A 53,549-nucleotide genomic window follows, 5' to 3' on the forward strand; every position below is an offset into this window, starting at 1 on the left:
TGGTTCCGCCGCCCACGCCTCCGACGACGGACGTGCCCGTGCCCGCTGTGGTCGAGACCCCCGCAGGCAGCCCGACAGAAGACACCGGCGGCGTCGAGTCACCGCCGGGCGAGGTGACGACGGCGACCGAGACGGTCATCTCGCCGGGCACGGGCGACGTCGCCGACACCACGCCGCCCGCCGCCGATACGACGCCGCCCGAGACCATCCCGGCCGAGACCGTGCCCGTCGCGGTGACGACGGTCGACCCTCCCGCGGGCCCCGCCGAGAACAACGGCTCGGCCCCGGGCTCCAACAGTGGCAACGGGAACGGGCCGGGTTCGAACAGCGGCAACGCACCCTCGTCGCCGCGCTCGGGCAAGCCGGAGAAGCCCGGCGGCTGAGGCTTCAGCGACCGGCGCCGACAGCCAGCTCGGCTCCTGCATGCGCCAGCTCGGCGAGCGCGGCCGCGCTGGACTCCTCGGCGACGCCGGCCACGAGGTCGGTGAGGATCCGCACGCGACGGCCGTGAGCGATCGCGTCGAGCGCCGATGCGCGCACGCAGTAGTCGGTGGCGATGCCGACGATGTCGACATCGACGACGCCGTGACGGGTCAACAGGTCGGCGACGACATCCCCCTCCTCGGTCGTCCCTTCGAAGAGCGAGTATGCGGGCACGCCCTGCCCCTTCTTGACGTGGTGGGTCACGGCAGAGACGTCGAGCTCGGGGTCGTACTCGGCGCCCGCCGTCTCGGCGACGCAGTGCACCGGCCACGTGTCGACGTAGTCGGGCTCGCCGTCGGCGAAGTGGCCGCCGTTGTCATGATCGCCGTGATGCCAGTCGCGCGAGGCGACGATGATCTCGTAGTCGCCGGCGTGCTCGCGGAGGTGACGCGTGATCGCAGCAGCGACCGCGTCACCCCCGGTCACACCGAGCGCTCCGCCCTCGGTGAAGTCGTTCTGGACATCGACGATGAACAGGGCACGGGTCATGCGTCGAGGGTACGCCGCGTGTCCTCGCGCTGCACGTCCCGCTCGCGTCGCCACTGCTTCGACGGCCACCAGATGGCGGGGCCGATGTCGTGAGCGAGCGCCGGCACGAGGAGCGAGCGCACGACGAAGGTGTCGAGCAGCACCCCGAAGGCCACGATGAAGGCGATCTGCGCGAGGAACAGGATCGGGATGACGCCGAGGGCGGCGAACGTCGCGGCGAGCACGAGCCCCGCCGAGGTGATGACGCCTCCTGTTGCCACGAGGCCCCGGGCGATGCCCCGCCGGGTGCCGTGCGCGAGCGTCTCCTCGCGCACGCGCGACATGAGGAAGATGTTGTAGTCGACACCGAGCGCCACGAGGAACACGAAGCCGTACAGCGGAACGGCGGGATCACCCCCGGGGAAGTCGAACACGTGGTTGAACACGAGAGCGCTCACGCCCAGCGCCGTGCCGAACGACAGGATCGTGCTCAGGATCAGCAGCACCGGAGCGAGGATCGAGCGCAGCAGCAGCATCAGGATGAGCAGGATCACGACCAGGATGACCGGGATGATGACGGTCCGGTCGCGGATCGAGGTGTCGTTGGTGTCGACGTCGGTCGCGGTCGTCCCACCCACGAGCACCTCGGGGACCTCGTCGGCGAAGGTGGCCCGCAGATCGCGCACGGTCTGCTCGGCCTCGATCGAGTCGGCCGGGTCGGCCAGCGTCACCGACAGCAGCACGTCGCCCTCCGACACCGTCGGCTCGGGTGCCGGTGCGCCCGGCGGCCCGGCGGCGGCGAAGACCGGCTCGCCGTCCTCGAGCGCCACCGAGACCTGCCCCGTGGGCGAATCCGCTGCGACGGCGGCGACCGAAGAGATGCCGGGATTCGCGTCGAGCACGGCGAGCGCGTCGGCGAGACGGTCCTGCGGAACGATGACGGACGCCGGGCTGCCCGAGCCCGCGGGGAAGTGCTCGGCGAGAGCCGCCTGGCCGTCGCGCGCCTCCGAGGCGCCCAGCACGAGGTCGCTCGAGGGCACGCCGTTCGCGTTGAGCTGCAGGACGCCAGCAGCGCCGACGAGGAGCACGACCGTGCTGGCGATCCAGACCGTCCGGGCGCGGCGTGCGACGAAGCGCGCTTGGCGCGGCCACAGGCCCCGGACCGGTTCGCGCGGATCGTCGGGAAGGTCGATCGCGCCGGTGCGCGGGATGAACGGCCAGAAGGCGGCCCGCCCGAACAGCGCCAGGAGTGCCGGCAGGAAGGTCAGCGCCGAGAGCATCGAGAACGCTATGCCGATGGAGGCGATGGGCCCGAGCGCCTTGTTGCTCGCGAGGTCGCTCAGCAGAAGGCAGAGCAGGCCCGCGATCACGGTGCCGCCCGAGGCGAGGATCGGCTCGACAGCGCCCTTCCAGGCACGGAGCGTCGCGTCCCAGCGGGATGCGCCCGCCCCGATCGCCTCGCGGTAACGAGCCGTGTAGAGCAGGGCGTAGTCGGTCGCCGCGCCGATCACCAGGATGAAGAGGATGCCTTGAACCTGCCCGTTGAGCACGACGACGTCGGCCTTCGCGAGCCACCAGACCGTCAGCAGCGCGACGCACAGCGCGAACACCGAGGTGAGCAGGACCAGGATCGGCAGCAACGGCGAGCGGTAGACCACGACCAGGATGACGAACACGGCCGCGAGCGCGACGATCAGGAGCAGTCCGTCGATGCCGAGGAAGCCCTCCGCGAGATCGGCCGTGAAGCCGGCCGGGCCGGTGACCCACGCCTCGACACCCGCGGGCAGGTCCTGCTGGACGAGCGCACGGATCTCTTCGACGATGTCGCGCACCTCCCCCGATGCGTCGATGGGCACGAAGATCTGTACGGCGAGACCGTCTTCGGACGGGATGGGCGGCGACACCTCGCCGACCCCCTCGAGGTCGCCGATCGCGGTCACGAGCTCGCCGAGTGCGGCGAGCTGTGTCTCGTCGAGCGGATCGGAGGCCGCGGCCACCACGACCGCCGGGATCTCATCGCCGCCGGTGAAGTCGGTCAGCCGCTCGCTGACCTTCGTCGCGTCGGCGCTGGCGGGAAGGAACGAGGACTGATCGTTCGTCGCCACCTCGCTGACGCGACCGAAGTACGGTCCGCCCACCGACCCGCCGACGAGCCAGACGAGCACGAGCAGGGCGGGGATGCCGATGCGCAGCCAGCGCGGGACATTTCGTTCGCTCTTCACGTAGGTAGCTTATCTAGCTATATTCGGATGCGCCAGTCCCCGGCCACCGCTCGCGGCCCCCCTCAGCCGCGGGCGAAGAGGACGATCCAGGATGCGACGAGCGCGACGACGCCCACCGCGAGGAATCCCGACGACAGGCCGACCAGCAGGCGATGCGCGGGCGGTCGCCGGGTCAACCGCATCCTCCCCCGCCATCCGTGTCGATACCAGATGTCTGCCCGGTCGCGGCCCGCGAGGAGCGTCACCGTGTGGTCGTCGACCCGCGCGCTGTTCGCTTCACCCTCGTCGTCGTACCAGCGCACCCAGGTGCCGTCGGGCTCGTGGTCCACGAGCCCATCTGCCCGAAGCCAGGTGCCGTCGGCGGCCCACAGCACGACGAGCGCGACCGCGAAGACGGCGGCGCCGCCGAACCCCGCCCAGCTGAGGATCTCGAGCACCGCGTCGAGGGTCGTGTTCACGCGCACCGCCGACTCGGGACGCGGGTCGCTCGGGTCATGCACTCAGTATGGTTCACGCCGGGCGCGGACTCACGACGGACGCAGGAGCACCGCCAGCGAGGCGAGCGTTCGCTCGAGCTCGATCGAGGGCTCGAGGAGCCACTGGATCTGCAGACCATCGGATGCCGCGATGAGCAGGGCCGCCAGCTGCTCGGCCGGCACGTCGTCACGAACGGTTCCCGCGCGCTGCTCCGAACGCAGGCGCTCGGTCAGCTCGCCGCGGATGCGCTCGAACCGGGCCGTGAAGAACCGCTTGCCGTGCTCGCTCCCCGCCTCGAGCGCGCCGGCGACGAGGATCGAATACAGCTCGACGAGACCCGGGACCTCGAGATTGTCGACCGCCGCGCGCGTCATCACGCCGACAGCCGTCTCGGGCGGAACCGGATTGCGCCGGCCGCGCTGCGTCTCAGCGTGCTCGTAGACCGCGACGAGCAGCTGCTCGCGCGACTCGAAGTAGTGCAGCAGCGCGGCGTGGGAGACCCCGATGGCCTCGGCGATGCGCCGCAGCGAGGTTCCCTGCAGGCCACGCTCCTGGAAGACCTCGATCGCGCGGTCGAGGATCTCCTGACGTCGCGCCACACCCTTGGCATAGGCGCCGGGGCGCCCCATCTTCGCGCGATCGTCGTTGCTCACACCGCGACTGTAACAAAAAACCTCCACCTGGATGTATTACGTGTTAGCGTGACGTCGTGCCACCACAGGCACCCCGCACGATGACGTACGAAAGAAGGTCGACTGTGACTCAGGTCCAGGCATCCGTCCAGCTCTATTCGCTTGCGAAGGAGTTCTCCGCCGACATGTCCGGCTCGCTGGCGAAGCTCGCCGAGATCGGGTTCGCACACGTCGAGGCGTTCGACTTCGTCTCGCGCCCGACCGAGATCCGCGCGGCCCTGGATGCCGCCGGTCTCACCTCCCCCACCGGCCACGCTCCCCTGCTGACCGACGAGCTCTGGACGCCCGACGGCTCGATCCCCACGCCCGCACCCGAGGTCGTCTACGAGGCCGCGGCCACGATCGGGATGAAGACGGTCATCGACCCGTTCGTCGCCCCCGACCGCTGGCTCACCGAGGACGGCGTCGCCGACATCGCCGAGCGCCTCAACGCGCAGGCCGAGATCGCCGCCGGGTTCGGTCTGAGCGTCGGCTACCACAACCACGCGCAGGAGTTCGTCGCGTCGTTCGACGGTCAGAGCGCGTACGAGCGCTTCGTCGCGCTCCTCGACGAGCGGGTCACGCTCGAGCTCGACCTCTTCTGGGCCCTCACCGGCGGCCAGGACGTGCCCGCCCTGGTGACGAGCCTCGGCGACCGGCTCATCGCCGCCCACGTCAAGGATGGCGTCGTGCCGGCATCCAACCCCTGGGCCCCGGGCGCCGAGCAGTTCGGCTCGGACAGCCTCGACCAGCGCCACGCCGGCACGGGCGACGTCCCCCTCGCGGAGTCGCTGCGCGCAGCCACCGCTCTGAAGTACGCCGTCGTCGAGTACGACAAGGCACCCGGTGACGTCTTCGCCGACGTCGCGGCCAGCCTGGCGTTCCTCCGCGAGAACGGTGTCAGCGCATGACCGGGCCCGTCGGAGTCGGTTTCGTCGGCGTCGGTGTCATCAGCGACACCTACCTCGAGAACCTGGGTTCCTTCCCCGATGTCCGCGTCGTCATCCTCGGCGACCTCGACGTCGACCGCGCGAAGGCTCAGGCCGAGAAGCACGGCGTCGCCGAATGGGGCACGACCGATGACGTCCTCGCACACCCCGACGTCGACGTCGTCGTCAACCTGACGATCCCCGCCGTCCACGTCGACATCTCCTCGCGCGCGATCGCGGCGGGCAAGCACGTCTGGACCGAGAAGCCGCTCGGACTCGACCGCGAGAGCACGGCGGAGCTCCTGCGCCAGGCGGATGCCGCGGGCCTGCGCATCGGCTCGGCACCCGACACGCTCCTCGGCCCCGGCTTCCAGACCGCGAAGCGGGCGATCCAGAGCGGCGTCATCGGCGAGCCCATGTTCGCGTCGACGACGTTCCAGACCGTCGGTCCCGACCTCTGGCACCCGAGCCCCGCGTTCCTCTTCGCCCAGGGCGCCGGGCCGCTGCTCGACATGGGTCCGTACTACTTCAGCGGTCTCGTGAGCCTCTTCGGGTCGGTCGACCGGGTCGCCGCCGTCGGGCGCAAGAAGCTCGCGGAGCGCACCATCCAGGCCGGGCCCAACGCGGGCACCGTCTTCCCCGTCGAGGTGCCCACCACGATGCAGGTCATCACCGCCTTCGAGGCGGGCCAGCAGGCGGCGAGCCTGCTGAGCTTCGACTCTGCCCTCGAACGCCACGGCGTGTTCGAGGTGCACGGCACCGAGGGCTCCATCGTGCTCCCCGACCCCAACCAGTTCGAAGGACGCATCGCCTACGTCAAGGCGCGGACGTCGATCTCGGACGGCAACTGGGGCGAGCAGGAGTGGATCGAGATCGAGCAGGAGGGCAAGCTCACGGGCCGCGGCCTGGGCCTGCTCGACATGGTCCGGGCGATCGCCGAGGACCGGCCCCACGTCGCCACCGGCGAGCTCGGCTACCACGTGCTCGACGTCATGCTCTCGGCGCAGGAATCGGCGGCCTCGGGTGAGTTCGTGAAGGTCGCGAGCACCGTGGCGCCCGTGCCCACCGTGCCGGTCGACTTCGACCCGTTCGTCGCGACGCTGTAAGCCGCGCGGCGGCCCGTCCAGCGGGAACGCGAAAGGCCCGGACTCTTCGGAGTCCGGGCCTTTCGTTGTGGAGCCGCCTAAGGGAATCGAACCCCATTCCCCGCCGCGGTACGACGCAACGCCGCGATATCGCGGGGTGTCAGAGGGGGTCTCTGAGGTCCGAGAGGGCGGTCGAGGGCGGGTGAGTGTGGGCAAATTGTGGGCAAGTGGGCACGCGTGACGCTCACCGACGACACGCGTTCGCGAGGAGTTGCGCATGTACCCATATAGGCGTTACGTTCTCTATATGAACACCACTCAGGCCGGAGAGGGGATGACTGGAATGCGACCTGATGAGAGAAGATGCTGAGGGGTCGACGATGACCCCGCCAACGGCAATACGGATCCCCAGCTCTGGGCAAGAGCCGCGATGACTTCCGTCGCAGACGTGCGACGACGAATGACCCCCTCCCCCGGGAACGGTGAAGGGGGTTTCTTCGTATTTAGGCTGCCGCCAGCCGGCGGAGTATCCGGTGCGTCGTGATTGGGTCGTGCTCGAGCGCCTCACGCGTCTGCGCGGCCCGATGCAGCAGCACGTAGTACCGGGCCGGCCGGAGGCCGAGCTCCGAGATGCAGAGTTCTTCCTTCTTGCCGGTCCACGTCGGATGAGCGGCTTCGAAGTCGAGCAGTTCAGCAGTGGTGGGCATGGGTTGATTCTCCGCCTGGCCACCGACATGGGTCCGTGGTTCAGCCCGCGCGCGCAGGGCAGGCGCGCTCGAAAGCGGCGTTCTTGTACCCGCGGATCATCTCTTCCTGGTCGATCGTCCGAGCGTCACGATCAGCCGGGTACCCGAGGACCGGAGCGAGCGCATCGTTGAGCTCCCGGTTCGTCATCTCGGCGTCAGCTGCGCAGAGACCGGCATCCGTCGTCAGATCGAAACCTGGCTCGTCGGGAGCGGGCTCCCCGATCTGCACTGCGTCGCCGCCCATCGCCGCAGCCCGAGATTCGGCGTCGGGGCCGTTGACAATCCAGTCGGGGCCGACCGCGATCACATGGGGTCTGGGGTTCGTGTCCTGCAGGGCTTCTAGGGTGTCGATCGCGATGTCGCGTTGGGACTCCGACCGGTATGTCGTCAGCAGCGCGCCACCGTCGCAGTCTCCCGCTTCCTCGGCGACCACCGTCTCGCGTGGCGTGATGGTCGCGCACGCACCTCCGGCCGCCACATACGACTCCTGGAGTACCTCGAGCGCACTCCGCTCCACGACAGGTGTAGCAGCCGGCGACGTCGTAGTTGGCTCGCTCGCGTCGACTTGCGCGCCGCAGCCACACAGAACCAGCACCGCAGCGGCGACGGCCGCACCCCAGACTCTCTTCACAGGCGAGAGCCTAGCCACCTGCTCACCCCCCGTGGATGCCAGGTGTGTCTCCGGTACCGGGATGCTCGATCCACGGAACATCGATCTCCCACCCGCATCCGCCGCACTGGTAGCCGCCGTCGACGGTACGCATCAGGGTGCCGCAGACCTCGCAGCGAGGCTCCGAGCCGATGTCGAAGTCGTCGGGCTCGTCCATGCGGACAGCCTATGTCGGCGTACGATGGCATCCTCTCGGCCGGAGGAAGGAACCCCGGCCATGCGATCACCGCTCGAACCCGACACGCAGCTCGACGTCGAACTCTCGGCGATCTGCGCACGCAACCAGTACACGCGCGACGCCGCACCGGTCATCGCTGAGCTCACCGCGGCGGCGCGCGGCCGGCGTGAGGTGCTCGCTCGGGCGGCCGGGATCTGGGCCGGCTACTTCGACTCCCCCGAAACCCACACCCTCGCGACTGCCCTGCGCGGCGTCCCGGGCGCCGAGCCCTGGGCTGAGGAAGGCCGGCGTAGACGCGGCATTCCCCGGCACGGGGCGCCGATCCGATAACCGTGCTGCACCCGAGTGCCGAACGGTCACGGGCTATCGTGAAGCCATGCACGACGACGTCACGACCGGCCCCATCATCACCGCCACGGGCACTGAAGCGCTCGTGACCGCGAAGCCGCCGGACTCGTTCAATCTCGTAGCATGTGCCGTCGGCGCCGGGGCGCTGACGCTGACGCTGACGACGATCGCGATGTACGCGTCGTTCGCCCTCGCCCTCGCCGTGGTCGCGCTGGTGCTGTCGGTGCTCGGTATCGCGACGGGTCGGCGGCACGCCTGGGCTGCGTGGGCCGGGACGTTGGCGTCCGGCGTCGCGGTGCTGCTCGGCGTCGTGTTCCTGACCTCGTAGAAACGACGAAACGCCCCCGGCGTCCGCCCACCGAAGGTGAGGGACGCCGGGGGCGTGGGTGGTGCAAGACGCGATCAGGGCGCGACGGGGTGTCCTTCGACGACGACCTGTTCGTAGTCCGCGGGGATGCCGCGGGACAGGATCGAGAAGTACGACGCGCCACCGGCGAGGAGCGGCGAGACGAGGGCCACGCCGAGGGTGATCGCGGTGACCACGAGGGGCACTTCGCCCGTCACGGCCGCGGTGACGCCGACCGTGGTGATGCCGCCGGCGAGCGCGGTGCCGTATGCCTGTGCGGTGGTTCGCAGGAAGCCGCGCTTGGCGGCGATCTGCGCGTCTACGGGGATGAGCTTGTCGGACATGGGTGACCTCCTCAGGTCGTGGGGTTGGCCGCGCACAGCACGGCCGGTTGGGTGGTGGGGAGTCCGGTGTCGGGATCGATGACCTGCACCGCGAACTCCCGGGCGGTGTACCCGTCGGGGCAGGCCGGCCCGGCGGGGCCAGGCGAACCGGTCTCGCCGGGTGCACCTTGGGCGCCGGGCGGGCCGGGCTCGCCCTGGGGGCCAGCGGGACCGGGCACGCCGTCGGCGCCCGGCGCTCCGTTCGAGCCGTCTTCGCCGACGGCGCCCGGCGGCCCCTGCGGGCCAGGCGGTCCCGCGACGCCGGGCTCGCCGTCGTCACCGTTCGCGCCGCGCGGCCCGGCCGGTCCTCGAGCGCCGGTGGCTCCCGGCTCACCCGTGACGGGGGCGACTTCGGCGGGGTCTTCGCCGTCGGGCTCGACGCCGGGGAGCGTGAGCAGCTGCTCGTAGAGCTCCTGCGCGTTCGCCTGCGACGCCTGCAGGTCGGCGTACATCTCCTGGTTCTCGGCGCGCAGCTGCGCGTTGTTCCAGGAGACGGCGACGATCGCGCCGAGCACGAGCATCACGATGACGGCGCCCAGCACCTTGTACGCGGCGATCCACGCCCGCGTCGAGATGCCGCTCATCGGCCGACCACCTGTTGAAGCCCCGATGTGACCGTCCATACGACGACACCTCCGATCACTGAGAGCACGGCGCCGAAGACCGCCAGGGCGATCGAGAACATCTGCTGTGCTCGGCTCTTGCGCTGGTCTTCGGCGAGTTGGCGCACCTCACGGTTGCGCTCGTCTTCCTTCGACTCGAGCTCCCGGAGACGCGCATCCTGCCGGTCGTCGCGCTCCTTCTGGTTCTGCTGCACCTGCGCGAGCATCGCCTGGGTGACCATCTGCGCAGCCAGCCCGTCCAGGCGCGAGTTGATCTCCGACCGGGTATCTCGAAGGTCCCCCCGCAGGATGTTGAACAGCGACGGGGGAAGCTCCTCCCCCATCAGCTCTGCAGTCGGCGCGCGAGCTCGTCCGCGACCTGCGAGGCCGACGAGCCCTTCGTCAGCAGCGGTGCGAGCACGTCGGCGAGTTGCTTCGAGACCGCGCTCGCGTCCACGGTCGCCTTGGCTGTGCCGGCGGCGTCGTGGATCTTCTGCAGCTTCTCGCAGTAGCGGAACTCGCCGGGCTTGGGCAGCCGGTTGTTGAGGTCTTCGGCGACCCAGACGAGGTCGTGCATGTTGAGCAGCCACCGGAGGTTGTCGTCGTTGAGGTTTCGCTCGCCGACGGCCATGCGCTGCTCCGAGCTCAGATCCGTTCCCGGCCACCGTCCGGTGTTGGCGTAGGTGGTGAGGCGGAAGCCGTGCTCGTTCGCGTGCGCGGTGATGCCGTAGCCGGGGATGAGGGTGTACGACACCCACGTGGACTCGCGACGGATGTTGATGGGCATGTCGTCCTCCTCGGACTCGGTTGCGGGTGTCGGGGCGGGCAGCGGTGTGCCCTTCCCGCCGGCGGGCGCCGGGCTTGAGTAGTGCCGTGCGGGGTCGGTGTGGGTACCGGACTGGATCGCGTCGCGGCCCCCGACCCGCCGCTCGGTGTGGGAGTGCGGGCCGGTCGCCAGGCCCGTCGATCCGAGCGGTGCCAGGTACTCGCCCTCGGCGACCCGCTGGCCGGGTCGGCGCCCGTTGAGGTGCGCGTGGTGGGCGATGTTCCACACGACGTCGCCGGCGCGGACGCCGATGATGTTCCCGAACACACCGGAGTACACCGCGAACGCGATCACCCCGTCTTCGGGCGCGACGTTCCCTTGTCCGCCGCGGTCCTCGCCGTAGTGGAACGGGCCGACGCCGGGGACGTTCAGGGTGCGGGGACCGTACGGGGACGTGACGGCGCCGGTGGAGGGTGGGGTGGGCATGTCAGACCTCGATTCCCAGCGCCTCGCGCTGCTCGTCCGAGAGGGCCGCGTAGGGCGGGAGCGTCTCGATCCACCAGTCCGCCGGGTCGGCGGCGTCGATCTTCGTCGTGTCCACGCGCACGGCATCCCACGACTGCGTCTGTTCGGTCTCCCACGGCCAGAAGATCTCGAAGAACACGACCGGGTCGCCGGTCTCCGCCGCGACCTCGCGCGCGTACGTGGCGATCTGGTCGAGGCCGGTGCCGTCGCCGCTGATCCGGTAGCCAGCACCGGACGGGTCCAGGAACGCGCCCGGGTCCGTCGGCGCCGGCTCGTGAGCGATCGTCAGCCGGCGCATCACTCGGCCCCGCCCGGCTCGGCGTCCGCCTCGTCGGCAGGCGGCGGCGGGAACGCCTGGTCGTAGGCGGCGAGGGATGCCTCGATCTTCTCCGCCTGAGCGCGGGCGCCGCCGGCCTGTACCGCGAGATCCTGCGCCGAGGCGAGCGCGGCGGCACGGTTCATGTCGAACTGCGCCGCCGACGCTCGCAGCGACGCGGCCTGTTCCTCGAGCATTGCTCGGATGATGGGGTCGCTCATGGTGCTCCTATGCGATTCGGATGATGTACCGCTGCACGACGTACGGCGGCATGTTCTCGTGGGCCTGACCGCCACCAGCCGACAGCGTGTTCACGCCCTGCGGGTACGCCTGCAGACCGTTGGCGTCCAGGTCGTAGTCCTGCCGGATACCGGTGCCGCCGCTGTTGGCGGTGACGACCTGCCCGTGGGTGTGCGCGGGCATCTGCGCCTGGGTGAGGGTGACGGTCTTCGCGCCGCCGGTCTTGCCGACCGTGTTGAACTCGGTCTGTCCCGCGTCGAACCCGACGACCACCCGTCCGTTGGAGTTCGGCAGGTTGAACGTCGTCGACCCGTTTCCGGCCCCGTAGTCGGTACCGATGAGCGCGAACAGCGCGGCGTACTGTGTGCGCGAGATCGCGGCCCCGTCCGCCCACGCCCAACCGGGCCCGGGCAGCACCTTCCCAGGCCAGATCCAGGTCGACCCGATCGGTGCGATGACTGTGCCGCCGATGCCCGAGAACAGGTCGCCGTCGAAGTAGCCGTCGCCGCCGACGTCGAGAGCACCGCGGTTGCGGTACTTCTGAATGCCGACGCCGTCGGGTGTGACGTCCATGAGGATGTCGGCCGTCGAGACGGTCGTCTCCCACGTCACCGTGCGGAGCTTGTCGGCCACGCTGATGCGGACGTCGTAGCTCTTCGTGATCTCGAAGACGCCGCCACCGGAGACGAGGAAGTACGTGCTGTACGTCAGACCGCCCGGGGTGACGACGTTGCGCTCCGTCCACGCGGCCGCACCGCGCTCCCGGGTCCATGCCCGGATGGTGAGACTGTTCTTCTCGACGTCGGCCGGCTTGAGCGACTGCGCCGCGGCCACCAGATCGACACGCAGGAACGTGCCCTCGTCCTCGTCCGGCGTGCCGATCGACGTCGCCCGCCGGATGGCTGCCTGCACCTGCGGGGGCGCGTAGGGCAGCACCTTGATCGTCGCGGACTTCGTGCCCACGCGGCCGCGGGAGTCGGTGACGGCCGCGCCGAGCGCACGATCGCCGGCCGTCGGAAGCGGGACCGTCCCGCCGGATGCTGCCGTGTTCCCGTCGACGCTGAACTGGCTCGCCTTGATCGTCGAGCTGTAGACACCCTGACCCGCGACGGTCGCGCGCAGCAGAGACTCGCCCTGTACGAAGGCGCCGATCGCCGCGACCACCGTCGGGTTGGCGTCCTGCACCGTGATGTCGCCGACGGTCGGGACGACGGATGCCGGGACGTTCAGCCGGAAGTTCTGCTGAACCGACCCGATCAGCTTCCGGTTTGCGTCCAGCGTGAACACGGTGAGGGTGCTCACGGCGGTGGTGTCGTTCGGGAGCGCGTCGAGCATTGACCACGCCGGCCGCCACTCCCACTGCGCCCCGACCGCACCTTGCAGGCCGACGCGCTGGCCCGCCCAGTCCATGTAGATGTCGTGCTGGAACGTGTCCGATGCCCGGTTCATCACCAGGGTGGTGACCTGATCCGGGCGCACGTCGTGAAGCGACGGCAGGATCGTGACACCCGACACCCGCGGGATGTCGTCGAGGCGGAGGCTGTCGCCCGCCCACGCGGTCCCGAGGTCGCTCGACGAGCCGTCCGCGCTGTACCCGATCGACATCGTGCCGTCCGGGTTGTGGTTGATCGTGAAAGATCCCTGCCACAGGCGCAGGCGCCCGTTCGGGCCGAGGTTGTAGTCGCTGCGGCCCGACTGTTCCTGACCGCCCGCGCTGACCTTCCACGACACCCCGTTGGCGCCTGTGCCGAAGTACGTGTACCCGCTGGTGTTGACCAGCCACACCTCACCGCCGACGGTCGACTGGTTCGCCGCGACGTTCTGGCCCCACTGGCCGATGTTGACCTCGAGGCGAACGTTCCCGCGGCGGGAGAATGCATTGCTCGCCATCAGATCGCCTTGAACACGGTGCGGTTGCCCTGCCGCTTGATCTTCAGATTCGCCAAGTCGACCTCCTCACCCACGAACCGCGGGGCGATGAACTGCCCCGCGTCGAGATAGGCCCCCGGCACGCCGTTCACGTTGAACGTCATGTTCGAGGGCGTGATCATGACCGATGTGGCCGCGCCCGGCGCCCCGATCTCGAGCCCCGTCGGCAGGATCCGCACGTACGCCCCGAGGCCGTCCGCTTTCTCCTGCGCGGCCCGTGCTGCCTCGGCCGCGGCGGTGGCGGCCACTCCCGCGGCATCCGCAGCGGAACGGACCTCACCGACCTGCCCGCCGAGGTTGGCGACCTGGTCGGCGACGCCGCTCAGCGCTGTCCTCTGGTCGGAGAGTTCGGCGGCCTGCGCCGAGGTCTGCCCGGCGATGAGCGTGATCGCACTGTTGGCGGTGATGTCGAGGTTCTGCCCGAATCCCGCCGACAGCATCGAGGTTTCGATGAGTCCCGCGCGCAGCACGTTCAGCCACGCCTCATTGCCCCAGATCTCCGAGACGTTGAGCTTGCGCGTCGAGAGCGAGCCGTCGATGACGAGCTCGCCGCCGTTCATGCGCCGCAGCGAGAAGCCGTTCACCGTGATCGTCGCGCCCGACGCCGCGAACGCGATCCGCGCGCGGATGTGGGTCACGCCGGTGGGGATCGTTGCTTCGACCGTGCTCGGGGTCCACGCCGTGGCGTTACCGAACGTGGTCGATGCGAGATCGCTCCACGTGGCGCCGCCGTCCTTCGACTGCTGCAGGCGGAGCCCGCCGGCACCGCCCGAGGGCCACCCCGACGCCTTGTAGACGCAGGAGAACGTGAAGCGGTCCCCCGCCTTGACGGGGATGCCCGGCTGCGTGCGCTCACCGGAGCTCACGATCCGCAGCGAGGTCGCGTGCCCCTCGTATGCGTCGGCGACGAACGTGCCGCCGCTGCCCTGCCAGGCGACCGTGCCGCCCAGATCGAAGTACGGGTCTTCGACGAGGTTGGTGAAGTCGCCCACGAGGAGCTGCCGGACGCTGATCGCGTTCGCGCGAACCCGGTTGGCGACGTCGAGAAAACCGGTGTTGATCTTCGCCGCGTCGAGCGTCGCGATCATCGCGTTCTCGAATGTGCGCGCGACCCACCCGAACGCGACGAGCTCCCACGCACCGATGAAACGGTTCGAGGAGTCGCGTCGGAACCAGACCGCGCCCGCCGGCTTCCCCTGAGCGTCGGCTGCGACCGGAGCCGCATCCGACACCGTGAGCCTGCCGTCTGCCGTCGCCGCGGCGGCCTTCGCGTCCGTGGCATCTTTCGATGCCTTCGACAGCGCGTCCGTCACGGCCTTGTCGAGGTCGCCCGACGCGATCGCCTGAACGACGATCGACGAGGCCGCGGACGCCGTCGAGGTGCGCCCGAGAGTATCGACCCAGACGAGCCGCGCGAACGTCTCCGACCCGGCCGTGCCGCGCACCGTCGCGACCTGACCGGCCGAGCGAGCGGGCACACCGACACGCGTCCACGGCCCCGTCGAAGCGGGTGCCGTCTCGGCGTAGAGCAGCTGGAACGACGACGGCACTGCCGCCCCGGTTGAGAGCTTGCCGTCCCACCCGATCAACACCAGGCCGAGACCCGTCGTGAGATCCGGCGCCGACGTTGCGGTAGTCACCTGAGCAGGTGCCGCACCGGTGACCGTCGTCGTCGCCGATGGGTCGCCCCACACGCCGAGAGCTGTGCGGGCACGCACACGGAAGCCGCGAGCCTTGCCCGTGGGCACGGTGATCGTGACCTCACGGGTAGCCGTCTCGAGCAGCGGCGTCCATGCCTGCCCGTCCTGAGCGAGCACCTCGTACGCCGCGACCTGCACCAGGCCGCCGTCGGTGGCCTGCGTGACCGCGTCCCACGTGAGCCGGACGGTTGCCGTCGCGGTCCCATCGGATGCGAACGCGCCCGTGTTGGATGCGACGGCGAGGCCGGTCGGCGCCTTCGGGACGATCGACACGGGCCGGGCGGGCGTGACCCCGATCTCCGGGGACAGCTGCGACCACACCCCGGCGCGGGAGCGCGCCCGCACCGCGACGAGCCGGTCCTCCCCCGGCGTCCACGTCTCGACGGTCGTCGACATCGCGGTCGTACGGGTCAGGAGCGACATCGGCTCGTTGACCGGCCGTGACCACACCTCGTAGGTGTCGATGTCGACGGCGAGCCCGTCGACCGCCTGCGCGACGGCATCCCATGCGATCGTGACCGTGGACCGCTCGGAGCCGTCCTCACCCCACGACCCGACGTTGCTCGCGACACGGACCGCGGCAGGCGGCAGCGGGGCGGTCTTTGCCGGCGCCGCTGCGGGAGGCAGTGCGACGCCGGATCCGCCGATGATCTGGCCGACCGACGCGGCGGCCGAGCGCTTCGCGAGCTTGGCCTGCAGGCTGAGGAGCTTCGACCCGACGACCGCGGTCGCCTTCACGAGCCCCTTGGAGTCCTTCGACACGTCCAGCCCGATGACGCGCAGCACCTTCTTGCCGCGGCGCGTGCGGGCGGTGACGACGTCGCCGACCTGGAACGACTCCCACGGCACGGGCACGCCGTCGCCGGAGAGCTCCCACTCGTAGGACAGCTCTTCCTGCATCGCACGGGACTCCGCGAGAGCGGGCTGGACGTTCTTCTCGGCGACGTCGCGGGTCTTCGCGCCCGGCTGCGTCATGACCTTGAACAGGTTCCCGAACCGGCCTTCGGCGCCGGTATTGTTGAAGTGGGTCCAGCCGAGCTCGTACTGCACGACGATCGCCGTCGCCGGGTCGAACTTCCGCGACGCCGGCGCCCGAGAGAACCCCGGGCCGCCGAGAGTGACGGTGTCCGAACGATCGGTGCCGGTGCCGGGATTGGCGGCGCGGAGCTGGTAGCCCTCGGACCACCACTCCATGTAGCCCTGCTCAGCGAGGGTCTGCATCACGCGGCTGAGCGGCGTCGTGAACAGCGGCCACGCCATCGAAACCCGCTGGTTCCACGGCTGCCCCGCAGAGTCGGTCGAGTCAGTGAAGCCGAGCGTGATGCGGCTGCCCCACCCCGAAGCCGCCTGCGCGACCTGGATCAGGTCACGCAGCACGAAACCAGGCGTGCGGTCGGTGTATCGGCGCTCGAGGTCGTCGACTGAATCACCATCGCGCCACCAGAGCGGGTAGCGCGCGGCGAGCCACGGCACCATCGAGGCGCCGGTGAACTTCACCACGCCGTCGGTGTCGACGCTGTCGCCCGAGTCCTCGTCGACGATGAACAGGTCGTTACGCGGGACACGCTTCCACCGGCCAGTCGCCGACGTCGTGTACTCGACGATCACGAGGAACGGCGCGTCGAGCTTCTCGGAGGTCTTCTCGGAGACGGTGAACTTCACCGACTGAGCGGAGTACCCCGTCCACGCGATCTCCGACGTGTCGAGCACCCGCCCCGGGGTGCCGTCGTCGTTCGCGAGGCGGAGGCGGATGTCGAGCACGAGGAACTCCTTAGATCAGGTACGCCGCCCGTCCGCGCACCTGGACGGATGCGCTACTGCGACTGGCGGTGGCGACGGTGAGGACGCCGGCACGCTCGGCCGGGCTGTTCGACCACGCAGGCGCGATCTCGAAAGCGCCCCGGGGACCGCCGAAGTCCGCGGCGCCGGATACTTCCGTGCCGCCGGTCCATGTGTCGGTGGTGGTGAGGAACGCGCGGCCGGTCGCGCTCTCGAACCGGAGCCATTGCGATGCGGTGACGGGTCCGGTGTAGGTGAACCACGCGCCGGAGCTGTCGGTGACCTGCAGGCCGGTGACCGCGCCCTTGACGCGCACGATCGCGTCCTGCACCTCGAGTGAGAGCCCGGAGAGCAGACCGCCCACGGCGACGGAGGCAGCCGACAAGGCGGCGGCCGTCGTGGTGACGAGCGGGCCTCGCGCTGACGCCGCGGGGACTCGGAACACGACGCTGAGGTCGACGACGCTGTCCGCGCCGCCGCGCCCGCTTGGCGAGCACGAGACGAACTCGACCACGCTCTCCCCCGGCTCGTACGTGGAGTCCAGGACGCCCCCGGCCCGCACGAGTGCCTCGAGCGTGCGAAGGTGGGCACGCGGGGTCTCGATGACGAGCATCGTCGTCGGCACGTCCAGGACGCCCGGCGCCGGCGAGACCGCACCGTGGCGCCCTGGCCGGCGCAGGGACGACAAGACGTTCGACAGATCCGCGAGCGGTTTGGACCGCGACCGCACGACCCAACCGAATCGCGCGTCCTCAAGCGAGATCCCGTTGAGTCGATACGTCACAGCTCCGCCTCTCGTTCTTTCTGTTCCGTGAACCGGTCAGCGACCGGGTCGGTGTGAATGGGGTTCACCTCGGTGATGTGGAACCGCGGCTGCTCGGCGAGGATGCGACCGAGCTCGGCCGCGAACGCGCGAGCGTCGAGCCCGCCGACCGATCCCCCGGTGATGCCCCCCTGCGCCATCATCTGCGGCGGGGAACCCGGCATCCGCCGGAACCCCTCGAGCAGCAGCGCCCAGGAACGCGCCGACCCGTCCAGCGGAGCGAACAACTCGGGCACGTCGCTCCGATCGCCGACGACACGCCACGTGCTCGGAGGCACCATCTGCGCGAGCGGCTCCATCGGCTTGAGCCCACCGCCGCGGACGCCGCCCTGCGCCATGAACTCGAGCACACCGCCCCGCGCCATCGGCTTGCCGTAGATCGACTGCAGCTGACCGACGAAGTTCCCGACCTTCGAGATCGCTGACACGGTGACGGTCTTGTCCTTCACCTTGCTGAGCTCGTTGACGACCGCCCCGATACTGCCCAGCGCTGCACCGGTGTTTGCGGAGATGTGCGTGCTGCCATTCGGGATCGAGTTGACCCGATCCACCAACGCCTGCACCTTCGACTGCTCGTCCGGCGCGTTCGACGTGATCTCCGTGATCTCCGACTCCGGGATGCCCGCGTACGCCGCGATCAGCTCCCACGCCTCCACCTCCGTCAGACCCATCGCCCGAAGCTGCTCAGCAAGGGCACCGGCCCCGTTGCGCCACCGGTCGGTTAGCGCGCCCTGCTCCTCGCCCGCAGCCGCGGCAGCCGACTGCTGCGCGAACAGCGCATCCACAGCCGCTGACGTCTGGTCACGGAGAGCGGCTGCAGCCTCAGCGCTTCCGTCCTGAGCCGCCGTCACCCCGTCCAGCGCGGCCGCGAAGTCACGAGCGCGATCGTTGAGGTTGCCGAGTGCGATCTGCGGATTGATGAAGTCGTTGAACCGGCTACGCATCTCTTCGAGCTTCTCGTTGCCCGCATCCGTGCTGTCGCCGAATGCCCGCATCGAGTCCTGAAGTTCGTCGATGTCGCTGGTGTCTGCGAACGGAGCGATGATCCGGCGGGCGTTCTTCAGCCCCTCCACCATCTGCTCCAGTGGACCTGACACGAAGTCGCCGACCGCGGTGTTCGCGGCGATGCCGAAGTCCAGAGCGCCGTTGACCAGGTCGCGGAAGAACTGGAGCACGGAACCACGATTGCTCGCGATCCAATCCGCGCCGTCGGCGAGGGGCTCCGCGAATGCAGCGGCCAGCGCTCCCTTGATCCCGTCGGCCGCGACCTCGATCGCGCGGCCAGCCTCCTCGATCTTCGTCGCGTCGTTGCTCGCGATTGTGTCGAACATCCGTTGCGCGGCGCCTTCGACCTGGCCGAGCTGATCGACCGCCGACGAAAGGTCCATCGCGAACAGGGCGTCGCCGAGATCCTCTGCCTTGGTGCCGAAGAGCTCTACGGCGGCGGCGTTCCGCTCGACCGGATCTTCCATTTCGCGCAGCTTGTCGAGAACCTGCTGGAGGCCCTCGCGCGCGCCGTCGCCGCCCGCCGCGATCTTGGCGGTCATCTGCTCGGCGTTGAGGCCGAGCCGTTCGAATCCCGTGGCGCTTGCTTCCGATGCATCCGTGGCGCGGATCTGGAACTCCTTGAGCGCGTCTGCCGCCACGTCGCTGTTGCGGGCGCCGGCGTTCAGCGCCTGATTCAGGAGCCCGATCGACTGTGGACCGTCGAGCCCGAGCTTCTTGAGGACGACGGGGTACTCAGTGAGCGTGTCGAGCAGGTCCTGTCCGCGGTCGAGCCCGTTGCGGGCGCCCGCCGCGAGGATGTCGAAGGCTTCCTTGGAGCTTCGCGCGAGGCCTGTTCGCAGCAGCGTGGTGACAGTCGTCGCGACGGGCTGCACGTCTTCGCCGAGCACATCCGCGATCCCCGCGAGGTTCTGGATGACCAGCTGGGCATCCCTCGCCGTCGCCGACGGGTCGAGGATCCGGAACTGGGTAGCGATCCGAGCGGTGTTCATGTTCGCCTCGATGGACTCACCGAAAACGCTCGAGTACGCCTCGCCAGCCGCGCGGGCGAACCGGCTGGCGGTGGCCGGGTCGATGCCTGTCAGGGCCTCCAGCCGGTCGGTCCGCTTCTCGACGGCGAGCCCGTCCTGGATCGCGCCGATGATCCCCTTGCCCACGGCGACGCCCGCCAGGACAAGGCCACCCGCGACGGGAATCGCAGCCAGCGCCGACACCAGCGTGTCCTCGATATCGCCGCCGATGATCCGGCCGACCTTCTCCCCGGCGCCACGCGTCGCGGAATCGAGGCCCTGCGTGAGCGACTTTCCGCCTTCGTCTCCAGCGGACTCCGTCTGCCGCTTGAACAGAGACAGGAAGCGCTTCAGGCCCGACTCGGCCGGCTCCGGGTCTACATCGACATCAACGATGTTGCGAGCCTTCCGGAGCCCATCGAGGCTCCGCTCAAGCTTCTGGATGTTCGCCTCGGCGCGCTTGACGTCGGCCGTCACATCGAGCCCGCCCTCGGCGCGCACGTGCAGGTCCTCGAGGCGGTCCTGCGCGCGCTGAAGGTTCTTCTCGGCGCGGTCGATGTCGGCGTCCAGCTTGACGACGGCGCGCTCCGAAACGAGCTTCTTGGCCTGCTTCTCGACGCGGTCCATCGCCGCGACCGCGCCCTTGCCGTCACCGTCGACCTTGAAGGGGTTCTTCTCGATGCGTTCCCCGGTGGCCTTGATCTTCTTGTCAGCCCGGTCGACGTCGTCGGTGTTGACGGTGACGAGAGCTTCGATCTCGGCTGTCCGGAGAGCTGCCATGGGTCACCTCCTGGTGAGCGCCTCACGCAGCCGCGTCGGGCTGTCGAGAAGCGAGAAGATCATCGTGCGAACGCCCGGCCACGGGCGAGCGAGCACGATCGGGTCGAATAGGTCGACCCCGTACTCCTTCGCCATGTCCGCGACGACGAGGCGCCAGTTCGTCACGAGTGCGAGCAGCGATCCGTCGACTTGCGCCGCGCCCGCAGGACTTGAGCCGGTGACGGCCGCAGGCTTGAGGTGGGCTGGCACTGGACGGTAGTCCTGGTACCAGCCCTCCTCGTCGGGCTCGCCGATGCCATAGGGAGCCCAGTCTTCAGCCGTCTCTAGCCTTTTGGGGCTGCACCCTCACCGCCATCTGCGGCGCCCTCGGCGGGCTCCCGCGGAGCCCACAGCAGGGTCGAGATGAAGGCGGCATAGTCAGCCCCGCGGGCCCAGTGGAAGACAGCGTGGTAGGAGTACCGGTCGATCACGTACGACGGCACGTCGTCCGCCACCATCTGCGAGTAGGCAGCCTCGCCGAGACCGGGGTGTGAGTCCCCGATCTCGGCGAGAACAGCAGCGATCTGCTCCGGAACGGGCCCCGGCACGAGTCCCAGGTTGACCTCGCCGCGCACGGCAGCAGCGAGAACCTGCTTCGCGCGCTCGACCGTCGGCGGCGGCACCCGGTACTCCTTGCCCTTCCACGAGAGGAGGAGGTCCGGGATGGCCCACGCTTCGAAGTCGAGCGCGCTCACGCGCCGCGGACGTAGGGCACGGCCGGCGACGTCCCGGCGGGCGTGACGACCGTCACGTTGACGGTGCCTGCGCTTCCGGCGGGCACGACAGCGATGATCGTGCTGTCGTTGACGACCGTGAGTGCAGAAGCGGACACCGTCCCGAACTTCACGTCGGTCGCACCGAGGAAGCCGGATCCGGTGATCGTCACCTGCTGGCCCGCAGCGCGCCCCGCCGGCGTGACCGAGGTCACCTTCGGCGCGGGGTTCGTCGCCCATCCGGTCCACGGGTTCGCGATGGGCTCGAAGCCGCCCTTGCCGGTGATGGTCACCGCGAACGTCTCGATGCCGGTGTTGCCCGTGTTGCTTCGCGTGATCTCCACGGTGACGTCGGCGCGACCTGCGTCGGTGGGGTGCGGGGTGCCGACCGCGGGCTTGTGATAGAACCGCACGTCCAAGACGGCTGCCTCACCCTTCGACCGCGACGCTGCGAGAAGCGCCTCGAGCTCGGGGAGGTAGAGACCGGTCGCGACCGATCGGTTGCCCTGGACGGTGAACGACGCGTTGAACCCGCGGCCGTCGACGTCCTCGTCCGGGTCTCCCTGGTTGTCGTAGCTGGCGACGTCCGCCGTGCTCGGCGGGAACGCAGGCGCGTAGGCGCTCATGCGTCGGATCGACTGGTAGTTCGGCGCGGCGCGCGTGCCGAGGTTGACGTCCAGCCCGTACTCGAACGCCTTGCCGAGCGTGGTGCCCGCGGGAAGGGTTACTCGATTGCCCATGATGCCTCCGTGTTGTCGAGAGTGATCTCGTAGTTGTCTGTCCGCTGGTCGCGGTTGTTGTCGTCTGCCCCAAGTGGGGACATGGAGATGCGGCGGATGCCGCTGATCCCTCCCACCCGGGAGAGTCCGTGGAGCGCTGCGAAAGCCTCGCCGGCCAGCACGTCGGCGCCGTCACGGCGGTTCTTCTTGCCGCGGAACCGGAGCTGCGCACGACGTGTCGAGAGGTAGGACTGCGCGTCGTCGTCGCCGGCGTAGACACGCACGCCGACTGCGCGATCCGGTGAATCGTCGATGGGGCCGTAGTAGATCGCGACCAACTGGCCGTCATACTTCGGGCCGCCGACGCGCCACTCCCAACCCTCAATCGCCCCGAGGATCTCCGCGAGCGCGACGGTGAGCTGGGAATCATCCACCGAGTGCCCTCGCGATCTCAGCGGCGATGTAGTCCTCGACCCGCACCTGATCCGCCGCCGCCTCCAGGAATTTCGCCTGACCGCCGCCCGCATGCTCGTAGTCGAGGTTCTCGTGCTGGAAGCGTGCGTGACGGGCAGAGAACGAAACCTGCCCGGTGAGGTCATCGATCCTCACCGCGCCGGAGCGCACCAGAACACGGTCGTCGACGGGCGCAAGCTTGCGCGCGACGGCGAGCATCTCCTTCATGCCGTTGCGGAGCCCGTCCTGCGCGGCCTTCTCGATGGGTCCCAAGATCGGGGTGTAGTCCTTCACGGCGGCCTCCTACTTCAGCGAGAGAATGAGATGTGACGGCAGGGGCGGCGGATTCTCCTCGCGCGCCACTGCGATGACCGAGGACTCGCGCTCGGCCGAGGTCCCGGCCCACACCGTCACAAGCGCGCCGGGCGAGACGGCAGACTCAAGCGGAACCGTGACCGTCGATGACGACACGGCTTCCGAGCCGTCAGCGGTGCGGATGAGACGCTGCTCGTCTTTCACCTCCGCGGCTAGCTCGCGGGAACTGCCATAGCCGTTTCCCATACCGCCGCCACCTGAGGCATCGCGCACCCGCACTCGATGCGGGAAGAAGAACGACCGCGGCCAACTCACGTGTACCGCTCCGACGGCCACAGACGCTCGAAGAGTGTGTCAACGGGGAAGCTGCCCTCAGGGAGCCCGCGGGGCGCGGCGGCGCACAGGGACTCGAGGTCGGCGCGGATATCCGCCGTGAAGGCCGCCTCGAGATCGAAAGACATCGTGGTGCCGTTGCGGCCCAGAGACCGCACACGACGGGATCCGGCTTCGGGGAGCTCGGCGACGACACCCTTGAGGATCGCGACCGCGTTGGCCTTGTCCTCCGACCCTTCGGGGAAGGTGTCGATGCAGGGGGCGATGCGGCGTGCGGTCACCATGATGCGGCGCCGGAGATCGTCATCCGACACTCCGAGGTCTTCCTTGGTGATGGCCATCATCGCCCCCTGTCTCGATCAGTCGCCGGCGGGTGCCGACTGCTTGGCGGCGTGCTCGGCGACGATCGCCAGCACGTCCGGCTTGTTCTTCGCGGCGCCGATGTCAACGCCGTGGGTCTCCGCGTACTTCTTGAGCTGCGGAGCCGTCCACCGCTCAGTCGGGGCGCCCTCGGGCAGCTCGACCTCCGTGGACTCCTCGGCGACCTTCTCGATGAGGCCGCGCTCGAGGAGGCGTGCGATCTGATCGTCGGAGACGCCGTCGGGGACGATGTCGCCGGCGAACAGGATGCGCGCGACCCGGTTGCCGCGTTCCGAACCGACGGCGACCTTGACGACGCGCGCTTTGGCGATGTGGGCACTCATCTCAGGGCGCCTCCGTTCCGGTGACGTAGACCGCGGCGAGCGGGTTGGTGATGACGGGCACGTGGACGTTCCGCGCCTGCAGGCGCGTCTTGTCGCCGAGGGCGATGTTGCGCACCGATGCGATCTCCACGCCGGTGTCGCCGCCGACCTGGCGGTACTCCGGCGAGGCGATCTCCTCGCGAGCGATACCGCCGAAGCGGCGCCGGTCGATGAACATCGGGTCGCTGAGGTCGTCGCCGTCCTCGGGCACCCAGGTGATGCCGCCGATGGTGGGGAACGTGTCCCCGAGCGCCATGCGGTCATCCTTCGGCAGGATGTCCAGCAGCTCCGGCATGATGTCGGCGTACTGCTCGCCGGGGATCACCGCGGTGTCGATCGAGTAGCCGAGCTTCAGCTTCCGCGTCAGCGCCTTCGCGGTGTACGCGGCACGGAGAATCTCCTTGCCGTTGGTCCACGCGGCCTTCGACGCGAAGGTGCGCGTGACCGAGGACTCGATCACGCCGAGGGCGATCTCGTTCGCGTCGAAGACGAGCTCGGTCTGCAGGAACGTGAACGCGTCGTCGATCGGCTGCCGGCGGCTGCGCGTGACCTCGGCGTCGGTGACCTCGGTGGCGAGGCCCTCGATCATCGAGTTGTAGATCTCGTACTCCTCGGCGCTGAGCGTCGTGAGCTTGTACTCGGCACCGGGCGCGACCGTGCCGGCCTTGCGGTCGGTGCGGATCTTCTCGTTCGCGGGGACGGCGATCATGCCGCCGGTCATCGTGTACCGGCCCGAGAGCAGGTAGTTCCCGATGAACTGCTGCGCATTGATGATCTCCGCGAACCGGCGGGCGACCATCGTCGGGGACTTCAGGAAGGCGAGCCAGTCCTGGGCGGTGGAGCCGTCGATCTGCGACGGCGTGTAGGGGTACAGGTTCATCTCGTACTGCCTCTCAGAGCTGGATGACGGGGACGGGGGCGCCGTCGGCCGCGGAGGCGAGGGCGAGGAAGAGAGCCTTACCGGCGGCGAGCGTGCGCACGCCTCCGGCGCCGGCGGCCTCGAGCTGCTGTCCACGGGTGACAGCACCGACAGCTTTGAGCTCGTGGATGACCTTGTTGACCTCGACGGCCAGCTTGTCGCCGGGGGCGGCGTCGTGGCCGGCGATGCCGACGTACTTCGCCGATGCCGCAGCCGCGGGTGCGACGGAGAAGTCGGTGGTGCCGACCTCGACCGGCTGGCCGGCGGTGACGGCCGTGGTGACACCGAAGGTGACGACCTGGCCGGGGCGGTACAGCGGAAGGTAGTTCTTGGGCGTGGCCATGATCAGGCCCCCTTCTCGGTCGGGAACAGCTTCGAGAACGTGGCGTCCTCGTCGGATGCCTCGTCGACGCCGCCGGTGACACCGACCAGGTCGACGGGGATGAGGCCCTTCTCGAGACCGGCGAGGATCTCGGCGGAGCCGGGGTCTGCGGCGAGCGCGGCGACCCAGTGGTCGCGGCGCGCCGGGGAGATGCGGCCGTCGGCGACGGCGGCGTCGACTGTCGCAGCACGGGCGGCGGCGAGCTGCGCGTCGCGGGCTTCGCGGCCGGCCTGGGCGTCGGCGCGCATCTGCTCGAGCTGGGTCGCTTCGACGGCGACGACACCTTCGGGCAGGGCTGCGGTGGGGGTGGGGGCGGGCGCCGCGATGCGCTGGTCGAAGGCGGCCAGGACCGTCTCTTCCGTGGCGTTGGCGTCGGTGATGCCGAGCCGGTCGCGAACGTCTGCCAGGAACTTGTCGCTCATGGGGAGCTCCTCCTTGTTGGCGGTGGTACCCGGCTCGGTCGAGTCCGGGGGTCGGGGTGCTGCGGCGCGCGCGGACGCGGCTGCTGCGTGGATGCGGGCGGCTCGGGCCGAAGCCTCGTCGTCGTCGTCGATGTCCTCGTCGGTGCCGGAGAGGATGACGAGGACGTCGTCGTCGGTGCCGACGGTGGTGGCCGTGCCAGCATCGGGGACGACGTCGACGCGGTCAGCGAGGCCGAGCTCGACGGTGTCGCTGGCGGTGAGCCAGGTCTCTTCGGCGAGTAGGGTCGCCCAGTCCCTCTCGCCGGCCTTCTCGGCGTAGACCTCGATCATCGAGCGCTCGAGGGTGTCGAGGAACGCGGCCTGCTTGCGCATGTCCGCGGCGTTGCCGATGGCGAACGACCACGGCGAGTGGATCATCATCTGACTGCCGCGGCTCATCACCGTCTCGTCGCAGCTCGCGGCGATGAACGACGCGGCAGAGGCGGCGATGCCGTCGACGACGGCGATGACCTGCGCGTGGTGCGCGGCGAGCATGTTGAGGATGGCCATCGCCTCCCACACCTCGCCGCCGGGCGAGTTGATGCGGAGGACGATCTGCTCGACGGTGTCGGGCAGCGCGTCGAGCACGCGGCCGACGTCCTCGGTGGAGATCCCCCACCATCCGCCCCACGAATCGATGGGGCCGTACATGCGGATCGTGGCGACGGTGGCGTCGCCGTCCGCTGTCGGCGCGGTGACGGCGCTGAAGAAGTCAGCCTTCGCCTTGGGGGGCTCGATCGATCCCCAGTAGCGGCGCTCCTGCTTCTTGTGCTTGTCGGTCATGCCGCCTCCTCGGTCGGTCTGATGGGGCCAGCTGCGAGGTCAGCGCCGGCTTGGCGCGCGATCACGCGCGCCTCTTCCTCGGTGATGACGACGCCGACGGCGAGGTAGATCTTCTGCAGCAGCTCCGCGATCTCTCGCGCCTTCTCCGCGCCGGTGCCGGTGCGGGCAGTCGCAGCGTCGATCTCGGGCAGGTTGTACGTCTGCCGAGCGAATCGCTCGAGGTCCTCGTCCGGCGTGATGACGCCGGATTCGACGAGCTCCTTGAGGGCTTGCGCGGTGATGCGCTGCTGCGAGCCGATCTCGTCGAACGTGATCCGCGGCGCCGGGGTGCCGACGCCGAAGTTGTGGTCGACGAGGTCCTCGACGATGTGCTTGGTCGCGGTGTCCGCGATCGACAGCGCGATCGTCTGCAGCGACAGGGTGAAGAAGTCCGCGAACGTCTCCCCCAGCGCGTACGACCCCTTGGAGTTGTCGCCGCCGAGGTTGAGGAAGTTCGCGAGGACCGCACGACCCATCTGCTCGTCGTAGTAGCGGATCGGGTTCATGGCATCGGGGAGCGTGCCCTCGACGCCGAGCAGCTTGATGTCGCCGTCGTTCGCGATCGACGCGCCGGCCTGGCGTCCCGAGCGGAACATTTGCGCGATCTTGAGCCCACGCTTGATCTCCGCATCCTGACGCTTCACGTACTCGGCGGGATCGAAGATGCTCTCGGGCAGCTTCGGCGCCTTCACGACGGGGACGCCCATGCCGTTGCGGTCGATGGTCTGCGCCTGGATCTTCAGGAGCCGGTCCTTGAGCAGCCAAAACTTGTAGGCCGGACGGAGAAGGGACTGGCCGAGCCAGTTGCCGCCCTCGCGCTCGTTGACGTAGACGACGAGGCGGTTGACCTCCATGCGGTGCTTGTCGGTGCCGGCAGTGCCCTGCTCGATCGCGACGAGACCACCGTCAGGCGCCACGTCGACGCGCGAGATCGTCCGCGGGGGTCGCCACGCCAGCTTGCGGAGATAGGCGCGCAGGACCCCGTTCTCGTCACGCTCGATGCGGTACTGCTGCTCGAACACCGAATGCCCGAACGGCAGGCAGGTGAGGGCGAGCTGCAGGTGTTCCGGCCACGAGAACCGGTCACCCGTTCGGGGCCGTGGAACAGCGTCCTGACCCAGCACCGGGAGCCCGAGGTTCGCTGCCACGAACTCGACGACCTCGGGCGCGGCGGATGCCGGGTCGATCCGCCACGTGGTGCGGCGGATCGGCAACTGCACCGCACGCAGCACCGAGATGACCTGAGCGTCCGTGCGACGCATCTGGTCGTAGACCTCGATGTTGCGCGGCCACTGCAGCTCGGGGACCTTCTCATCGTCCGGGACGTCCCAGAACGACTGAGCCGGTCCCACCGCGTAGCCGTCCTCCGTCGTCGGCACCCGAGCACCCTCGGCGAGCGCCTTGGGCGCCTGGTCGCGGCCGAAGAGACGGGCGAGGGGGATGCGGCCGAGGAAGTCGTCGAGAGCCATGTGCGCTCCTTCCTCAGAAGCCCATGTCGGCGAGGTCGCCGGAAAGGTCTTCGTAGTCGTTCGTGTCGAATTCGTCGTCGCCGGCGCCGAGCTGGTCGGCGTCGTCGAGAGTCATCGGTTCGGGTGGTGGTGGGGGTGGTGCTTTCGGCTGGTGCGTGAGGAGCCACAGGGCGGCGATCCACGCGCGCAGCGCGGTGATGTCGGCCGGCGATTCCTTCGGGTTCAGCACGCGGGCGCCGCCGGCGAGGACCTTCCACTCGGCGGTGGCCGCGGCGAGGTCGAGCGATGCCCAGGGGGTGTGCCAGACCCGCTTCTCCCGGATAGCGTCGTCGGCCTCGGCGTAGGCGTCGAGGAGCTCGGAGCCGGCGAGGTCGACGACGGGGATGCGGAACTTCGTGTCGGCCTTGAGCTTCTTGAGCCGGGTCATCTCCGGTGAGCCGGATGATTGGCCGGTGACGAACCGGACCCGGCCGTCGAGCTCTTCGCTGGTGAGGAGCTCCGCGACCCACTCGTCGCCGTATCGGCCGGTGACGATCTCGACCTGCGGTTTCCCGTCGGGGCGGTACCCGGCGAGCGCGACGTAGGTCTTAGATCGTCCGGTCTGCTGTGCGATCGCGGCGACGACGGGCCCGACGATGCGGTCAGCCTGCGGGCGGGCGAGGCGCTTCTTGCCGTCCTCGCCGGCGATGGTCGGGACCTTGCAGGCTTCCCACGCGCCGGGGGCGAACGGGCCCGAGGTGGCGCCGTCGTTCCACTGGCAGAGCACCTCGGTGCGGAACACCCACTCGGGGTCGGTGTTGCAGGCCGAGGCGATCGTCTTGGTGGTGATCGTGTAGCCGCGGGACGGGTTCGCCCACGACCAGCCGGTGCGGTCGCGCTTGTCGCATCCGGGAGGGGCGGACCATTCGAGGATGCAGAGGGTGGCTTCGTCCTGCTCGAGGTCGTCGACGTCGAGGTCGTCCTCTTCGTCTTCGTAGTCGTCGAGGTCACCGATGACGAGGTCGTCGTCGATGTTGGTGAGCTCTTCGAGGTCGTCCTCGCCGGGGCCGGCGGCGTCTTCGACCGCGGCGATGCCGTCGGGGTCGCCGCACGCTCGGTGGGCCATGAGCCGCAGGTAGCGCAGGACGCGGCTGGTGACGTCGCCGGCGTTGGAGAGGGCGAGGATGAGGGCCTCAGCGCGCGCCATCGTGGTCTTGGTGATGGCGCCCCACGCGTCCCACGTCTGGTGCTCGCGGATCTCGTCGAGGAGGACGAGGTTGCCCGACAGGCCACGGCCGGCGCGCCGGTTGGCGGCCTTGACTTTGTACTTCGCGCCGGTGGTGAGGTTGAGGCTCTTCTTGCCGTTGACCTTCGTGACGCTCTCGCGGAGACCGACGAGCTCGTCGTTCTGCTCGACGAGGTCGACGACCTCTTCCCACAGCGACTCGGCGACGTCGAGGTCCTGCGCGGTGCCGAGGATGAGGGGCCAGCCCCATACGAACAGCAGCCAGATCGTGAGGACCTGCGCGAGGGTGGACTTGCCGTTCTGGCGGGCGACGAGGACGAGCACGGTGCGGAACCGCAGCGACCCGTCTTCGTTGAGCTCGAGCATGCGGATCAGCGCGGCACGCTGCCAGGGCAGCAGGGTGACCTCGAGGACCTCGTCGGCAAAGTCGATGACCTCGAACCCGAGGGAGGTCTCCGGAGTCAGCTCTCGCAGCGGCGGTGTGCTGATGCGCGGCTCGGCCGAGCCGAACAGGTGCGCGGTCTCGGGGGTCGCGAGGTCGCGCTCGTGGACCTTGTCGACGTACGCCTGCCCGCAACCGAGCGGGACAGGCCAGCGCTTCGGTAGCGGCCTGCTAGACCGCTTCGAGGCGGCGCTGCTGCGCGCTCTGCTGGAACTTGCCGACCTTGCCACCGTTGCGCACCTTTCCGGCGACCTGCGCCGGCACCGAGGCAGGCGTGATCTGCAGCTCCGCGCACGCCTTCACGTACGACGGGATCAGGTTGTACGTCGCCTTCTGCAGCGCCTCGAGCCCTTCACGCTGCGCCTCGTCGATCAGCCACGCGTACGTCATCGCCGCCTCGCGAATGCCCTCGAACTCAGGCTTGGCGTCGAGCTGCGCCGCGGTGATGGACCGACGCGTCGCGTCGTACATCGGGCCGCTCTTGCGCTTCATGGCGGCGGGACGGTTGAACAGGGGCGCCCACTTGCGAATCTGCTCCGCGAGCTCACGCTCGGCGGCGAGCGCGGGATGCACGACGGCGCCGCGCTTGTCGCCGCCGTCGACGACGAGACCTTCGCCGGCGACCTTCTCGGCCGCGGCGCGCGAGCGCGCCACGAGCGAGCAGTACGTCTCGAGCATCTCGGGGACGACGGTGGGGTGCATGCGGCCGCGGTCGACGACATCGACCCACACGTCGCGCTCTTCGTCGCTGAGACGGTCAGGCGGTGTCCAGTCGAGTTTCTTCGGGGCCGGCATGGATGCTCCCCACGGTCATGCGCCCGAGCGTCAGCGGGCCGTAGACGATGCGTCCGGTCGCGACGGTGCCCAGGCTCGGGCGGTTGAGGTCTTCGCGCTCACGTTCGAGCGCTGCGGGGCGGAGGGTGGCGACGAGGTCGGAGAGGGTGCGTCGGGAACCGGGCCACTCGACGAGCTCGGCGACCTGGTTGACGGTGACGCGAGGGTAGTCGGCGAGCATCTCGCGGACGGCCTCGGTGTACTTCTCCGTCAGCGACGGCCTCGAATACTGCAACGCCGCATCCGGGTCGAGAGCGCGTCTCACTGTGTTCCGGGACAGGGCTAGACCGCGGCTGATGCCCCTGATTGATAGCCCCTCAGCCCGCAACAGCCGCAGATGCTCACGGTCATGCATCTCGTCTCCCTGCATCCTTCGTCGGCTGCTGGAAAGCAAGAGACCGCGCTACATGAAGTCCCGAGCCGACGTCGGGTTCTCGAGAAAAGAACGCCCGTCGGGGCCAGCATTCGTCATAGCGACGTAGATCTCGAACGCTTCCTGAGCGTTGATCTCTCCGTACGCAACCAGATGTCGAAGCACGTCGATCGTGTGTGCGACGCGGCAGTCCTGGCCCTTCGCAAGGTTGTAGGCCGCCTCATCATCCGTGACGATGCAGGAGGACGCATACGCAGGAATCGTCGTAAGCGCCCAGATGGTCTGACTCTCGCCGAGGTGCTTCAGGGGCTCCAACTCGCTACCACCGAAGCGTCGACGTCGGATGAAGTCGATCCCGTCAACATCTTTCGTGTCATCGAACTCGATGACGTCGTCGAACCATGCCGACACGTCGAGCTTGTGAAGGTTCGCGACATGCGACTTAGACCGTTCGACCTCGAACTTCACCGCCTCCGTGATTCTCCCGCGACCCGCCAGATAACTCTGGAGCAGATCGAGCCGGTCAACCCACGCGAAGTTGACGAAGACGGTGTTGTCCGGGAAGAAGAAATGTTGCACGACTGACTTCCCGGCCGCTAGTCCGAGCTCTCCGGGTTTCCTGCTGGGCTCTCAGAGGGCGTACTCGCAAATATCCGGTACGTGGTATCGAGGTCGAGATTCAGGAGGGCAGCGACTGGGTGCAAGGTTGCCTGCCCTGCATGGAAGGCGTTCAGTTGCCCCCGCAGCAGCCGCATCGGAGGCCGCTCCTGCTGGCTGAGGCGATCACGCTCAAGCTGCTCAGCTGACCTGTCGAGCAGGCGAGCCACATCACGGCTAGAAAGCGAAGCCAGCTGTCGGCGTTCCGACTCGGTAACGAAACCCAGATTCTTGAGGCGCCAAGAGAGGGACACGGGCGAGACGCCGAGTTCGAAGGCCAGCGTCTCCTGAGCGTTCGCCTCTTGCTTCGCCAGAGCGGTCGTCACCTCCTCAGCCGGCGCGAGGAAGGATGCGGCAAAGACATCGGCCCGACGCTCGGCGAGATTACGCTCGCCCTGCCCGAGGTTCTCACGGATGACCGATTCTTCAGCGTCACCAGCGAGGATATGACCGAGCTCGTGAGCGAGCGTGTAACGCTGGCGAGCCGCTCCGTCAGTGGATGCGAGAACGATCAGCCTCAAGTCGCCGTCCGCGTAGGACATCCCGTCGCAACCGTCGGGCAGCTCCGTCGTCACAACGTCGATTCCGAAGGTGTCCTCAATGTCCGCGATAAGAGTCGCGTTCGAAGTCCCAACCATGGGGCGCGGCATGTGGCGCAGCGCCCACTTCGCGAGCTCGTTCCCGCTGCGCACATAAGACTGCGGGTGCGCCAGGGTCGGCCGGTCTGCGCGCCGTTCCGGGAGAAAGCCGAGCGCGTCCAGGTTCTCGTGGAACTCGGCGATAGCCCGGACCGCCCCCTCGCCCGCCTTGTTCGCCACCTCGGGCGCCACCGCCGACAGCCGATGCGCGAACGACCATGAACGCGAGGGACGGCCAGTCAACACCCAGTCGACGGTGCGTCGGCCAAGCTGAGCGAGCAGCGCAAGCTCCAGCGAGGTGAAACGGCGAGTACCCGACAGCGACTTCGTGAGCTTGCTCGCATCGATTCCGATCTTCTCGGCAACCTTCTGCTGCGTCTCACCGGACTCTTCGATGATCTGTCGGATCCGCCCGATAACGGGTTCGTCCATGAGGCGAATCTAGCACGGTTGCGATTATCGAAACCGCAAGCCAGCTGATGGGCGCGCCGGGTCCGTTTTCACCGCCATGCATCACCTGGAAGGGGTGGGGGGTCGGCGTCCGGGGGGAGAGGAAGCCCACCCAGGCGCTTTCCGCCCTCCGCGCCATGCTGGATTTTTTGACGACTGGGCCCTGTCAGCTGAGTCCGAACGATGAGACGCCGGCGTCCTCGCCGGACTCCCCCGAGCCCTCGGACTCGTTGCACGACTTGTGAGCCGGCGCCCAGTTCGATGGGTCCCACGTCAGCGCGGGGAAGAGCTTGCGCGACTTCTTGTGCTGCACGGTGCAGCCGTTCGCGTCGGTCGAGGGGAGGTCGTAGTTGATGCGCTGTCCGCAGATGCAGCAGGGCGAGCGGTGTCGCCGCCCTTCGGCCTTCACACGGTTGAGAGCTTCGACCGCTCGACGGCCACCCCACTTCGGGATGCTCATGCCTTCGGTTGTCATCGAACCTCCCGAGCGGGGTGAGCCGGATACCTTGCGAGGTGGACCGGCTCACCCGTTCACTCGCGCTACCCGAGGTCGACGTCGACCGGTCGAGCTGCGAGGAGTCTGCGCCCCGCCGCCCATCACCGCTCAGTGCGCATGGTTGCGACTGGGACGAGGGCCCGGCCCGCGGCATTCAATGGCAACGAACGGCCTGCCTGCGTGGTCATGGCGCCTGGTGTCGCTCTGCTGTGATGTGTGAGCGTGTGGCTGGCGGGGCGAAGTATGTCGGGGGCGGCGCGGCGGAACCCACTCACACCACGCGCCCCCCGAGAACGACGGAAGCCCCATCCATGTGGACAGGGCTTCGGTCATAGTTCTCGTGCACGCACAGCGTATCACGTCATGCGGCAGAGGATGAAGAGGTTCTCACGAGGGTTTCTTCGGGCGGCCGCGGTGCATCCGTTCGCGCATCCGCTTCTCGGTCGCGAGGAGGTCGCTCTCGCGCACCCTCCCGAGCATCGGCTTGAGCTCTCCGTTCTGCACCCAGACGCGCAGGGTGCGGCGCGACTTCCCGATCCGCTCGGCGCACTCGTCGAGCGTCAGCCACACCGTCGGCATCCGGCTCATGCGGCTCCCGCCTTGCGTTCCTCGATGACCGCCTCGACGTCGGGCTGCCAGTATCGGCCCGCGTCGGTCTTGACCTTCTCCCGCTCAGCCCACCGGCGCACGGTGCCCGTCGTGACACGTGCGAGGCGAGCGGCCGCGGCGAGGGTGAGCCATCGCGGATCGTGCGGCATACCGTCGCCGAGGGGAACCGCTTCGGCGCTCGAGAACACCGCAGCCCACAGGCCGTCGTCGTCCTGGTCGTTCGCCTCCCACTCGCACTCACGGCAGAGGTACCGGGTGATGCCCACACGAGATCTCGGCGGGAGGACACGGACGGCCTTCATGTCGCACTGCGGACACGCCGCCTCAGCCCACCGCATCCGGTCCTCGAGCGACCACTTCGCGGCGACGTCGGCGATCGTCCAGAAGTCAGGCGAGCTCGTCATGCTGCGATCGAGCACCGCCCTCCCGAGCGCGATCGCCTGACGCTTGTCGTTCGCGATCGCGTCGAGACCGGCGAGGAGCACGTCAGCGCACCACCGCGCCTGATCGGCAGCGACGTCGCCCTCGATACCGGCGGCCAGGTGATACCGACGGTAGTCGACGTCGGGATGCAGGATGCGGTCCTCCCACATGCGCAGTGTCACCGCGACGTCGTTCGACGCGTCGAGCAGGTCAGCGGCCACAGGGGCCGGGAGCTCGGGACGAGACGACGACACCGACACCGCGTCGTAGGCGCGAGCCTTCGTCGGGTCAGCGATCGAGCGGAGGTGAGCGAGCAGGTCTGGGGCGTCATCGATCAGGCGTCGCATCGACCGGTAGCAGCTCTGGCAGATGAGCATCCCGTCGGCGGCGGCTCGAGGCGCACAGCCTCGGCACGTGCCACCCTCGGCATCACCGAAGCTCGGGCACGACGAGAAGTGAACGTCCTTCACCGTGCATCCGCGAACGCAGAAGCGGTCGTCGTGGTCAGAACGGTAGGTCATCGGGGGTCTCCTGCTGCTCCTCGAAGATGGCGAGCTGTTCCATGTAGCGGCGATTGGCGAGCCATTGCCTGCGGTATGCCGCTGCGGTGCCGCATGGCCCGCAGGGAACAGTCGTGGTGCCGTTGGGGTGCTCGTGACATCCGATGGGCGGAGCGTTGAGCAGGTCCGGGCGTGCAGGTCTTGAGAGCACCGGCTGAGCGGGGCCTTGCGAGGCCCAGCGGGTCGCCCATTCCTGCGCTTCCGCGTCCGCCCGTGCGCGTGCTCGCTCGCGCGCTCTCGCTCTCGCGCGTTCTCTTTCTCTCTCGCTCTCTCCAGCCGGTGAAAATGCCGGCCGCGGGGCGAAGGCCGGGCCGGGTGCTGACGGGGCCGTGAGCGGCACTGTGGGCGCCTCGGAAGGCAGCGGCAGCATCACGAGCCACTCCCCCGATTCGTCGGCCCACGTACGCGCATGCCCGGCCTCCTCGAGCATCACCACGTGCAAGATCACGAGCTCCGTCGCTGCGGTCGCCGACATGGTCGGGTACAGCTGCGCCGCGATCGATTCGGGGCGCAGCCGCATCGGCGACGTCCCCGCCAGCATCCGCAGCCCGAGCGCGGTCGGCGCGGCCTCGAGCGGCAGCCCGAGCACGTTGGGCACCATCGAGTGCCCGCCGCCAGACGGCGGTGGCTGGGGGGTTGTGTCCAAAGTCGTTCCCTTCTGATGCGAAAGCTCGCTGGCAGACGTCGAATGCGAGCTGTAGGTCGGCGTGCTCCACGAGGAAGCACTCCGACCAGCCGCGGCCGCGGTACAGGATGCGGTCAGCGCGGTGGAGGCCCTCGCCGGTGGGACCGGTGAAGGCGGGGTCGAACAGGCGGCGCAGCGCGCGGAGGCCAGCGGCCTCCCACGAGCCGTCGGTGTCCTCGGCGTCGAGCAGCACGATCGCGCCGGTGCGGCGCATCGCCTCGAGCCGGGAGCCGCGGAACGCGCGCCCGATCTTGAGGACGCCGAGCTCGGGCCACCACACGATGTACGTGTGTCCGTACTTGAGCATCCGGGACGGGTCACGGACGCACTCCCGGCACGACAGTGCGCGATCACTGCGCAGCGCGCGGCCCTGCTCGACCGTCCGCCGGCCGCACACGCACACGCAGCCCCAGACGGGTTGGCGGGCGCCGCTCGGAGCGATGCGGTCGGGCAGGCGTGTCTTGACCGTCAGGAGCCCGAAGCGGCGCCCCGTGAGGTCGATGAGCGCTCCCACTACGCCCCCTCGCTCGATCGTCCGGTGGAAGCGTCCAGCGCGGCTTCGGCGTCGCGGTATCGCTGCAGATCCGCGGTCCGCATCTGCTCCCGTTGCTCCTGCGCCCACGCCGAACGATCCGCCACGTACTCGGGATCAGTGGCGAGCCGATCGGCGACGTCCACCCCGGCCGCCAGGGCATGGGCGGCGAGATCGAAGCGGCGACGGGCCGCGCTGCGCCGAGCGTCGTCGGCGAGCGCGGCGGGGACCGTCGGGTTAAGCAGCGCGCATGCGCGCTCTGCTGCCTGACGGCGTTGCTCGATCGTCAGGAACGGTACCGAGGTGATCGCGATGAGGTTCGCGATCTCCTGCTGGTCGACGGTCACTGCGCACGCTCCGAACCGGTCGAACCGGTCGCCACGGTCGCGTGCTGGTAGTCCTCAGCGTGCCCGGTCACGATGCATCGCTCGACGGCGACCTCGCGGACCTTGCCGGTGGTGTGCTGCTTGACGTACACCCGACCTCCGACCGGGTGAGACACCACCGTGTGTCGCTCTTGCGCCGTCGCTCCGAGCTTCACGATGTCGAGTCGCTGAACCATCACAGACCCCCATCCGTGTGAATGGGTGAGCCGCCGTCGAGTGCGGCAACCCACCCGGCTGCCATCGCGGCCACCTGCACCAGCTCCTTGCGGAGCGCCGCCTGATCGATCGGGCGGCCCTCGACCTTGGCGTCGTTCAACTCCTTCGCCACCTCGCCAACCTCCTCGCTGAGCACGAGGAATCGCTCGGCCGAAAGCACCGGCCACGACTCCATCGAGTGCTCGCGATGCTTCTCGTGAGCCCGGATGCGCTCGCTCCGCAGCTCCTCGCCGACGTCGGTCGACGACATCAGGAGCCAGCTGTACATCTTCGGGTCGTCATCTGCGAGGGTCATCGCTCGCTCCTGTCCTGTTGAATCGGGGTGTCTCGGCGCCAGGTGCCGTGCTCGCGGATGATCTGGGTCGCGGTCTTCTTGATCTCGGGGGTGAGGTCGGCGCCGCGGACACGGAACCAGTCGAGGCCGGGGAGGGCGGTGCCGAGCTTCACGGCGAGCTCGTCGGCGTAGTCGCGTTCCCAGAACCCGCCGACGAGGCTGTAGCCGCTGCCGGCAGTGAGGATGTAGCCGGTGCCGGCGATGAAGTCGTCCTCGGGGCGCAGGTAGAGGCCGGCGACGGGCGTCGGGTAGAGGAACGACCACGTGTATTCGACGACACCGGAGTCGGCAGCCCGGTTCGGGGTCATCACGGGGACGATGCCGCGGCTGTCGGGGTCGAAGCGGAACTCGATCGCTGCGGCGAGCGCGAGGTAGTGGATGGTGCGTTCGTCGTCGTCGGTGAGCTCGATGCCCTTCTTGTCTTGGACGAAGTTCTTGATGACGCGCTCGAGCACTTCCGTTTCGATGAGACGGTCGGTGGTGGCGTTGGGGGCGTGGACGAACGGGAGGTACGCCTGCTCGCGGTGGCCGTAGGCGTCCTCGTTGATGCGGTGCTGGGCGTTGCGGCCCTCGAGGTAGTCCTCCTCGGTGAGGAGCACGCCGAGGGTGCTGTCTCCGTCGCGGATGAACCGGGTCCGGGTGGTCACCTCCGCGTGGGCTTCGTCGGCGGCACCATCGAGCCACTCGTCGACGAGCCCGCCGCGGGCGTCTTCGGGGGTCCAGTCGACGCGGACGGGGACGGTCTCGCCGTCGGTGAACGTGTGGTGCTCGGTGTGTCCGTCGCGTTGCATGAAGGTGACGCGGGGCTTGGAAGTGGTCATCGGGTTCTCCTGTGGGTTTCGAGCAGCGCGATCGTGAAGTCGCGCTGCCAGGGGCGAAGGGTGATGCCGGCGGATGCGGCGAAGTTGTCGACGAACCGGCCGAGGCGGCGGCGCCGGCGGATGCTGCGGCCGGCGAGACGGCGAGCGCGGTTCATGCGCTGGCCGGGTGGTCGAGGATGGTGCGCCAGTTGGTCCAGCGGTGGAGGCGGCGACGCGTGGTGTTGGTGCGGTTCGTGGGGCGGTCGAAGTACACGTGCTCCCACGTGGGCGCCATTGCTCCGCTGATCTCGGGCTTGTCGTCGATGAGGTAGTCGCCGCGCACGAGGGTCTTGTCGTTGGTGATGATGGTGCGCTTGCCCCAGCTCTGGCCGAGGTGGCGGACGACCCACGCGAGCTTGTCGCTCGCGCAGGTCGGGTTCGATACCCACGGAGATGTGACGATGCGCACGTCGTGGCCTTCGTCGCGCATTTCGCGGAGGGCGGCGCGACCGCCGTCGATCGCGGGCAGGTCTGCGTAGTAGCCGGGACGGTTGAGGAGATCGGCGACGATCTGCTGCTGTGCCGCGTCGAGGCCGTGGTTCAGGTTCCACTCGGTGCGCTGGTGGCTGCGTGTGATGGTCGCGGCCGGTTCGCCGAGCACGTCGAGCGCAGCGTCCCAGGCGGCGTCCCAGTCGGCCAGCACGCCGTCCATGTCCACGAGGATCGTTGCGGGATTCACAGCAGCCCCGCCTCTCGGATCTTCGCCTCGGCGAGCGAGACGCGCTGGAAGGTCGCGGCATCCCCACCCATGTCGGGGTGCGTGATGCGCTGCGCCTTGCGGAGCACAAGCGCGGGCTGCGGTGTCCCGGGCAGGTCACGGGCGCCGACGAGATCGATCAGCCACGCGTGCGCCTCCGCGGCCGTCGCGAACCCTGCAGGCGCCGCGGTGGCCTCGAGCGCAAGGAAGCCGCGGTACTGCTCGCCGCGCTTCGTGACGCCGTAGCGGTCGACCTTGCGGAGCGCTTCGAGGGCGAGGGTGACAGCGCGGAGGTTGCCCTCCCAGGTCGTGAACGTGTCGCACGGGTAGGACACGGGGCCGACGTTCGGGATGGTGAAGGAGAGGATGATGCCGGGGTGGTCGGCCTTCGCGCCGGCGTAGGGGCGACCGTCGAGCCGGAACCTGTCGGGGTGCACGGCGATGAGCAGCTCGACGTCCTTCGCACCGAGCTCGCGGAGTTCGCGGTCGAGGTCACGAAGGGTGACGGTCAGCGGAACGGGGCCGGCGCCGACGCGCTTGCCGTCCTCCCACCTCCCGTTGCGGTTGAACGGGGCGACCACGCGGGTGCGGGTGAACTCCCCCGGCCACTCACGGATCGGGCCGACCTTCATCGTCACGGGCCAGTCGGTCACCGGGCACCCCCGAAGAAGCGGCGCTGCTTCGGCGCGGCCGCGGCGTTTCGCGCCTCCTCGAGCTGCACGGTGAGCGCAGCGACCTGGAGCTGAGCGAAGCGGAGCTCGGCGTCGAGACGGGCGTTCTCGGCGCGGTACTCTTCCGTCCGCTCGCGCTCCGACCGCAGACGGGACAGGCCGAGGCGGACGGTCGCGGCGCGTCGTCTCTCGGCGTACGCGGCGCGGTCTGTGGCGGCGGCCCACTGGCGGAGAGCGAACTCGAGGGAACGGCCGTGCGTGTCGACGTCGGCGAGGAGGATCGCGTTCTCTGCCTCGAGGCGGGCGGCGATGCTGCGGGCCTGCTCGACGTCGTGTGAGACCGCGACGTCGGACCAGTCGGGGCGGACGCTGTCGGGCAGGACATCCGTAGACGGGACCCATGATGACGGGTGCTCTTCCATGCCGAGCCGGCGGCGGGTCTCGTCGAGGATGTCGGAGTTGCGGGCGAAGTCGCGGATGAGTGCGACGGTCTCCGGCTCGTCGGACTCAGCGCGCTCCGGAGACGCGGCCGGGTCGACGGCGTCCCCGTGGTCCGGTGCCGGCGTGGCCTCTTCGATTTCGACGGATTCCTCGGCAGCGTCGGGGGCGGAGTCGGCCGGCGTGCGATGCGCGAAGAGGTAGGCGTTGACGACGCCCTTCTGCACGCTGCCGCGCGGGTTCACCTCGATGCCGTTCGCGCGTGCCCATGCTCGGATGACGGACTGCGACGGGATCTCGGGGGCCGCGGCGTCCGCCGCCGGCGTCTCGGTCGGTTCGGTGGGTTCTGTGGGTTCGGTGGGTTCTGTGGGTTCGGTCATGGTGGGTTCCTCGGTCTCGTGTGCCTGCTCGTCGGCGGGCTCGATGTGCTCGGACGGTTCGGTGGGTTCGGGCGCGTGGGCGGGGCACGTGCACGTCGTCGCGACGTCGGCGACGTCGTCCCACGCGGTGCCGTCGCAGTTGGGGTGCTTGCCGGCGGCGCACTCAGGGCAGACCGGCGGGGTGGGTTCGGTGGTCACGGTGGGTTCCTTCGCGGTCGCGGCGGCGCGCTCCTGCGCTTCCTTGCGTGCGGCGTACCGGGCGATCGCTTCCTCGACGTCGGGGGCCGCGGCGATCGGGTACTCGTCTTCGGGGGCGATCGCGTCCGCGTTCGGCTTCTTGGGTGCGAAGCCGAGGCGGCGCGCGATCGCGCCGGCCGGCATGTTCCGGCCGTAGAGGTTCATGTATCGCCGTTCGCCGGACTCGAACCGGATGTGCGCTGTCTCGCACGTGAGCCCGTGCACGGGAAGCGCGGGGCACTTCGCGTGCTGGGTGCACCCGCGGGCGTAACCCTCGGGTGTCCCGTGCTCGATCCGGCGGGGGCTCATGCAACACCCCCGCGCACTGTGAAGGCATCGGGGAACTCAGCCACCGGTCGAATCGACGGCACACCGGGACGCGCCAGGAGTTCCCGGAGTGCGGCGGCTGCCTGCTGAGGGACAACGCCATTCCCGCACGCCTTGAGCTGCTCGGCGCGGGACAGGCCGATGGCGGGGTCGGTGACCCACCCGGCGGGCCAACCCATCATCCACTCCGTAAGTTCCGGGTTCAGGCGGGGCTTCCCGCCCTTCCCGTCGTGGCGCACCGGCGCGGGCGCAGGGCGTCCGGTGACGGCCTCCCATCGGGCTATCGCTGCTGCGTACGGTCCCCAGTCCGTCTCGTGCTCACGGACCAGCCCCGGGAGCAGCTTCTCGTCGGCGCGCGAGCCGCCGCGCTGCGCGTTACCTCCCGTGGCGTTCCCGACCGTCGGAGTGGGCAGCAGCGAGACCTCTGTGCGGAGGTCATTGCCGGTGTTCGCGCGTACCCACACGCCGCCGTCGCTGTCGGTCGCGCGGGGGGTCGGGAGCAGCTGGACCGCGCCGGGCAGCAGTGGCTCGCCTCGCCCGTTGACGTCGTTCCCGTGCGCGTTCGACACAGACGGCGTCGGAAGCAGCTGGACGGCGATCGGGAGCGGCATCCCCATCCCGTTGCCATTGATCCCGGTCGCCTTCACGCGCTCGCGGCGGGCCATCCATGACTCGACGGACTCGCCATCGTTCTGCACGACCGCCGGCGTCGGGAGGAGGGTCAGATCACGATCCGCCCGTCCTCCATCTCCTCGCGGATCTGATCCGAGAGCCGCATCGTCGCGCCGGGTCGGTTCCGGTCGCGTGGCCCGCCCTCCGCTTCCGCCGCGGCCGGTGTTCTCAGCAGGCCAGGCGAGGATAAATACCCGGAATCGGCCATGCGGCGCGCCGACGTCGGATGCTCGGATGCTCGTCCACTCCGCATCGAACCCGAGATCGGCCAGGTCTCCGAGTACGGCTCCGAGTGCCCGCAGAGTATGGACGCCCTGGTCGTCTCCCACACACCACGGGCACGGTTCCACGTCGCCACCACTTGCGTCTGCACTAAGCAGCCCCCTTACGTTTTCAATGACGACCCAGTCCGGGCGGACGAGGTCGATAAGGCGCGCGAACTCGGACCACAGTCCCGATCGCGTGCCGTCCTTCATGCCCCGTCGGCGCCCGGCGAGACTCACGTCCTGGCATGGGAAGCCGCCCGCGAGGACCTCGACGTGCTCGACGGTGTTGACCTTCGTCACATCGCCGTGGTTCGGCACGCCGGGGTGACGGTGCGCGAGCACCTTCGACGGGGCCGCGTCAAACTCGCACAGCCAGGCGGGACGGGTACAAAAGACCTCGTCCACCGCCATACCGAGACCGCCGACGCCCGCGAACAATTCGCCCGATCTCATGTGGTTATCGGTCATTCTGGGTTCCTTCGATCGGGGCTCAGCGGCTCTCGGCGAGCGCGCGGTCGAACTCGTTGCGGGATGCGCGGGTGGGGGTGTCGGCGGCGGGGCGGGTGTGGCGGCCGCGTGGGTAGTAGTGGAGGGCGCAGACGCCGCGGGCGTAGTTGACGGCGGCGGTGAGGGTGCCGAGCTCGACGGCGGGTCCCATCCAGACGCGGACGGGCTTCTCGTCTGCGCCGGTGGGCTGGACCCAGTAGTAGGGGCGGACGGTCCAGGTGAGGACGTCGCGGCGGGTCGCGCCGAGTGCCTGCTTGCGGGCGGGTTGGCGGCGGACGAGCCATCGGCGCTGGTTCATGCTGCGGCCTCGTGTTCGGTCCAGTAGTTGGCGGGGAGGCCGAGGAGCTTCCGGTCGCGGTCGATGGTGCGGACGTCGACGCCGAGGCGGGCGGCCAGTTCGCTGTCGAGGTGTCCGAACGCGTGGAGCTCGCGGAGGGCGATGTGGCGTTCCTCGCGGGTGAGTCGTACGGGTTGGCCGTCCACGGCGAGGGCGATCGCGATCTCGTCGACACCGGCGTCCTCGCCCTGCTGCGGTTCGGGGTCGGTGTCGATGTCGTCCCAAGCGAGAGGCGGCACCCAGCCGGCGGCCTGCGCGGTGTGGAGAGCGAAGGTGCGCGACTGCCGTTGCGCCTTGGTGTCGGTGGGCGGTTCCTGGTTCCACAGGCGGTCGTACGCGGCGGTGATCGCGTTGCGGACGACGACGCGCACGGTTGGGGCACTGCTGATGCGGTGGACAGTGTCGAGGCTGACGCCGGCGATCGCGGCGATGGCGGCGCCGGACCATCCGAGGCAGGCGAGCGCCTGGAGGCGGCGGCGGGTTCCCTCGGCGGGCACGAGGGTGCCGGGGTCGAGGTCTGCGTAGCTCGGAGCGATCGCGAGGATGCGGGCAGCGTTATCGGCGAGGATGGTGCGGTTGCGGTGGTTCATGCACCGATAGACCGTGTGCTCCTGGATGCCGGCGCGACGGGCGATCTGCGCGTAGGTGTACCCGAAGCGCTGCAGGATCATGACGTGGACGCGCACCGCGGCGATGGGGGTGCGGGCGCCGCCCCACCGGCCGTAGGCGACGAGGCGGCGCATCCGGGCGCGGCGGGCGGTTCCTGCTTCTCGGCATCCGGTGCAGCGGCAGGCGTGGGCGGTGTAGCAGTTGGCCGTCAGGCCGTGCGCGTGGGACGGCGGGCAGGTGAAGACGGGAGCGGTCATGCGAACACCACCGCGGCGATAAGGCTGCCGACCGCGATCGCGCCGGAGACGGTGGCGACGTGCGCCCACGCGGTCGTGGCGGTGTCGGGGGCGTAGTCGAAGGGCTCGTCGATCATCGGAGCACCACCCGGACGGTGATCTCGGCGAGCGCGGGGATGCCGAAGACGATGGCGGGGGCCGCGATCCCTGCGGTGATCCAGTCGCGGGCGGTGGGGGTGTCGGGGTTGTGGGTTCTCATGGTGGGTTCCTGAGGAGGTCGGTCAGTCGAAGAGGGTCGCGGGCACCAGCGGTGGTGCTTTCGCGGGCGGGGCGAGGTCGGCGAGGATGCGCTCGAGCTCGGTCAGCCCGGTCGGGGTGACGTAGATCTGCAGGTAGCGGTGGGCCTTGTTGCGGCCCTTCGGCCCGACGCTGACGGCGTGGACGACGAGGTAGCCCTGGTTGTGGGGGTGGGCGGTGATGATCCAGTGCGAGGACGCGTCGTTGCGTTCGATCCACCCGAGGCGGTCGAGGTGGTCGAAGAGGCCGTCGCGGCCGAGGCGGATGCCGAGCCGGTCGGCGAGGTGCTTCGCGGCCGCGGCGACCGTGTAGGACCCGACGACGGTGCCGGTGGGGCGCTCGGCTGCGGCGAGGGTTTCGGCGGCGGTGAGGCGCGGGAGCTCGGCGACGAGCCACTCCATGAAGTCGTGGGCCTGCTCGATGTCGTTCGCGTCGTCGCGGATGCGGTTCACGGCGGCGTCGAGGGGGATGTATGTCACACCGCCGACGTCGATTGAGTGTTCGTCGTCGACGACGAGGAGCTCGCCGGTCCCCCACGGCGGGATACCGGCGATCGCCTCGACGTCGTCACGGGACAGGTAGACGTAGGGGCGGTCGACCAGGACGCGGAGGTCCCGGCCGTCGACACGGTGGATGAGCTGGCGGGGCTGCTGCAGCTCGACCACGGCGCTCACCGCTCCCCCACGCCGGCGGTGATCTCGTCGTCATCGGCGGGGCCGTGCTCGACGAGACAGCACGACGGCTCGACGACCCGACGGGCTCGGCGCGGGCGACCGTGCAGGAGGGCCGCGATCACGAGCAGGGTGACGGCCGCGAGCAGCGCGACGACGAAAAGGCCGTCACCGATCGGGGTGGTGCCGGTTGCCGAGTCTGCGGTGGCCGCGGCGGGCGCGATACCGGCGAGCGCGATCGCGATGCCGACAGCGGACGCGGCGAGCGCTTCGCGGGTGGTGATGTGGGTGGCCGCACCCAGGGGGGCGGGTGCGGCCACCGTCGACGCGTTGGGGAACGTGTCGGGTGCCGGCGCACTGGGGGGGCACGCCGGGACCTCGGCCTGGGGAACCGAGGAGCTGAGGGGGTGGCGGGCGGTCATGCTGCGTCACCGTGGGTCTGTACGCGGCTGCCCTTGACCCATGCGAGGACGTCGTCGCGGTCGTAGAGCACGACGTTTCCGCTGTCGCCGGTCGGCTTGTAGAACGGCGGGTCCTGGCGGCGCTTGCGTCGCGCCTTGAGGACTTCGAGGGTGACGCCCGGGAGCATGTCGCACACATCGCGAGGTGAGAGCCAGACGGTGTCGCTGGCCGTCTGGGGCTGGGGCGCTCTCATCTTTGAGACGGTTCCCATTAGTCCTGCACCTCGCGGGTGCTGGCGAGCGACTCGACGGTGACCTCGAGCCACTCGGCGATCTTCTCGATTTCGGCCATGTTGAACGGCTCGTGGCCGTTGAGTCTGCGCGAGACGTACTGGCGGCCGCGGCCGAGCACGGCGGCGAGCTCGTTGATCTCGCGTCTCTGGATGAGCAGCTGAACTCTGACGCCCTCGCCAACGCGCTGCCACCATGCGGTGCTGGTTGCTGTTCCCATATGAGTACGTTAACCCTCGTTGGGTACGTTTGCAATCTTTTACGGGACGCGTGTCCCTAAACAGGTACGCTGGCGGCATGGCTGCTGGAACTCAGGGAGAAGCGACCGGGCTCGCGCTCGACGTCGCCCGCTATGTGCAGAGGCAGGCCGCTCACCGCGGCCTGTCCTACGACGACGTCGCACGCGCGATCGGGATGTCGAAGACCTACACGCAGAAGCGACTCCTCGGCCAGCTCGCATTCACGCTGCGTGACTTCGAGATGCTGGCCGGCTTGTTCGGCCTCGACCCGGACGAGCTCCTTGCACGGGTGCAGCTCCCGGAGGCCGCCGACTACGACGGGCGGCTCGTGCCGCGCTACGAAGTGGTCTCGAGGAAGGGCGAGAAGGTGGTGCGACGCGTGAGCGACGCCGACCCCGGGATGGCCGGCGACAACGTCATCGAAGGCCGCTTCGGCCGCAATGTCGGTGACACCACGAAGGATCTTGCAGAGGTCGCATCACCGATCGCACACAACAACGACGAGACGGACGACAACTTCGACGCCTGACCTGGGGAGGACCACGGCGCATGGACGACTTACTCAAGCTCGCCGAGGAGCTCGGGCTCACGGTGATCGAGGGCAAGGGTGAACACACAGGCGGTTACCGTCCCGGTGAGAGCCTCATCCGGCTCAACCCCGGCATGCGCCGCCGCATCGCGCGGTCGGTGCTCGCACACGAGATCGCGCACCACGTGCTCGGGCATCGACCGACGGACTTCGGCCCCGTGCGCTACCGCCAAGAGCGTCATGCGAACGAGTGGGCCGCTCAGCACCTCATCGACCACGAGCGCTACATCGAGGTCGAGCTGCTCCGCGACGGTCACGAGCCCTCGATGGCTCACGACCTAGACGTCGCGCCCGAGCTCCTCGCCGTCTACCGTGGCATGCTTCAGAGGATCGGCTCGCACATCTACTTCGATCCGCACATGGGCGCCGGCATGTGGACGCACCGGCACGAGGTCGCCTGATGGCCGGCTCGATCACGAAGTACGCAACTGCGGCCGGCCCGCGCTATCGCGTTCGATACCGGAAGCCGAGCAACCAGCGGCAGACAGATAAGCGCGGGTTCAAGACGAAGCGCGAGGCTGAGGTCTTCCTCGCCTCGGTCACCATCGCGAAGGCCGTCGGCGACTACATCGACCCGGCGCTCTCGCGCGTCAAGGTGGAGCAGCTCGCCGACCGATGGCTGGCAGGCAAGCGGCCGCCGGCGCTCAAGCCGTCCGCGTACAAGCCGCTCGAGATCTCCTGGCGGCTCCACGTGCAGCCGCGATGGGGCGATCGCGAGATCCGCAGCATCGTCCCATCTGAGGTGCAGGAATGGGTGACACAACTCAGCCAGCCCCTCGGCGAGCGCTCGGGCAAGTCGGCAACCGTCGTACTCCGCGCGCTCGGCGTTCTCGCCGGCATCCTGGACATGGCGATCGACGACGGCCGCATGAAGAAGAACCCGGCGCGTGGACTCCGGAACCTCCCGAAGAAGCTCAAGCGCAAGGCGGGACGCTCCTACCTCACGATCGATCAGGTGCACCAGCTGGCGGCCGAGGCCCGTTACCCCACTCTCGTGCTCGTGCTCGCCTACACGGGGCTGCGCTGGGGCGAGGCGACCGCGTTGCGTGTCCGCCACCTCAACACGGTGCGGCGGCGGCTACACGTCGAGGAGAACGCCGTCCAGGTCGACGGGGTGATCCACCTCGGTACCCCGAAGTCGTCCGAGCACCGTCATGTGCCCTATCCGAAGTTCCTCGAGCCGTACCTCGTGCAGCTCACCGCAGGCAAGGGACCCGATTCGCTGCTGTTCGGCGACGGTCTCGTGCACCTTCGCCCTTCACGCGTCGGCACGGGATGGTTCGAAGGCGCTGTGTCGCGCGCTCGAGCAGCCGATCCGACCTTCCCCCGCATCACGCCTCATGACCTCCGCCACACTGCCGCCTCGATCGCGGTGAGCACCGGCGCGAACGTCAAGGCGGTGCAGCACATGCTCGGCCACGAGTCCGCGTCGATGACTCTCGACACGTACGCGGACCTGTTCCCTGATGACCTCGAGGCTGTCGCAGACCGGATGGACGCCGCTACCCGCGCTGCGAGTGTGGGCAAATCGTGGGCAAGCGCCCTCGCCTGACACAAGCGAAGAGGCCCCGATCCCAGTGTTTCCACGGGATCGGGGCCTCTTCATTTCGGAGCCGCCTAAGGGAATCGAACCCTTGACCTATTCATTACGAGTGAATCGCTCTGCCGTCTGAGCTAAGGCGGCGCGCGTCGCTGTGCGATGCACGATCAGCAATGTTACATGCTCTGAGACCCCGCCGCGAACCGGCGGCGCGGCCGACGCCCTTATATCGGGAGACGCCGTGTTACGCGACGATTACTCCCCGTCCACCCGTGGCGCTTACCGTCGGAGGGCACCGCGATGAGGCGAGCGCGACTCCGGTCGTGCACGGGCGGGTCACCGCCCCGCGGTGCCCGATCCGAGGAGCACCACTCATGTCCAAGCGACTTCTGACCGCGGCCGCCCTGGCCCTCCCCCTGACCCTGCTGCTCGGCGCGTGCGCGTCGGACGCCGGCTCCGGCGACGCCGGTGACGCCGCACAGGACGGCCCGGTGCGCATCGGCGTCGTCGGCGCGGGCGACCCCTACTGGGAGACCTACAAGCAGGCCGCGGCCGACGAGGGCATCGAGGTCGAGATCGTCGACTTCACCGAGTACACCCAGCCCAACCCCGCACTCTCGGCGGGCGAGCTGGACCTCAACCAGTTCCAGCACATCATCTACCTCGCGACCTACAACGTGAACGCCGGCGACGACCTCGTGGCCGTCGGCTCGACCGCGACGTACCCGCTGGGCCTGTACTCGACGCAGTACGACTCGGTCGACGACATCCCCGAGGGCGCCACTGTCGCCGTCCCCAACGACGAGAGCAACCAGGCCCGCGGCCTGCTCGTGCTGCAGGCGCAGGGCCTCATCGAGCTCAAGGACGGCGGGTCGGTCTTCTCGACGACCGCCGACGTCGAGCCCGGCTCGAAGGTCAAGGTCGAGGCTCTCGACGCCGCTCTGACCGCGACGTCGCTGCCCGATGTGGCCGCCGCGATCATCAACAACGACTTCGTCGAGGATGCCGGACTGAAGTTCGACGATGCACTCGCGACCGACGACCCCAGCGACCCGAGCGCGCAGCCGTACATCAACATCTTCGCCGCCAAGGCCGAGGATGCCGACAACCCGACCTACCAGAAGCTCGTCGAGATCTTCCAGGACACGCAGGCGGTGACCGACGGACTGCAGGAGGCGTCCGGTGGTTCGGCCGTGCTCGTGAAGACCCCGAAGGACGAGCTCGCCTCCGCCCTGAAGCAGGTCGAGGACGACATCCGCGCCAACCAGTGACATCGTGCGTGTGCGGCCCGCCCCCACCGGACGGGCCGCACACGCATGTCCCGTTCGAGGAGCCCCCGCATGACCCTCATCCGCCTGTCCGGTGTGACCAAGCGCTTCCCCCCGTCCACGAAGGGCGGTGACCCGGTCGTCGCGGTCGATGACGTCGACCTCGAGATCGAGGCCGGATCCGTGTGCGGCATCGTCGGGTACTCCGGCGCGGGGAAGAGCACGGTCCTCCGGTTGGTCAACGCCCTGGAGACGCCCACGAGCGGCAGCGTCGAGATCGATGGCCGCGACATCACCGGGCTCCGCGAGCGCGAGCTGCGTGCCCTCCGCGGTGACATCGGCATGATCTTCCAGCAGTTCAACCTGTTCGACTCGCGCACCGTCGCCGGCAACGTCGCGTATCCCCTCGAGGTCGCCGGCCGCTCGCGCACCGAGGTCAAGCAGCGCGTGGCCGAGCTGCTGGAGTTCGTCGGGCTCTCGAGCAAGGCGAAGAACTACCCCGAGCAGCTCTCGGGCGGACAGCGGCAGCGCGTCGGCATCGCTCGAGCGCTCGCCACGAGTCCCCGCATCCTGCTGGCCGACGAGGCGACCAGCGCCCTCGACCCCGACACGACGCAGGAGGTGCTCGCCCTCCTGAAGCGCATCAACACCGAGCTCGGCGTGACGATCCTCGTCATCACCCACGAGATGGAGGTCGTCCGCGCGATCGCAGACCGCGTGGTCGTCATGGAGCACGGACGCGTCATCGAGAGCGGCGACGTCTTCGACGTGCTCTCGGCACCGTCGCATGCGGCGACCCGCCGGTTCGTGGCCAGCATCATCGACGAAGCGCCCACCGGCGAGAAGCTCGCGGCGCTGCGCGCGCGGCATCCCGGCCGCATCGTCACCTTCACGATCCGCGAGGGAGAGTCGCCGCAGGCAGACGTCTTCGCGGCATTGTCGTCCCATGGCGTGCGGTTCGAGCTCATCCACGGCGGCATCAACGACATCCGCGGACGCGTCTTCGGGCATCTGACGCTCGCCCTGTCGGGAGAGACGGATGCCGTCGACCGTGCCGTCGCCGCGGCATCCGCCCACGCACCGCTCATCGAGGAGGACTCCCGTGGATAGGCTCATCGATCTGCTGCCCGACCTGTGGCCGGCGACGGCCGAGACGCTCTACATGATCACGCTGAGCCTGCTGTTCGGCGGCATCGCGGGCTTCCTCATCGGCCTCGCGCTGTACGCCACGCGGGCCGGCAGCCTGTTCCCCAACCGCGTCGTGTTCGGCATCGTCAACGTGATCGTCAACACCTTCCGGCCGATCCCGTTCATCATCTTCATGGCCGCGGTTCAGCCGCTCGCCCGCGCGTTCAGCATCCGCGGCATCGGCATCGAGTTCGCCGTCTTCGCGATCTCGATCGCGTCGATGTTCGCCATCGGACGCATCGTCGAGCAGAACCTGCTGACGGTGCGCCCCGGGGTGATCGAGGCCGCCCGCGCCGCCGGCGCGAGCCGCTCGCGCATCCTGTTCCGGCTGGTCCCCCGCGAGTCACTCGGTCCGCTCGTGCTCGGTTACACCTTCATCGTGGTCGCTCTCGTCGACATGACCGCGGTCGCCGGCGCGATCGCCGCGGGCGGCCTCGGCCAGTTCGCGCTCGTGAACGGCTTCCGCCAGTTCAACCCCTGGGTCACCTGGGCGGCCGTGATCATCATCATCCTGCTCGTGCAGGGCGTGCAGTTCCTCGGCAACGCCCTCGCGCGCCGCATCCTGCGGCGCTGACCCCGCCCCTTCGCGGGGGCTCGGTCAGGCCGAGGTCCCAGTTGGGCCGGGAATGGCGGCAGCAATCCCGGCCGAAGTGGGACCTGGCGCCAGCGCTAGCCTGGCGGAATGCTCTCGGATGCCGATCTGCTTCGGTTCGCGCGTGATCTCGTAGCGATCCCCGGCGTCGTCGCGGTGGCGCTCGGCGGCAGTCGAGCGCGCGGCGCGCACTCCCCCGATTCCGACGTCGATCTAGGCGTGTACGTCGACGGACGAAGGGTCGACCGGGCCGCTCTCTCCGCGACGGTGTCTCGCTGGGCGACGACGCCGGTCATGATCGGACCCGCCGGGAGCTGGGGCCCGTGGGTGGACAGCGGCGCATGGGCGACGATCGCGGGCATGCCCCTCGACGTCATCATCCGCGACGCCGACCGCGTTCGAGCTCAGGTCGCCAGGGCTCGTCGCGGCGAGTTCGCCTTCCACGCACAGCCGGGGCATCCTCTCGGATTCCTGGATGTCGCATACGCCGGCGAGGTCGCGCTTGCGAAGCCGCTCGTGGATGACGCGGGTTTCCTGCGCGATCACGCCGCCGCTCTTGCCCCCTACCCGGAGCCCCTGCGGCGGGCCTTCCTCGACGACCTGTGGCAGGTGGACTTCCTCGTGGATGCCGCAGCGAAGGTCGCCGACCGCGGCGACACCGCCTACATCGGCCTCTGCCTGAGCAACGCGGCAGTGCGACTGGCGTACGCGTGGCACGCTCAGGCGAGAACCTGGGCCATCAACGAGAAAGGTGTCGTCAGCGGCGTGCCGCGCCTCCCCTCGGCGCCTGCCGACTTCGATGTCCGGGTCGCCGCAGCTCTCAGCGCGCTCGACGCCTCACCCGAGGGCGCGCGGGCAGCGGTCGAGATGCTCCGGGCCCTGCCTCGCCCGTCCTGACCGCCGCCGAGGTGCCGCTTGGGCCGGTTTCAGCGGCCCATCCCGACCCGATGGGGACTTCGGGTGGGATACGGGCGGGGCCAGAGGCCTAGCGGCAGACGAGGCCGTCCTCGGGCACCGTGTCGTCGAGGAAGAACGCCTCGACCGCGTCGTCGACGCACGAGTTGCCCTTCTGGAACCCGGTGTGGCCCTCGCCCTCGCGTGTGATGAGCACACCCGACGCGAGCTGGTCGGCCAGCGACTTCGACCACTCGTAGGGGGTGGCGGGATCGTTGGTCGTGCCCACGACGACGATCGGCGCGGCACCGTCGGCCGTGATCTCGCCGCGGGTACCGGTCGGCGGATACGGCCAGACCGCGCAGGCGTCGACGCCCTCCCAGTACGGTGCGACTGTCGGCGCCTCCACCGCGAGGCGGGCCTTCGACGCGGCCTCGGCCTCGGGGTCGTTCTCGACCGGGTAGTCCATGCAGTTGTACGCGCGGAAGGCCTCGGACGAGTTGTCCGAGTACTGCCCGTCGGACGTGCGCGCGTAGTAGAAGTCCGCGAGCAGGAAGGCCGTCTCGGGGTCGCCCGTGAGGGTCTGCGCGAGCGCCTGGCGCAGGATCGGCCAGTTGTCCTGCGAGTACAGGGCCGCGATGATCGCGGTCATGAGCGAGCCGGCTCCGAGCCGCCGCCCGTCGGATGCCGGCAACGGCGACGCATCGACGCTCGCGAGCAACGCCCCGAGGTCGGTCATCGCATCGTCGACGGACCCGCGGAAGGGGCAGTCCTCCTCTTCGAGGCAGGCCGCCATGAACGCGCGCAGCGCCGACTCGAAGCCGACGGCCTGGGTGGCGCTGACGTCGAGCGACGACACGCTGGGGTCGATCGCGCCGTCGAGCACGAGCCGGCCGACGTTCTCGGGGTAGAGCTTGGCGTAGGTCGCTCCGAGGAAGGTCCCGTACGAGTAGCCGAGGTAGTTGAGCTTCTCGTCGCCGAGCACAGCGCGCAGCAGATCCATGTCGCGCGCGGCGAACTCGGTGGTGATGAAGGGCAGGATGCCGCCGCTGTTCTCGTCGCACGCGGCGGCGAACTGCTCGTTGCGCGCCGTCAACTCCGCTTCCCACTCCGGCGTGCCCCGAGGCGCCGCCGGGATGTCGAAGAAGTAGGCGTCGGTGCCTGCGGCGTCGAAGCACGCGACGGCGCTCGATCGTCCCACGCCGCGCGGGTCGAACCCGATGACGTCGTAGGCGTCGGCCAGCACTGACCCGACCGCGAACTGCGCGCTGTCGGCGATGAGGTCGTATCCACTGGCGCCGGGACCGCCGGGGTTGACCAGCAGCGAGCCGAGCGCGTCGCCCGACCCGGCCGCACGCCGGACGACGGCGAGCTCGATCTCACCCGCGGACGGGTCGTTCCAGTCACGCGGCGCGCGCACCGTCGTGCAGTCGTACGAGCCCGAGTCGGCGCCCTCGCAGGACTCCCACTGGAGTTCCTGACCGTAGAACGGCATCAGGTCTTCCGAGACACCCTCGGTGACAGGTGTGCGGCTCGGCGCGGGCGAAGCCTGATCGGGGCTTCCCTTGAAGACGCATCCGGTGAGGGCCGTCACCGTGGCCGCGGCGACGGCGACGACGGTGATCAGACGACGAGGAGCTTTCACGGTGTCCTTCCGCTGGCGACGGTGATGAGCATGCTCTCGAGGGCGAGCAAGGGGGCCGCGTTGCCTTCGAGGGCGCTGCGGGTGGCCGAGATGCGGTCGAGCACGACGAGCGTGCGGTCGGGAGTCCATGCCGACGCGAGAGCGGCGAGCTCGCTCGTCAGCTCACGATTGATGAGATCGCCCTGGCGGCCGAACTGCAGCATCAGCGTGTCGCGATACATCGATTCCAGATCGGTGAGGACGCGATCGATGCCGTCGCGCAGGCTGCGCGTGGCACGGCGCTTCTGCTCGTCCTCGAGCGCGCTCAGCTGACCACGCACCGCGGGCGGCACGGGCGCGCCCGGAGCGACCCCGAGCGTACGCCGGAGCGCCTCGCGCTCGGACTCGTCGCGTTCGGCCGTCAGAGCCTTGGCGTCTTCCGTCGCGGCGCTCACGATGCGGCCGGCCGTCTCGACGGCGTCGGACACCCCGCGCACCGCGAGCACGGCGCGCAGCGTCGCATCGCGGCGCTCACGGGAGGCGGCATCCGTGGCGAGGCGCTGGGCCATGCCGATGTGGCGCTGGGCGAGACGGGCCGACTGCTCTGCGACCGCCTCGTCGACGCCCGTCCGCGCGGAGATGAGCCGCGCGACATCCGCCACGTCGGGCTCACGCAGACGCAGGGTGCGCACACGGGATCGGATCGTCGGCAGCAGATCGGCGTCGCTCGGTGCGCACAGCACCCACACCGTCTGCTCCGGAGGCTCTTCGAGCGCCTTGAGCAGAACGTTGCTCGTTCGCTCGACCATCCGGTCGGCGTCTTCGACGACGATGACGCGGTATCGGCCGAGAGACGGGGAGAAGTACGAGCGTTCGACGAGCGCGCGGGCGTCTCGGATGGAGATGACGACGCCCTCGGTGCGAAGCGCCGTGAGATCGGGATGCGTGCCCGCGAGCACCTGCCGCATCGCGCCCTCGTCGCCCGGCTCGGCGATCAGTGCGGCCGCGA

The 53,549-nt window shown here is 69.3% G+C and carries 68 protein-coding genes and 1 tRNA gene (2 of these 69 cut by a window edge); 12 read left to right on the forward strand and 57 right to left on the reverse strand.

Annotation, left to right across the window (positions count from 1 at the left end; translation table 11 throughout):
• Window positions 1-383, forward strand: partial view of a serine/threonine-protein kinase gene (locus tag CI089_RS16320; RefSeq protein ID WP_094259890.1) — the 3' end only. The gene continues 1,216 nt to the left of window position 1, outside the view; 383 of the gene's 1,599 nt are visible here — the last part of the coding sequence; the start codon falls outside the window, past its left edge; its stop codon occupies window positions 381-383.
• Window positions 384-387: 4 nt separating this feature from the next.
• On the opposite strand, the gene CI089_RS01150 is transcribed toward CI089_RS16320, so the two are convergent.
• From CI089_RS01150 to CI089_RS01165, 4 genes are all read right to left on the reverse strand, one after another.
• On the reverse strand, window positions 388-972 hold the full coding sequence (locus CI089_RS01150) for an isochorismatase family protein (protein WP_094259891.1): 585 nt from the start codon (window positions 970-972) through the stop codon (window positions 388-390).
• Window positions 969-3,173 (reverse strand): MMPL family transporter, encoded by a 2,205-nt coding sequence (locus CI089_RS01155; protein WP_256977351.1) that lies wholly within the window; start codon window positions 3,171-3,173, stop codon window positions 969-971. Before CI089_RS01155 ends, CI089_RS01150 begins: the two co-directional genes overlap by 4 nt.
• Before the next feature lie 62 nt (window positions 3,174-3,235).
• Entirely contained in the window at window positions 3,236-3,673 is a 438-nt protein-coding gene (locus CI089_RS01160; protein ID WP_256977353.1) for a hypothetical protein, read from the reverse strand.
• A gap of 27 nt (window positions 3,674-3,700) precedes the next feature.
• Window positions 3,701-4,279, reverse strand: coding sequence for a TetR/AcrR family transcriptional regulator (locus tag CI089_RS01165; protein ID WP_094261186.1), 579 nt, complete (start codon window positions 4,277-4,279; stop codon window positions 3,701-3,703).
• A gap of 188 nt (window positions 4,280-4,467) precedes the next feature.
• Here CI089_RS01165 and CI089_RS01170 point away from each other — a divergent pair, with 188 nt between their 5' ends.
• Together CI089_RS01170 and CI089_RS01175 are read left to right on the forward strand one after the other, a co-directional pair.
• Window positions 4,468-5,232: a sugar phosphate isomerase/epimerase family protein gene (locus CI089_RS01170; RefSeq protein WP_179223283.1), complete on the forward strand. Its 765-nt coding sequence runs from the start codon at window positions 4,468-4,470 to the stop codon at window positions 5,230-5,232.
• A complete protein-coding gene (locus tag CI089_RS01175; RefSeq protein WP_094259893.1) occupies window positions 5,229-6,356 on the forward strand; it encodes a Gfo/Idh/MocA family protein in 1,128 nt (375 codons plus the stop codon). Before CI089_RS01170 ends, CI089_RS01175 begins: the two co-directional genes overlap by 4 nt.
• 482 nt (window positions 6,357-6,838) lie before the next feature.
• On the opposite strand, the gene CI089_RS01180 is transcribed toward CI089_RS01175, so the two are convergent.
• From CI089_RS01180 to CI089_RS16325, 3 genes are read right to left on the reverse strand one after another with little or no spacing between them, the layout of a single operon-like run.
• A complete protein-coding gene (locus CI089_RS01180) occupies window positions 6,839-7,042 on the reverse strand; it encodes a DUF3263 domain-containing protein (protein ID WP_094259894.1) in 204 nt (67 codons plus the stop codon).
• A 40-nt stretch (window positions 7,043-7,082) separates the two neighbouring features.
• Window positions 7,083-7,793 carry a hypothetical protein gene (locus CI089_RS01185; RefSeq protein ID WP_143738832.1) on the reverse strand — a complete coding sequence of 237 codons (711 nt, stop codon included), beginning with the start codon at window positions 7,791-7,793 and terminating at the stop codon, window positions 7,083-7,085.
• Window positions 7,735-7,908, reverse strand: a complete 174-nt coding sequence (locus CI089_RS16325; protein WP_179223190.1) for a hypothetical protein — start codon at window positions 7,906-7,908, stop codon at window positions 7,735-7,737. The genes CI089_RS01185 and CI089_RS16325 overlap by 59 nt, the downstream gene beginning before the upstream one ends.
• 60 nt (window positions 7,909-7,968) lie before the next feature.
• Between CI089_RS16325 and CI089_RS01190 the strand changes: the two genes are divergently transcribed.
• Both CI089_RS01190 and CI089_RS01195 read left to right on the forward strand, forming a co-directional pair.
• The gene (locus CI089_RS01190; RefSeq protein ID WP_094259896.1) at window positions 7,969-8,259 is read left to right on the forward strand and encodes a hypothetical protein; all 291 of its coding nucleotides are present in this window, start codon (window positions 7,969-7,971) and stop codon (window positions 8,257-8,259) included.
• 46 nt (window positions 8,260-8,305) lie between these two features.
• Window positions 8,306-8,605 (forward strand): hypothetical protein, encoded by a 300-nt coding sequence (locus tag CI089_RS01195; protein WP_094259897.1) that lies wholly within the window; start codon window positions 8,306-8,308, stop codon window positions 8,603-8,605.
• Between the two features lie 74 nt (window positions 8,606-8,679).
• Here CI089_RS01195 and CI089_RS01200 read toward each other — a convergent pair whose 3' ends face one another.
• From CI089_RS01200 to CI089_RS01410, 47 genes are all read right to left on the reverse strand, one after another.
• Entirely contained in the window at window positions 8,680-8,967 is a 288-nt protein-coding gene (locus tag CI089_RS01200) for a hypothetical protein (RefSeq protein ID WP_094259898.1), read from the reverse strand.
• Between the two features lie 11 nt (window positions 8,968-8,978).
• The gene (locus tag CI089_RS01205; protein ID WP_218823004.1) at window positions 8,979-9,590 is read right to left on the reverse strand and encodes a hypothetical protein; all 612 of its coding nucleotides are present in this window, start codon (window positions 9,588-9,590) and stop codon (window positions 8,979-8,981) included.
• Window positions 9,587-9,952, reverse strand: a complete 366-nt coding sequence (locus tag CI089_RS01210; RefSeq protein ID WP_094259899.1) for a hypothetical protein — start codon at window positions 9,950-9,952, stop codon at window positions 9,587-9,589. Before CI089_RS01210 ends, CI089_RS01205 begins: the two co-directional genes overlap by 4 nt.
• A complete protein-coding gene (locus tag CI089_RS01215) occupies window positions 9,952-10,860 on the reverse strand; it encodes a M23 family metallopeptidase (RefSeq protein ID WP_179223191.1) in 909 nt (302 codons plus the stop codon). The genes CI089_RS01210 and CI089_RS01215 overlap by 1 nt, the downstream gene beginning before the upstream one ends.
• 1 nt (window position 10,861) lies before the next feature.
• Window positions 10,862-11,197 (reverse strand): hypothetical protein, encoded by a 336-nt coding sequence (locus CI089_RS16330; protein ID WP_179223192.1) that lies wholly within the window; start codon window positions 11,195-11,197, stop codon window positions 10,862-10,864.
• Window positions 11,197-11,436, reverse strand: coding sequence for a hypothetical protein (locus CI089_RS01220; RefSeq protein WP_094259901.1), 240 nt, complete (start codon window positions 11,434-11,436; stop codon window positions 11,197-11,199). The genes CI089_RS16330 and CI089_RS01220 overlap by 1 nt, the downstream gene beginning before the upstream one ends.
• A 7-nt stretch (window positions 11,437-11,443) precedes the next feature.
• Window positions 11,444-13,345 carry a DUF859 family phage minor structural protein gene (locus tag CI089_RS01225; protein WP_094259902.1) on the reverse strand — a complete coding sequence of 634 codons (1,902 nt, stop codon included), beginning with the start codon at window positions 13,343-13,345 and terminating at the stop codon, window positions 11,444-11,446.
• Window positions 13,345-16,845: a hypothetical protein gene (locus CI089_RS01230; RefSeq protein WP_094259903.1), complete on the reverse strand. Its 3,501-nt coding sequence runs from the start codon at window positions 16,843-16,845 to the stop codon at window positions 13,345-13,347. Before CI089_RS01230 ends, CI089_RS01225 begins: the two co-directional genes overlap by 1 nt.
• 10 nt (window positions 16,846-16,855) lie before the next feature.
• The gene (locus tag CI089_RS01235) at window positions 16,856-17,647 is read right to left on the reverse strand and encodes a hypothetical protein (protein WP_094259904.1); all 792 of its coding nucleotides are present in this window, start codon (window positions 17,645-17,647) and stop codon (window positions 16,856-16,858) included.
• Window positions 17,644-20,481, reverse strand: coding sequence for a phage tail tape measure protein (locus tag CI089_RS01240; RefSeq protein ID WP_094259905.1), 2,838 nt, complete (start codon window positions 20,479-20,481; stop codon window positions 17,644-17,646). Before CI089_RS01240 ends, CI089_RS01235 begins: the two co-directional genes overlap by 4 nt.
• Before the next feature lie 3 nt (window positions 20,482-20,484).
• Window positions 20,485-20,730, reverse strand: a complete 246-nt coding sequence (locus tag CI089_RS01245; RefSeq protein ID WP_094259906.1) for a hypothetical protein — start codon at window positions 20,728-20,730, stop codon at window positions 20,485-20,487.
• A 74-nt stretch (window positions 20,731-20,804) separates the two neighbouring features.
• Window positions 20,805-21,215 (reverse strand): DUF7426 family protein, encoded by a 411-nt coding sequence (locus tag CI089_RS01250; RefSeq protein WP_094259907.1) that lies wholly within the window; start codon window positions 21,213-21,215, stop codon window positions 20,805-20,807.
• The gene (locus CI089_RS01255; RefSeq protein ID WP_094259908.1) at window positions 21,212-21,973 is read right to left on the reverse strand and encodes a phage tail tube protein; all 762 of its coding nucleotides are present in this window, start codon (window positions 21,971-21,973) and stop codon (window positions 21,212-21,214) included. Before CI089_RS01255 ends, CI089_RS01250 begins: the two co-directional genes overlap by 4 nt.
• Complete coding sequence (locus tag CI089_RS01260) at window positions 21,958-22,386, reverse strand: minor capsid protein (RefSeq protein ID WP_094259909.1); 429 nt, start codon at window positions 22,384-22,386, stop codon at window positions 21,958-21,960. The genes CI089_RS01255 and CI089_RS01260 overlap by 16 nt, the downstream gene beginning before the upstream one ends.
• Window positions 22,379-22,699: a hypothetical protein gene (locus CI089_RS01265; protein WP_094259910.1), complete on the reverse strand. Its 321-nt coding sequence runs from the start codon at window positions 22,697-22,699 to the stop codon at window positions 22,379-22,381. The genes CI089_RS01260 and CI089_RS01265 overlap by 8 nt, the downstream gene beginning before the upstream one ends.
• Window positions 22,700-22,708: 9 nt before the next feature.
• Complete coding sequence (locus CI089_RS01270) at window positions 22,709-23,035, reverse strand: hypothetical protein (protein ID WP_143738833.1); 327 nt, start codon at window positions 23,033-23,035, stop codon at window positions 22,709-22,711.
• Window positions 23,032-23,394: a hypothetical protein gene (locus CI089_RS01275; protein ID WP_143738834.1), complete on the reverse strand. Its 363-nt coding sequence runs from the start codon at window positions 23,392-23,394 to the stop codon at window positions 23,032-23,034. The genes CI089_RS01270 and CI089_RS01275 overlap by 4 nt, the downstream gene beginning before the upstream one ends.
• Before the next feature lie 18 nt (window positions 23,395-23,412).
• Window positions 23,413-23,757: a hypothetical protein gene (locus tag CI089_RS01280; protein ID WP_094259913.1), complete on the reverse strand. Its 345-nt coding sequence runs from the start codon at window positions 23,755-23,757 to the stop codon at window positions 23,413-23,415.
• A 1-nt stretch (window position 23,758) separates the two neighbouring features.
• Window positions 23,759-24,676 (reverse strand): hypothetical protein, encoded by a 918-nt coding sequence (locus CI089_RS01285; protein ID WP_094259914.1) that lies wholly within the window; start codon window positions 24,674-24,676, stop codon window positions 23,759-23,761.
• A gap of 13 nt (window positions 24,677-24,689) precedes the next feature.
• A complete protein-coding gene (locus CI089_RS01290) occupies window positions 24,690-25,058 on the reverse strand; it encodes a capsid cement protein (RefSeq protein WP_094259915.1) in 369 nt (122 codons plus the stop codon).
• Between the two features lie 2 nt (window positions 25,059-25,060).
• A complete protein-coding gene (locus CI089_RS01295) occupies window positions 25,061-26,341 on the reverse strand; it encodes a head maturation protease, ClpP-related (RefSeq protein WP_094259916.1) in 1,281 nt (426 codons plus the stop codon).
• A complete protein-coding gene (locus CI089_RS01300; protein ID WP_179223193.1) occupies window positions 26,338-27,849 on the reverse strand; it encodes a phage portal protein family protein in 1,512 nt (503 codons plus the stop codon). Before CI089_RS01300 ends, CI089_RS01295 begins: the two co-directional genes overlap by 4 nt.
• A 13-nt stretch (window positions 27,850-27,862) precedes the next feature.
• Window positions 27,863-29,746 (reverse strand): terminase large subunit domain-containing protein, encoded by a 1,884-nt coding sequence (locus tag CI089_RS01305; protein ID WP_094259917.1) that lies wholly within the window; start codon window positions 29,744-29,746, stop codon window positions 27,863-27,865.
• A complete protein-coding gene (locus tag CI089_RS01310; protein ID WP_143738835.1) occupies window positions 29,688-30,311 on the reverse strand; it encodes a P27 family phage terminase small subunit in 624 nt (207 codons plus the stop codon). Before CI089_RS01310 ends, CI089_RS01305 begins: the two co-directional genes overlap by 59 nt.
• Window positions 30,274-30,585 (reverse strand): hypothetical protein, encoded by a 312-nt coding sequence (locus tag CI089_RS01315; RefSeq protein WP_143738836.1) that lies wholly within the window; start codon window positions 30,583-30,585, stop codon window positions 30,274-30,276. Before CI089_RS01315 ends, CI089_RS01310 begins: the two co-directional genes overlap by 38 nt.
• Before the next feature lie 168 nt (window positions 30,586-30,753).
• On the reverse strand, window positions 30,754-31,302 hold the full coding sequence (locus CI089_RS01320) for a hypothetical protein (RefSeq protein ID WP_094259920.1): 549 nt from the start codon (window positions 31,300-31,302) through the stop codon (window positions 30,754-30,756).
• Window positions 31,303-31,319: 17 nt separating this feature from the next.
• Window positions 31,320-32,450: a helix-turn-helix domain-containing protein gene (locus CI089_RS01325; protein ID WP_094259921.1), complete on the reverse strand. Its 1,131-nt coding sequence runs from the start codon at window positions 32,448-32,450 to the stop codon at window positions 31,320-31,322.
• 184 nt (window positions 32,451-32,634) lie between these two features.
• On the reverse strand, window positions 32,635-32,943 hold the full coding sequence (locus CI089_RS01330; RefSeq protein WP_143738837.1) for an HNH endonuclease: 309 nt from the start codon (window positions 32,941-32,943) through the stop codon (window positions 32,635-32,637).
• Between the two features lie 408 nt (window positions 32,944-33,351).
• Window positions 33,352-33,552: a helix-turn-helix domain-containing protein gene (locus CI089_RS01335; protein WP_143738838.1), complete on the reverse strand. Its 201-nt coding sequence runs from the start codon at window positions 33,550-33,552 to the stop codon at window positions 33,352-33,354.
• On the reverse strand, window positions 33,549-34,517 hold the full coding sequence (locus CI089_RS01340; protein WP_218823005.1) for a hypothetical protein: 969 nt from the start codon (window positions 34,515-34,517) through the stop codon (window positions 33,549-33,551). The genes CI089_RS01335 and CI089_RS01340 overlap by 4 nt, the downstream gene beginning before the upstream one ends.
• On the reverse strand, window positions 34,501-35,202 hold the full coding sequence (locus tag CI089_RS01345) for a hypothetical protein (protein ID WP_218823006.1): 702 nt from the start codon (window positions 35,200-35,202) through the stop codon (window positions 34,501-34,503). Before CI089_RS01345 ends, CI089_RS01340 begins: the two co-directional genes overlap by 17 nt.
• Before the next feature lie 552 nt (window positions 35,203-35,754).
• On the reverse strand, window positions 35,755-36,120 hold the full coding sequence (locus CI089_RS01350) for a hypothetical protein (protein ID WP_094259925.1): 366 nt from the start codon (window positions 36,118-36,120) through the stop codon (window positions 35,755-35,757).
• Window positions 36,117-36,335, reverse strand: coding sequence for a hypothetical protein (locus CI089_RS01355; RefSeq protein WP_094259926.1), 219 nt, complete (start codon window positions 36,333-36,335; stop codon window positions 36,117-36,119). The genes CI089_RS01350 and CI089_RS01355 overlap by 4 nt, the downstream gene beginning before the upstream one ends.
• A complete protein-coding gene (locus tag CI089_RS01360; RefSeq protein ID WP_094259927.1) occupies window positions 36,335-36,670 on the reverse strand; it encodes a hypothetical protein in 336 nt (111 codons plus the stop codon). The genes CI089_RS01355 and CI089_RS01360 overlap by 1 nt, the downstream gene beginning before the upstream one ends.
• Window positions 36,667-37,530, reverse strand: coding sequence for a hypothetical protein (locus CI089_RS01365; protein ID WP_094259928.1), 864 nt, complete (start codon window positions 37,528-37,530; stop codon window positions 36,667-36,669). Before CI089_RS01365 ends, CI089_RS01360 begins: the two co-directional genes overlap by 4 nt.
• Complete coding sequence (locus tag CI089_RS16335) at window positions 37,527-37,685, reverse strand: hypothetical protein (RefSeq protein ID WP_179223194.1); 159 nt, start codon at window positions 37,683-37,685, stop codon at window positions 37,527-37,529. Before CI089_RS16335 ends, CI089_RS01365 begins: the two co-directional genes overlap by 4 nt.
• On the reverse strand, window positions 37,682-38,248 hold the full coding sequence (locus tag CI089_RS01370; protein WP_143738839.1) for a 5' nucleotidase, NT5C type: 567 nt from the start codon (window positions 38,246-38,248) through the stop codon (window positions 37,682-37,684). Before CI089_RS01370 ends, CI089_RS16335 begins: the two co-directional genes overlap by 4 nt.
• Window positions 38,245-38,919: a hypothetical protein gene (locus CI089_RS01375; protein WP_094259930.1), complete on the reverse strand. Its 675-nt coding sequence runs from the start codon at window positions 38,917-38,919 to the stop codon at window positions 38,245-38,247. Before CI089_RS01375 ends, CI089_RS01370 begins: the two co-directional genes overlap by 4 nt.
• The gene (locus tag CI089_RS01380; RefSeq protein ID WP_094259931.1) at window positions 38,916-40,301 is read right to left on the reverse strand and encodes an Lsr2 family DNA-binding protein; all 1,386 of its coding nucleotides are present in this window, start codon (window positions 40,299-40,301) and stop codon (window positions 38,916-38,918) included. The genes CI089_RS01375 and CI089_RS01380 overlap by 4 nt, the downstream gene beginning before the upstream one ends.
• A complete protein-coding gene (locus CI089_RS01385) occupies window positions 40,298-41,725 on the reverse strand; it encodes a DNA cytosine methyltransferase (RefSeq protein ID WP_218823007.1) in 1,428 nt (475 codons plus the stop codon). The genes CI089_RS01380 and CI089_RS01385 overlap by 4 nt, the downstream gene beginning before the upstream one ends.
• A 22-nt stretch (window positions 41,726-41,747) precedes the next feature.
• Window positions 41,748-42,062 carry a hypothetical protein gene (locus CI089_RS01390; RefSeq protein WP_094259932.1) on the reverse strand — a complete coding sequence of 105 codons (315 nt, stop codon included), beginning with the start codon at window positions 42,060-42,062 and terminating at the stop codon, window positions 41,748-41,750.
• A complete protein-coding gene (locus CI089_RS01395) occupies window positions 42,059-42,967 on the reverse strand; it encodes a hypothetical protein (RefSeq protein WP_143738840.1) in 909 nt (302 codons plus the stop codon). Before CI089_RS01395 ends, CI089_RS01390 begins: the two co-directional genes overlap by 4 nt.
• A 112-nt stretch (window positions 42,968-43,079) precedes the next feature.
• A complete protein-coding gene (locus CI089_RS16530) occupies window positions 43,080-43,205 on the reverse strand; it encodes a hypothetical protein (protein ID WP_256977359.1) in 126 nt (41 codons plus the stop codon).
• 22 nt (window positions 43,206-43,227) lie between these two features.
• Window positions 43,228-43,917, reverse strand: coding sequence for a phage antirepressor KilAC domain-containing protein (locus CI089_RS01400; RefSeq protein ID WP_094259934.1), 690 nt, complete (start codon window positions 43,915-43,917; stop codon window positions 43,228-43,230).
• The gene (locus tag CI089_RS01405; RefSeq protein ID WP_143738841.1) at window positions 43,914-44,234 is read right to left on the reverse strand and encodes a hypothetical protein; all 321 of its coding nucleotides are present in this window, start codon (window positions 44,232-44,234) and stop codon (window positions 43,914-43,916) included. The genes CI089_RS01400 and CI089_RS01405 overlap by 4 nt, the downstream gene beginning before the upstream one ends.
• A 98-nt stretch (window positions 44,235-44,332) precedes the next feature.
• Window positions 44,333-44,569 (reverse strand): hypothetical protein, encoded by a 237-nt coding sequence (locus CI089_RS16160; protein ID WP_143738842.1) that lies wholly within the window; start codon window positions 44,567-44,569, stop codon window positions 44,333-44,335.
• Window positions 44,570-44,586: 17 nt separating this feature from the next.
• Complete coding sequence (locus CI089_RS01410; protein ID WP_094259936.1) at window positions 44,587-44,826, reverse strand: helix-turn-helix domain-containing protein; 240 nt, start codon at window positions 44,824-44,826, stop codon at window positions 44,587-44,589.
• Between the two features lie 77 nt (window positions 44,827-44,903).
• Between CI089_RS01410 and CI089_RS01415 the strand changes: the two genes are divergently transcribed.
• The 3 genes from CI089_RS01415 to CI089_RS01425 are packed head-to-tail and all read left to right on the forward strand — an operon-like array spanning window position 44,904 to window position 46,986.
• A complete protein-coding gene (locus CI089_RS01415; RefSeq protein ID WP_094259937.1) occupies window positions 44,904-45,374 on the forward strand; it encodes a helix-turn-helix domain-containing protein in 471 nt (156 codons plus the stop codon).
• Between the two features lie 20 nt (window positions 45,375-45,394).
• The gene (locus CI089_RS01420) at window positions 45,395-45,835 is read left to right on the forward strand and encodes an ImmA/IrrE family metallo-endopeptidase (RefSeq protein ID WP_094259938.1); all 441 of its coding nucleotides are present in this window, start codon (window positions 45,395-45,397) and stop codon (window positions 45,833-45,835) included.
• Window positions 45,835-46,986, forward strand: coding sequence for a tyrosine-type recombinase/integrase (locus tag CI089_RS01425; RefSeq protein WP_094259939.1), 1,152 nt, complete (start codon window positions 45,835-45,837; stop codon window positions 46,984-46,986). The genes CI089_RS01420 and CI089_RS01425 overlap by 1 nt, the downstream gene beginning before the upstream one ends.
• Before the next feature lie 59 nt (window positions 46,987-47,045).
• Here CI089_RS01425 and CI089_RS01430 read toward each other — a convergent pair.
• A tRNA-Thr gene (locus tag CI089_RS01430) sits at window positions 47,046-47,118 on the reverse strand.
• A gap of 230 nt (window positions 47,119-47,348) precedes the next feature.
• Here CI089_RS01430 and CI089_RS01435 point away from each other — a divergent pair.
• The 4 genes from CI089_RS01435 (at window position 47,349) to CI089_RS01450 (ending at window position 50,919) form a co-directional block, all read left to right on the forward strand.
• Entirely contained in the window at window positions 47,349-48,245 is an 897-nt protein-coding gene (locus tag CI089_RS01435) for a MetQ/NlpA family ABC transporter substrate-binding protein (RefSeq protein WP_094259940.1), read from the forward strand.
• A 69-nt stretch (window positions 48,246-48,314) separates the two neighbouring features.
• Window positions 48,315-49,352, forward strand: a complete 1,038-nt coding sequence (locus CI089_RS01440) for a methionine ABC transporter ATP-binding protein (RefSeq protein WP_094259941.1) — start codon at window positions 48,315-48,317, stop codon at window positions 49,350-49,352.
• Entirely contained in the window at window positions 49,345-50,004 is a 660-nt protein-coding gene (locus CI089_RS01445) for a methionine ABC transporter permease (RefSeq protein ID WP_179223195.1), read from the forward strand. Before CI089_RS01440 ends, CI089_RS01445 begins: the two co-directional genes overlap by 8 nt.
• A 108-nt stretch (window positions 50,005-50,112) precedes the next feature.
• The gene (locus CI089_RS01450) at window positions 50,113-50,919 is read left to right on the forward strand and encodes a nucleotidyltransferase domain-containing protein (RefSeq protein WP_094259943.1); all 807 of its coding nucleotides are present in this window, start codon (window positions 50,113-50,115) and stop codon (window positions 50,917-50,919) included.
• Window positions 50,920-51,007: 88 nt separating this feature from the next.
• Here CI089_RS01450 and CI089_RS01455 read toward each other — a convergent pair whose 3' ends face one another.
• Both CI089_RS01455 and CI089_RS01460 read right to left on the reverse strand, forming a co-directional pair.
• The gene (locus tag CI089_RS01455) at window positions 51,008-52,561 is read right to left on the reverse strand and encodes an alpha/beta hydrolase (RefSeq protein ID WP_094259944.1); all 1,554 of its coding nucleotides are present in this window, start codon (window positions 52,559-52,561) and stop codon (window positions 51,008-51,010) included.
• Window positions 52,558-53,549 carry the 3' portion of a DNA polymerase III subunit delta' gene (locus CI089_RS01460; RefSeq protein WP_094259945.1) on the reverse strand. It continues 163 nt past the right edge of the window, so 992 of the gene's 1,155 nt are visible here — the last part of the coding sequence; its start codon lies beyond the right edge, outside the window — the gene reads right to left on this strand; the stop codon is at window positions 52,558-52,560. Before CI089_RS01460 ends, CI089_RS01455 begins: the two co-directional genes overlap by 4 nt.

Origin of the sequence: Microbacterium sp. Yaish 1 (assembly GCF_002245215.1) — a bacterium.
Taxonomy (GTDB): Bacteria; Actinomycetota; Actinomycetes; order Actinomycetales; family Microbacteriaceae; genus Microbacterium.

What these genes read in the sequence shown, in the direction of transcription:
- CI089_RS01150 (WP_094259891.1), bottom strand. Translation starts at nt 972, where the DNA reads ATGACCCGTGCCCTGTTCATCGTCGATGTCCAGAACGACTTCACCGAG.
- CI089_RS01165 (WP_094261186.1), bottom strand. Translation starts at nt 4,279, where the DNA reads ATGGGGCGCCCCGGCGCCTATGCCAAGGGTGTGGCGCGACGTCAGGAG.
- CI089_RS01170 (WP_179223283.1), top strand. Translation starts at nt 4,468, where the DNA reads ATGTCCGGCTCGCTGGCGAAGCTCGCCGAGATCGGGTTCGCACACGTC.
- CI089_RS01175 (WP_094259893.1), top strand. Translation starts at nt 5,229, where the DNA reads ATGACCGGGCCCGTCGGAGTCGGTTTCGTCGGCGTCGGTGTCATCAGC.
- CI089_RS01180 (WP_094259894.1), bottom strand. Translation starts at nt 7,042, where the DNA reads ATGCCCACCACTGCTGAACTGCTCGACTTCGAAGCCGCTCATCCGACG.
- CI089_RS01185 (WP_143738832.1), bottom strand. Translation starts at nt 7,793, where the DNA reads ATGTTCCGTGGATCGAGCATCCCGGTACCGGAGACACACCTGGCATCC.
- CI089_RS16325 (WP_179223190.1), bottom strand. Translation starts at nt 7,908, where the DNA reads ATGGACGAGCCCGACGACTTCGACATCGGCTCGGAGCCTCGCTGCGAG.
- CI089_RS01190 (WP_094259896.1), top strand. Translation starts at nt 7,969, where the DNA reads ATGCGATCACCGCTCGAACCCGACACGCAGCTCGACGTCGAACTCTCG.
- CI089_RS01195 (WP_094259897.1), top strand. Translation starts at nt 8,306, where the DNA reads ATGCACGACGACGTCACGACCGGCCCCATCATCACCGCCACGGGCACT.
- CI089_RS01200 (WP_094259898.1), bottom strand. Translation starts at nt 8,967, where the DNA reads ATGTCCGACAAGCTCATCCCCGTAGACGCGCAGATCGCCGCCAAGCGC.
- CI089_RS01205 (WP_218823004.1), bottom strand. Translation starts at nt 9,590, where the DNA reads ATGAGCGGCATCTCGACGCGGGCGTGGATCGCCGCGTACAAGGTGCTG.
- CI089_RS01210 (WP_094259899.1), bottom strand. Translation starts at nt 9,952, where the DNA reads ATGGGGGAGGAGCTTCCCCCGTCGCTGTTCAACATCCTGCGGGGGGAC.
- CI089_RS01215 (WP_179223191.1), bottom strand. Translation starts at nt 10,860, where the DNA reads ATGCCCACCCCACCCTCCACCGGCGCCGTCACGTCCCCGTACGGTCCC.
- CI089_RS16330 (WP_179223192.1), bottom strand. Translation starts at nt 11,197, where the DNA reads ATGCGCCGGCTGACGATCGCTCACGAGCCGGCGCCGACGGACCCGGGC.
- CI089_RS01220 (WP_094259901.1), bottom strand. Translation starts at nt 11,436, where the DNA reads ATGAGCGACCCCATCATCCGAGCAATGCTCGAGGAACAGGCCGCGTCG.
- CI089_RS01225 (WP_094259902.1), bottom strand. Translation starts at nt 13,345, where the DNA reads ATGGCGAGCAATGCATTCTCCCGCCGCGGGAACGTTCGCCTCGAGGTC.
- CI089_RS01240 (WP_094259905.1), bottom strand. Translation starts at nt 20,481, where the DNA reads ATGGCAGCTCTCCGGACAGCCGAGATCGAAGCTCTCGTCACCGTCAAC.
- CI089_RS01255 (WP_094259908.1), bottom strand. Translation starts at nt 21,973, where the DNA reads ATGGGCAATCGAGTAACCCTTCCCGCGGGCACCACGCTCGGCAAGGCG.
- CI089_RS01275 (WP_143738834.1), bottom strand. Translation starts at nt 23,394, where the DNA reads ATGGCCATCACCAAGGAAGACCTCGGAGTGTCGGATGACGATCTCCGG.
- CI089_RS01280 (WP_094259913.1), bottom strand. Translation starts at nt 23,757, where the DNA reads ATGAGTGCCCACATCGCCAAAGCGCGCGTCGTCAAGGTCGCCGTCGGT.
- CI089_RS01285 (WP_094259914.1), bottom strand. Translation starts at nt 24,676, where the DNA reads ATGAACCTGTACCCCTACACGCCGTCGCAGATCGACGGCTCCACCGCC.
- CI089_RS01290 (WP_094259915.1), bottom strand. Translation starts at nt 25,058, where the DNA reads ATGGCCACGCCCAAGAACTACCTTCCGCTGTACCGCCCCGGCCAGGTC.
- CI089_RS01295 (WP_094259916.1), bottom strand. Translation starts at nt 26,341, where the DNA reads ATGACCGACAAGCACAAGAAGCAGGAGCGCCGCTACTGGGGATCGATC.
- CI089_RS01300 (WP_179223193.1), bottom strand. Translation starts at nt 27,849, where the DNA reads ATGGCTCTCGACGACTTCCTCGGCCGCATCCCCCTCGCCCGTCTCTTC.
- CI089_RS01310 (WP_143738835.1), bottom strand. Translation starts at nt 30,311, where the DNA reads ATGCCGGCCCCGAAGAAACTCGACTGGACACCGCCTGACCGTCTCAGC.
- CI089_RS01325 (WP_094259921.1), bottom strand. Translation starts at nt 32,450, where the DNA reads ATGGACGAACCCGTTATCGGGCGGATCCGACAGATCATCGAAGAGTCC.
- CI089_RS01330 (WP_143738837.1), bottom strand. Translation starts at nt 32,943, where the DNA reads ATGACAACCGAAGGCATGAGCATCCCGAAGTGGGGTGGCCGTCGAGCG.
- CI089_RS01335 (WP_143738838.1), bottom strand. Translation starts at nt 33,552, where the DNA reads ATGAGCCGGATGCCGACGGTGTGGCTGACGCTCGACGAGTGCGCCGAG.
- CI089_RS01340 (WP_218823005.1), bottom strand. Translation starts at nt 34,517, where the DNA reads ATGACCTACCGTTCTGACCACGACGACCGCTTCTGCGTTCGCGGATGC.
- CI089_RS01355 (WP_094259926.1), bottom strand. Translation starts at nt 36,335, where the DNA reads ATGGTTCAGCGACTCGACATCGTGAAGCTCGGAGCGACGGCGCAAGAG.
- CI089_RS01360 (WP_094259927.1), bottom strand. Translation starts at nt 36,670, where the DNA reads ATGACCCTCGCAGATGACGACCCGAAGATGTACAGCTGGCTCCTGATG.
- CI089_RS01365 (WP_094259928.1), bottom strand. Translation starts at nt 37,530, where the DNA reads ATGACCACTTCCAAGCCCCGCGTCACCTTCATGCAACGCGACGGACAC.
- CI089_RS16335 (WP_179223194.1), bottom strand. Translation starts at nt 37,685, where the DNA reads ATGAACCGCGCTCGCCGTCTCGCCGGCCGCAGCATCCGCCGGCGCCGC.
- CI089_RS01380 (WP_094259931.1), bottom strand. Translation starts at nt 40,301, where the DNA reads ATGAGCCCCCGCCGGATCGAGCACGGGACACCCGAGGGTTACGCCCGC.
- CI089_RS01385 (WP_218823007.1), bottom strand. Translation starts at nt 41,725, where the DNA reads ATGACCGATAACCACATGAGATCGGGCGAATTGTTCGCGGGCGTCGGC.
- CI089_RS01390 (WP_094259932.1), bottom strand. Translation starts at nt 42,062, where the DNA reads ATGAACCAGCGCCGATGGCTCGTCCGCCGCCAACCCGCCCGCAAGCAG.
- CI089_RS01395 (WP_143738840.1), bottom strand. Translation starts at nt 42,967, where the DNA reads ATGACCGCTCCCGTCTTCACCTGCCCGCCGTCCCACGCGCACGGCCTG.
- CI089_RS16530 (WP_256977359.1), bottom strand. Translation starts at nt 43,205, where the DNA reads ATGAGAACCCACAACCCCGACACCCCCACCGCCCGCGACTGGATCACC.
- CI089_RS16160 (WP_143738842.1), bottom strand. Translation starts at nt 44,569, where the DNA reads ATGAGAGCGCCCCAGCCCCAGACGGCCAGCGACACCGTCTGGCTCTCA.
- CI089_RS01410 (WP_094259936.1), bottom strand. Translation starts at nt 44,826, where the DNA reads ATGGGAACAGCAACCAGCACCGCATGGTGGCAGCGCGTTGGCGAGGGC.
- CI089_RS01415 (WP_094259937.1), top strand. Translation starts at nt 44,904, where the DNA reads ATGGCTGCTGGAACTCAGGGAGAAGCGACCGGGCTCGCGCTCGACGTC.
- CI089_RS01420 (WP_094259938.1), top strand. Translation starts at nt 45,395, where the DNA reads ATGGACGACTTACTCAAGCTCGCCGAGGAGCTCGGGCTCACGGTGATC.
- CI089_RS01425 (WP_094259939.1), top strand. Translation starts at nt 45,835, where the DNA reads ATGGCCGGCTCGATCACGAAGTACGCAACTGCGGCCGGCCCGCGCTAT.
- CI089_RS01435 (WP_094259940.1), top strand. Translation starts at nt 47,349, where the DNA reads ATGTCCAAGCGACTTCTGACCGCGGCCGCCCTGGCCCTCCCCCTGACC.
- CI089_RS01440 (WP_094259941.1), top strand. Translation starts at nt 48,315, where the DNA reads ATGACCCTCATCCGCCTGTCCGGTGTGACCAAGCGCTTCCCCCCGTCC.
- CI089_RS01450 (WP_094259943.1), top strand. Translation starts at nt 50,113, where the DNA reads ATGCTCTCGGATGCCGATCTGCTTCGGTTCGCGCGTGATCTCGTAGCG.